Annotated in this window: 28 protein-coding genes and 3 pseudogenes; 12 read left to right on the forward strand and 19 right to left on the reverse strand. The window is 41.1% G+C overall.

What is annotated here, in order from left to right; translation table 11 throughout:
• Positions 1 to 366, forward strand: a pseudogene (locus RMZ41_RS28790) (photosystem II q(b) protein); the annotation flags it as partial.
• A gap of 211 nt (positions 367 to 577) precedes the next feature.
• Here RMZ41_RS28790 and RMZ41_RS28795 read toward each other — a convergent pair.
• From RMZ41_RS28795 to mfd, 6 genes and pseudogenes are all read right to left on the reverse strand, one after another.
• Positions 578 to 1,147 (reverse strand): hypothetical protein, encoded by a 570-nt coding sequence (locus RMZ41_RS28795; protein ID WP_322641923.1) that lies wholly within the window; start codon positions 1,145 to 1,147, stop codon positions 578 to 580.
• On the reverse strand, positions 1,147 to 2,532 hold the full coding sequence (locus RMZ41_RS28800; protein WP_322641924.1) for an AAA family ATPase: 1,386 nt from the start codon (positions 2,530 to 2,532) through the stop codon (positions 1,147 to 1,149). The genes RMZ41_RS28795 and RMZ41_RS28800 overlap by 1 nt, the downstream gene beginning before the upstream one ends.
• A 222-nt stretch (positions 2,533 to 2,754) precedes the next feature.
• A pseudogene (locus tag RMZ41_RS28805) lies at positions 2,755 to 3,075 on the reverse strand (TRCF domain-containing protein); the annotation flags it as partial.
• A gap of 11 nt (positions 3,076 to 3,086) precedes the next feature.
• Positions 3,087 to 3,425 (reverse strand): type II toxin-antitoxin system RelE/ParE family toxin, encoded by a 339-nt coding sequence (locus RMZ41_RS28810; protein WP_322641925.1) that lies wholly within the window; start codon positions 3,423 to 3,425, stop codon positions 3,087 to 3,089.
• Positions 3,409 to 3,672 (reverse strand): hypothetical protein, encoded by a 264-nt coding sequence (locus RMZ41_RS28815; RefSeq protein WP_322641926.1) that lies wholly within the window; start codon positions 3,670 to 3,672, stop codon positions 3,409 to 3,411. Before RMZ41_RS28815 ends, RMZ41_RS28810 begins: the two co-directional genes overlap by 17 nt.
• A 122-nt stretch (positions 3,673 to 3,794) precedes the next feature.
• Complete coding sequence (gene mfd, locus RMZ41_RS28820; protein ID WP_322641927.1) at positions 3,795 to 7,376, reverse strand: transcription-repair coupling factor; 3,582 nt, start codon at positions 7,374 to 7,376, stop codon at positions 3,795 to 3,797.
• A gap of 240 nt (positions 7,377 to 7,616) precedes the next feature.
• Here mfd and RMZ41_RS28825 point away from each other — a divergent pair, with 240 nt between their 5' ends.
• Positions 7,617 to 8,942: a hemolysin family protein gene (locus RMZ41_RS28825; protein WP_322641928.1), complete on the forward strand. Its 1,326-nt coding sequence runs from the start codon at positions 7,617 to 7,619 to the stop codon at positions 8,940 to 8,942.
• 106 nt (positions 8,943 to 9,048) lie between these two features.
• Here the strand turns inward: RMZ41_RS28825 and RMZ41_RS28830 are convergent, their stop codons facing one another.
• Entirely contained in the window at positions 9,049 to 10,230 is a 1,182-nt protein-coding gene (locus RMZ41_RS28830) for an aldo/keto reductase (RefSeq protein ID WP_322641929.1), read from the reverse strand.
• A gap of 305 nt (positions 10,231 to 10,535) precedes the next feature.
• The gene (locus RMZ41_RS28835; protein WP_322641930.1) at positions 10,536 to 16,481 is read right to left on the reverse strand and encodes a non-ribosomal peptide synthetase; all 5,946 of its coding nucleotides are present in this window, start codon (positions 16,479 to 16,481) and stop codon (positions 10,536 to 10,538) included.
• Between the two features lie 1,713 nt (positions 16,482 to 18,194).
• Between RMZ41_RS28835 and RMZ41_RS28840 the strand changes: the two genes are divergently transcribed.
• The 5 genes from RMZ41_RS28840 to RMZ41_RS28860 all read left to right on the forward strand — a co-directional run bounded on the left by RMZ41_RS28840 (position 18,195) and on the right by RMZ41_RS28860 (position 26,350).
• Positions 18,195 to 19,622, forward strand: a complete 1,428-nt coding sequence (locus RMZ41_RS28840; RefSeq protein WP_322641931.1) for a sugar transferase — start codon at positions 18,195 to 18,197, stop codon at positions 19,620 to 19,622.
• Positions 19,623 to 19,807: 185 nt separating this feature from the next.
• A complete protein-coding gene (locus tag RMZ41_RS28845) occupies positions 19,808 to 21,241 on the forward strand; it encodes an oligosaccharide flippase family protein (protein ID WP_322641932.1) in 1,434 nt (477 codons plus the stop codon).
• A 77-nt stretch (positions 21,242 to 21,318) separates the two neighbouring features.
• Positions 21,319 to 22,422 carry a glycosyltransferase family 4 protein gene (locus RMZ41_RS28850; protein ID WP_322641933.1) on the forward strand — a complete coding sequence of 368 codons (1,104 nt, stop codon included), beginning with the start codon at positions 21,319 to 21,321 and terminating at the stop codon, positions 22,420 to 22,422.
• Between the two features lie 8 nt (positions 22,423 to 22,430).
• Positions 22,431 to 23,675: an O-antigen ligase family protein gene (locus tag RMZ41_RS28855; RefSeq protein WP_322641934.1), complete on the forward strand. Its 1,245-nt coding sequence runs from the start codon at positions 22,431 to 22,433 to the stop codon at positions 23,673 to 23,675.
• A gap of 407 nt (positions 23,676 to 24,082) precedes the next feature.
• Positions 24,083 to 26,350, forward strand: a complete 2,268-nt coding sequence (locus tag RMZ41_RS28860) for a polysaccharide biosynthesis tyrosine autokinase (RefSeq protein WP_322641935.1) — start codon at positions 24,083 to 24,085, stop codon at positions 26,348 to 26,350.
• Positions 26,351 to 26,521: 171 nt separating this feature from the next.
• On the opposite strand, the gene RMZ41_RS28865 is transcribed toward RMZ41_RS28860, so the two are convergent.
• The 5 genes from RMZ41_RS28865 to fabI all read right to left on the reverse strand — a co-directional run bounded on the left by RMZ41_RS28865 (position 26,522) and on the right by fabI (position 33,479).
• Positions 26,522 to 27,949 (reverse strand): choice-of-anchor Q domain-containing protein, encoded by a 1,428-nt coding sequence (locus RMZ41_RS28865; RefSeq protein ID WP_322641936.1) that lies wholly within the window; start codon positions 27,947 to 27,949, stop codon positions 26,522 to 26,524.
• Between the two features lie 893 nt (positions 27,950 to 28,842).
• Positions 28,843 to 30,309: an SLBB domain-containing protein gene (locus RMZ41_RS28870; RefSeq protein WP_322641937.1), complete on the reverse strand. Its 1,467-nt coding sequence runs from the start codon at positions 30,307 to 30,309 to the stop codon at positions 28,843 to 28,845.
• 490 nt (positions 30,310 to 30,799) lie between these two features.
• A complete protein-coding gene (locus RMZ41_RS28875) occupies positions 30,800 to 31,783 on the reverse strand; it encodes an ABC transporter ATP-binding protein (RefSeq protein ID WP_322641938.1) in 984 nt (327 codons plus the stop codon).
• A 161-nt stretch (positions 31,784 to 31,944) separates the two neighbouring features.
• Positions 31,945 to 32,580 carry an imidazoleglycerol-phosphate dehydratase HisB gene (gene hisB / locus RMZ41_RS28880; protein WP_322641950.1) on the reverse strand — a complete coding sequence of 212 codons (636 nt, stop codon included), beginning with the start codon at positions 32,578 to 32,580 and terminating at the stop codon, positions 31,945 to 31,947.
• Between the two features lie 122 nt (positions 32,581 to 32,702).
• Positions 32,703 to 33,479 carry an enoyl-ACP reductase FabI gene (fabI, locus tag RMZ41_RS28885; RefSeq protein WP_174708500.1) on the reverse strand — a complete coding sequence of 259 codons (777 nt, stop codon included), beginning with the start codon at positions 33,477 to 33,479 and terminating at the stop codon, positions 32,703 to 32,705.
• A 380-nt stretch (positions 33,480 to 33,859) separates the two neighbouring features.
• Between fabI and ntcA the strand changes: the two genes are divergently transcribed.
• The 3 genes from ntcA to RMZ41_RS28900 all read left to right on the forward strand — a co-directional run bounded on the left by ntcA (position 33,860) and on the right by RMZ41_RS28900 (position 36,753).
• Positions 33,860 to 34,531, forward strand: a complete 672-nt coding sequence (gene ntcA / locus RMZ41_RS28890) for a global nitrogen regulator NtcA (RefSeq protein ID WP_008233817.1) — start codon at positions 33,860 to 33,862, stop codon at positions 34,529 to 34,531.
• A 168-nt stretch (positions 34,532 to 34,699) separates the two neighbouring features.
• A complete protein-coding gene (locus RMZ41_RS28895; RefSeq protein WP_322641939.1) occupies positions 34,700 to 36,190 on the forward strand; it encodes a DUF3084 domain-containing protein in 1,491 nt (496 codons plus the stop codon).
• A gap of 107 nt (positions 36,191 to 36,297) precedes the next feature.
• The gene (locus RMZ41_RS28900; protein WP_322641940.1) at positions 36,298 to 36,753 is read left to right on the forward strand and encodes a Holliday junction resolvase RuvX; all 456 of its coding nucleotides are present in this window, start codon (positions 36,298 to 36,300) and stop codon (positions 36,751 to 36,753) included.
• 80 nt (positions 36,754 to 36,833) lie between these two features.
• Here the strand turns inward: RMZ41_RS28900 and RMZ41_RS28905 are convergent, their stop codons facing one another.
• Positions 36,834 to 37,103: a DUF3146 family protein gene (locus tag RMZ41_RS28905; RefSeq protein WP_372726526.1), complete on the reverse strand. Its 270-nt coding sequence runs from the start codon at positions 37,101 to 37,103 to the stop codon at positions 36,834 to 36,836.
• A gap of 310 nt (positions 37,104 to 37,413) precedes the next feature.
• Complete coding sequence (locus RMZ41_RS28910) at positions 37,414 to 38,175, reverse strand: hypothetical protein (protein ID WP_322641941.1); 762 nt, start codon at positions 38,173 to 38,175, stop codon at positions 37,414 to 37,416.
• A gap of 161 nt (positions 38,176 to 38,336) precedes the next feature.
• Here RMZ41_RS28910 and RMZ41_RS28915 point away from each other — a divergent pair, with 161 nt between their 5' ends.
• Both RMZ41_RS28915 and RMZ41_RS28920 read left to right on the forward strand, forming a co-directional pair.
• On the forward strand, positions 38,337 to 39,203 hold the full coding sequence (locus RMZ41_RS28915; RefSeq protein WP_322641942.1) for an aldo/keto reductase: 867 nt from the start codon (positions 38,337 to 38,339) through the stop codon (positions 39,201 to 39,203).
• 103 nt (positions 39,204 to 39,306) lie between these two features.
• Positions 39,307 to 39,846 carry a GNAT family N-acetyltransferase gene (locus RMZ41_RS28920; protein ID WP_322641943.1) on the forward strand — a complete coding sequence of 180 codons (540 nt, stop codon included), beginning with the start codon at positions 39,307 to 39,309 and terminating at the stop codon, positions 39,844 to 39,846.
• Positions 39,847 to 39,955: 109 nt separating this feature from the next.
• Here RMZ41_RS28920 and RMZ41_RS28925 read toward each other — a convergent pair.
• The 4 genes and pseudogenes from RMZ41_RS28925 to RMZ41_RS28940 form a co-directional block, all read right to left on the reverse strand.
• Positions 39,956 to 40,374, reverse strand: a pseudogene (locus RMZ41_RS28925) (plasmid pRiA4b ORF-3 family protein).
• A 64-nt stretch (positions 40,375 to 40,438) separates the two neighbouring features.
• Positions 40,439 to 40,573: a hypothetical protein gene (locus RMZ41_RS28930; protein ID WP_322641944.1), complete on the reverse strand. Its 135-nt coding sequence runs from the start codon at positions 40,571 to 40,573 to the stop codon at positions 40,439 to 40,441.
• A gap of 3 nt (positions 40,574 to 40,576) precedes the next feature.
• Positions 40,577 to 44,503: a cadherin-like domain-containing protein gene (locus tag RMZ41_RS28935; protein ID WP_322734346.1), complete on the reverse strand. Its 3,927-nt coding sequence runs from the start codon at positions 44,501 to 44,503 to the stop codon at positions 40,577 to 40,579.
• A 724-nt stretch (positions 44,504 to 45,227) separates the two neighbouring features.
• On the reverse strand, positions 45,228 to 45,926 hold the full coding sequence (locus RMZ41_RS28940) for a Crp/Fnr family transcriptional regulator (protein WP_322644021.1): 699 nt from the start codon (positions 45,924 to 45,926) through the stop codon (positions 45,228 to 45,230).
• Between the last annotated feature and the right edge of the window lie 147 nt (positions 45,927 to 46,073).

Genomic DNA, 46,073 nt, shown 5'->3' on the forward strand with positions numbered 1-46,073 from the left:
GGTCAAGAAGAAGAAACCTACAACATCGTTGCAGCCCACGGTTACTTCGGTCGTTTAATCTTCCAATACGCTTCCTTCAACAACAGCCGTTCACTGCACTTCTTCTTAGCAGCTTGGCCTGTCGTCGGTATCTGGTTCACCGCTTTGGGTATCAGCACGATGGCGTTCAACTTGAACGGTTTCAACTTCAACCAATCAATCATTGACTCTCAAGGTCGCGTTATTAGCACCTGGGCTGATGTAATCAACCGCGCTAACTTGGGTATGGAAGTAATGCACGAGCGTAACGCTCACAACTTCCCCCTAGACTTAGCTGCTGGTGAAGTTACTCCTGTAGCAATGACTGCTCCTGCTATCAACGGTTAATTCTGAAGATTTAGCTAAATAAGAAACGCCTTCCAGAAATGGGGGGCGTTTTTTTTGCTAGGTGAATTAGTTTTTTTCTAGTTTAGTTTATAGCCATCACTTGGAGTGAGAGCAAAACGCGATCGCACTGCCGAAAACCAAGCGATTTGTCGGATCGAGGATAGTCTGGGGCAAGTTGGGAAATTTTTACATAGTGACATTATTTTCTCCCTCAGATCAAATGATTGAATTGAAGATAATGTGGAGAACTGATTTTTAGCATCCGCTCTGGACTGTCATGAGCATCAGTTATTTTCTCCCGTGTTGGTTTCTTATGAATGTTTATATTTCTGATGGTGACAAAGCGATAGATATAAGTGTTAAGGAAATTCTTTTGTCCCCAAAACTCTTTACCAATTTTTTCGCAATAGGCGACAAAACACTGAGTGCCCTTAAGTTGCTGAATGATTTCCCGTTCTGTGCTTGTGCTAGCCTTTGCTTTCATCTCAATGCAGAGGATGACCTTTTTCTTGCCAGTATCAGCAACAATGACAAAATCCGCACGTTTGCATTCACCACGGTTTCCTTTAAAAACTGTATCTGGTGACTTAAATTTATCTGCATTGATGATGATGACCTCATCATCATCGGGCATCCCATAAATAGTTACATCGTAATTGGCAGGTGGAGGTTCTCTGAGTATGACCTTATTTTTGCCGTAACCATCATCTTGCAATGAAACTATAGCGGTTTTCTTGATCATCTCTTTGAGAATAGCAATATCAGTTAATCCATCAGACATTACTCCTCACTCCAGACGATCGCTTCCTGAATCCGGTTCATCGTTTCGATGGTTGTATCAAAGCTGCGGGCTTCAATACCCAGTTCTGGGCTGATGTTGGCTAGTGTCAGGGTCTGGCATTTAGTTTTTTTTGTTTCGCCGTCTAGTATTATTGATACTTTTTCTGCGATATAGACTTTGATTTTTTCAGAAGAGATCAGTTCCTCTTGTCGATAACCTTCTACTTGGGCAATTCGCTTCAGATGGGGTTTATCGTGGTTGAGCATGATCAGCGTATTCAGTTCTTTGATAATGTAATCACTTTGGGTGGTGATGAAAACCTTAATACCAAGGTTCACCAGTTGGGCGAAAAGCCGTGCGATGCGGCGCTGGTTTTCAGGGTGTAGGTTCATCTCAGGTTCATCCACCATCAGTAAATCACCAACCTGGGCTTTGTGTCTCAGGTAAAAGCCAATATTTAGTAGAGAACGCACGGCGCTAGAACTTTCATCCATAGAAAGCTTGATCCGTTTACTATGCGGCTCATAATAAAGTTGATCATTACGGGTGACTGTGTATTTACCACCAATGATGTCGGCGAAATCAGCCAACACATCGGGATGGTTCTCAGCAATGAAACTGCTTTCTGGGAAAATTGTCTCCAGTTCCCCCATAAAATCTACATTTTTTTCTACTGGGAGTGCATAAGCCTGGTATACGTTAGATAAAAGCTCTCTTGGATTGATGTTTTTATCAGCCTGAGCCATTTCTTTGAGCAAGCGATTGCGGGCGAAATTCAACTCTTTGCGAAAAATGGCAGCACCAGTTCGTTCTGCACTAGCGATGAAAGGGTTAGGAAGAAACTGCTCAAAAATGATATCTTTTAGTGCGTCCGCAATGGTGCGCTTAAGGCTGTCGTTGGGGATTTTTACCTTCTTTTTCTCAACAAGCAGAGTTACAACTAATTCTGTGCTTTTTTCACTTTTGGTAATAGAGAAAAGTGATGCCTCGCCGGAGGTAATTTCCCGAGTAAAATCAAAAGCTAAACTAATATTTTGGATATCCAGACTTACCTGAAAGTCTGTTGTTTTAAATCGTTCTGCCCGTGCTGCAAAAATCTTCGGTAATTCCTGAGTATAGGCTTGACAACCTTTAGTAACAATCTGCTCAGACTGTTTAATATATTCTTGTATATCAAGACGAATTGTGCCGTCTGCAAGGAGCTGCTTGATCTTATTGGCGTTGATTTGGATCGTAAACATTCGTCGCCAAGTAGACAAAAAGCCAAACAACGCATAAGTAGCGTAGGTCTTGCCCGTATTATTGTAGCCACAAATGATTGTCAGGTCGCCAAGTGTGAATTCGGCTTGCTTTAAAGCACCAAGATTTTTGACTTTAATTTTCATTGCCGTATTCCTTTAGGGATCATTCCTTAGCATCACTCTCCAACCATACTTTCGCCTAAAACTAGCAGCAACTTGGGCGAGCGCACTCAGAAAATACCTTTCTAAATACGGCATAGTCAAGAAGTGACCGCTATTTGAGCGATCGCATCTTAGCATTAACCTTTAAATCATATCCCCACTGGGATTTAGAGGTCTAACTATTTATTCAGACGGAAACACCGCTCAAACAATAGCCACCTCTGGAATCGCACCTTGCATTCTCCCAAAAGCATCAATCAAATTCTGTAATTATTGATCTGCTTTGAAAACTCCTAACCCGCGCACCGTCACTTTACCAGGAGAATACACAAAGCGCGTCTTGAGATTGTCTGGTAAATTCGCTGCTAATAAATTCCAAGCAGGTTCTTCCATTGGCGTTTCTAAAACGACGTGCTGCTTTTGTTCTGGTTTAATCCGGCTAAATCCGAGTTTTTTCGCTAGCTGTTTGAGTTCCATGACTCGCAAAAGTTGATTTGCAGAGACTGGTAAAGTACCATAGCGATCGCCTTGAAATCCTAAACTTCACCTTCTAACTCTTCTAGGTCATCTACTGTCAGTGGTGCTTGGCCACTGTGGCGCACATACAACACATTAACTGTAGTACCACGAATCGTAAAAAGTACTCGGTATATATTTTTGGCTTTCCCATAAAGGAGTTGACGTACTTCTTCTGGAAAAATTTCATGTTCGACTGCTAAAGCACAACGTTGGGGCTTCTCTTGTAGGGTAGCAATAGTATTCATCAATCCTCGAAACCAACGATCGGCAAATTCAGGATTCCGCTCTCGATACCAGCGATAAGCTTGTTCAATCTGAGTTTCTGCGATTGGGGTAATTTCAACCTGAAATGCCATACTTTTGCTGCATTTCTTGGACGAAATCCCCAATGGGGCGAGTTTTACCAGCGTTGAGTTCCTCGAAACCTTGTCCAATACCAGCAATTGTTTCCAGCTGATCAATCAGTTGACGTAATTTGGTAGGGTCGATTTTGCCAGGATCTAGAAAGGTGACGAGAACTTGGGAGCGTTCGCTAACATCTGGCGGTAGCTGGGTGAAGTGAATTTCTCCATCCTGATAAATGCCTTCGATAGTTTTTATCATGAGTTGAAGTTGGTTAATATTTCCTTTAATTCTACCAACTAGGCTCAAAAGGCTGGGTCTGGAATTCCAGCCTGCTCAAAATGGCATAGGTTTCCACTTAATAACTAATCTTTTTCTCCCAATTAAACACCAACTGCCTCTGGAATCGCACCTTGCATTCTCCCGAAAGCATCAATCAAATTCTGCAATTGTTGATCTGCTTTAAAAACTCCTAACCCGCGCACCGTGACTTTCCCAGGAGAATACACAAAGCGCGTCTTGAGATTGTCTGGTAAATTCGCCGCCAATAAATTCCAAGCTGGTTCCTCCATCGGCGTTTCTAAAACGACGTGCTGCTTGTTTTCTGGTTTAATCCGGCTAAATCCGAGTTTTTTCGCTAACTGTTTGAGTTCCATGACTCGCAAAAGTTGATTTGCCGACACTGGTAAAGTACCATAGCGATCGCTCCACTCGGCTGCAATCTGATTTAATTCTGATTTAGATTTAGCTGTAGCTACCGCTCGGTATGCACTCATTTTTTGATCCAAATCGGTAATATAATCTGCGGGGATAAATGCCGTGAGATTAAGATCAATCTGGGTATCCTCCACTTTCGGAATTTCTTGTCCACGGATTTCTCGAATTGCTTCTTCCAGCATTTCCATGTATAAATCGAAACCGATGGCATCCATTTGGCCGGATTGTTCTGCACCTAGCAAGTTACCCACGCCTCTAATTTCCATGTCGCGCATTGCTAGCTGATATCCAGAACCTAACTGAGTAAATTCCTGAATCGCTCGTAATCGTTGCCGTGCTGCGTCAGATAATGCCCGTTGCTTCGGATAAAATAACCAAGCATGAGCTTGGATACCTGCACGTCCTACACGACCGCGTAACTGATACAGTTGTGCCAATCCAAAGCGATGAGCATCTTCAATCAAAATCGTGTTGACTCGCGGAATATCTAAGCCAGATTCAATAATTGTCGTACAAACAAGGATGTCTGCATCGCCATTACTGAAAGTGAGCATGGTTGATTCTAACTCGCTTTCATCCATTTGACCGTGAGCGATCGCAATCCTAGCCCCTGGTAACACTTCTCGTAAATTGGCTGTTGTCTCTTCAATTCCATCTACTCGTGGAACTACATAAAAAACTTGTCCACCTCTGTCTAATTCTTGACGAATTGCACTACGGATAGTTTCGGAATTTATCGGTGACAAATGAGTTTTAATCGGTCGTCTAGTTGGCGGTGGCGTGGTAATCAAACTCATTTCCCGAATTCCTGACAAGGACATATATAAAGTCCGGGGAATGGGAGTAGCGGAGAGGGTAAGCACGTCTACTTCAGTTTTCAAGCTTTTAATTTTTTCCTTCTGGTTGACCCCAAAGCGCTGTTCTTCATCCACCACCAACAATCCTAAATCCTTGAAGGCCACACCTTTACCTAAAATTTGATGTGTACCAACTACTACATCTAATTCACCCGTTGCCAATCGCTTTTGAATATCACGGCGTTCTTCAGCCGAGCGAAAACGGTTGAGTAAGCCGACATTCACAGGATAGGGTGCAAAACGTTCTTTGAGTGTATGGTAGTGCTGCTGTGTTAAAATTGTCGTTGGCGCAAGGAGTGCCACTTGTTTACCGGCGGTGACTGCTTTAAAAACAGCACGAATCGCCACTTCCGTCTTTCCGAAACCGACATCGCCACAAACTAAGCGATCCATTGGGCGATCGCTCTCCATATCGCGTTTCACATCTTGGACAGCTTTGAGTTGATCCGTTGTGGGTTGGTAGGGGAAAGAATCTTCTAATTCTTCCTGCCAAGGCATATCACCTGGAAAGCTAAAACCTTGTTGTTTTGAGCGCGCTGCATACAGTTTCAACAAATCCACCGCTAATTTTTTGATCGCTTTGCGGACTTTATTCTTGGTATTTTCCCAAGCCTTTCCAGTCATCCTGTTGAGTTCCGGTGCTTTATCACCTCCGGCGCGGAACCGGGATAAAGCCCCTACTTGATCGGCTGCAACTCTAAGTAACCCATCAGCATACTGCACCACCAAATAATCACGGGTTTCGTTATTAATTGTCAAACTTTCCAGCTTGACAAATTTGCCAACACCATGATTTCTGTGAACTACATAATCACCTGGACGCAGTTTATTGGGATCGACTTGCTTAGAAGTAGCTTTGTGGCGCTTGCGGATATAGCCGGGAGTCGCCAAAGAATGCTGCCCAAAAAATTCCCGATCTGTAACGATTACTATTCGGTATGTCGGCAGGATAAAACCTTCTAATTCCGCAAGACCAGAATATTTTAGGGCTATGGGAGTATGGTTGATTTGTAGTTTATCTATTGCTTGGTAGTCGCGGGGATTGGGGATAAACTGAGCCGGACAATCGTGTTCTTGCAACAGCGAGACAGAACGCGAAGGTTGGGCAGAAAGCAGCCAGATAGAAAAATTGCGATCGCGTTCTTGGCGAATGGTTTCAGCTAGTTTAGCAAACTGATGTGGCGTAACTGGCAGCGATCGGCTGGCAAGGTTGATCCCACTATTTTCCTCTGAAAGTTCCGATAAATATAGTGTTTTAAACTTGGCAACATCAACCAAACACTCATCAAAAGACCGATGAATTTTCGGCAACGTTAGGGAAGTAGAGATAGATTCTTCCCCATTCCCCATTCCCAATGCCCCATGCCCCATTCTCCATTGTTCCTGGGCATTTTCTACCCAGCGATCGCTATGAGCATGGCACTGTTCTGGCTCATCAATGGCAATCAGGGTATTTTCTGATAAGTAATTTAGCAAAGATGCTGGTTGCTCGAAAGCCAACCCCAAAAAACGACGACTACCTTCCAAGAGTGATGAGTTCTCAGGACTAATTTCTGAGTTAATTTCTGACTCAGCACTCAGCACTCGGAACTCAGCACTATTCTTGAGTGCAGCCATCACGATGGGAGCAAAGCTAGTAGGGGTAAGAATTAACTGGCCAACTTTATCGAGGGCGGAACGTTGTGTTGCTGGGTCAAATTCCCGCATTTGCTCAATTTCATCGCCAAACCATTCCAGCCGGACTGGGAACTCAGATGACACTGGAAACACATCAACAATATCACCCCGTCGGCTCCATTGCCCTTCTGTTTCCACCAAAGGTACTCGTTCATATCCCAGAATAGTTATTTTTTCACTGAAAGCATTCAAGTCTAATTCCATCCCCCGCTTCAAGGTCAGACAGAATTGCCCAAAAGCCTCTGGTGGTGGTAAATGCGGTTGCAGCGCCCCCTGAGTAGCCACAATCGCCAAATTTGTCATTTGTCCTTTGTCATTTGTCCTTTGTTCTTGGTTTGTTTCTAATGAAAACTGACTAATGACTAATGACTCTTGCCTTTTGAGCAAATCCGCCAATACCTGCATTTGCCCCCAACTCATCTCAGTTTCTGGGTCAAAAGGCTCGTATGGAGAAGCCTCGGAGGTGGGGTAAAAATGTACTGTCTGCCATCCCATTGCCTCTAGTTGTGCATAAACACGTCCAGCTTCTTCTAGAGTCGCGCAAACCACAAATAAATCTTTACCCTGAGCCTGTGCCAATGCCGAAGCGACCAAACCCTTGGGCAATCGAGAAATGCCATTTAAGCGTAATTCTTGTTGTCGGTTTAGCTTAGAAATAAATTCAGTAGTCAGTGGCGATCGCACTAAGGCACGCACAATAGAAGAAAATGACATAAGTACTACTAGCGGTGGGAGTCTTTGTGAGTCAGAAAATTTTGAGGCAGTTTATGTCAACTATTTTAAAAGTGTTGACAGTCTTCTTATTCTTTGGATGGAAGAATAATCTACAGCAATTAATAAACTTAAGAGCTATAACTACTACTTTGTGTACAGTCAAAGCATTTATAGAAGCACCTTTAATACTAGATACTAGGTATTGAGCTACATTCGCTCTGATAAGCGGCAATTTTAAACATGTCCTCCATCACTTTTGAAATTTTAATCATTTTGGTGCTAATTATTGCCAACGGCGTGTTTTCTATGTCTGAGATGGCCATTGTCTCAGCCCGGAAAGTTAGGCTACAGCAACTTGCCAATCAAGGAGATGCCAAGGCAAAGGCAGCATTGAAACTAGCTGAGTCTCCAAATCATTTCCTGTCAACCGTTCAAGTGGGTATTTCCCTGATCGGTATCCTGACTGGTGCTTTTGGAGGAGCAACAATTGCCAATCGAATGGCAGTCTATGTAAAACTTGTGCCTTTTTTAGCACCTTATAGTGAACCGCTATCTTTTGGCATAGTGGTTTTGCTCATTACCTATTTGTCACTTATTGTTGGCGAATTGGTACCGAAGCGTCTGGCATTAAATAATCCAGAAAGGATTGCCTCGATTGTAGCGATTCCGATGCAAGCTTTGGCCGCGATCGCTTCTCCGGTAGTCTTTCTCTTAAGCGCTTCTACAGATTTGATCCTACGAGTGCTAGGAATTACAGCTTCTACTGAGCCGCAAGTCACCGAAGAAGAAATAAAAATCTTAATTGAGCAAGGCACTGAGGCGGGAACCTTTGAGGAAGCCGAACAGGATATGGTAGAGCGAGTTTTTCGTTTAGGCGATCGCCCCGTCAGCTACTTAATGACACCCCGCCCTGATATCGTCTGGTTAGACTTAGACGACTCTCCCGAAGAAAATCGCCAAAAAATGGTTGATAGTGCCTATTCTCGCTATCCAGTTTGTCAGTCAGGACTTGACAATGTGTTGGGTGTGATCCCTGTTACTGACTTATTAGCTAGGAGTTTCCGAGGAGAACCATTAGACTTGACAGTGGGATTGCGGCAGCCCGTATTCGTGCCAGAAAGCACCCGTGGTTTGAAAGTTTTGGAATTGTTCAAGCAAACTATCACTCACATGGCGCTAGTAGTGGATGAATACGGTGTAATTCAAGGATTAGTCACTCTCAACGACATCATGAGCGAAATTGTCGGTGATGTTCCTTCAACAGATGGACAGGATCAACCCCAAGCCGTGCAACGCGAAGATGGTTCTTGGCTTTTGGATGGGATGTTGCCTGTAGAAGAGTTTTTAGAACTTTTCGGTATGGAAGAGTGGGAATCTGAGGAACGCGGCAGTTATCAAACCTTGGGCGGTTTTGTGATCACCCATCTAGGTCGTATTCCTGCCGCAGCAGATCATTTTGAATGGCAAAGTATGCGAATTGAAGTGATGGACATGGATGGAAACCGCGTAGATAAGGTGCTAGTCGTGCCGAAGGCAACTAAATCAGCAGATAGAAAATCTGACTAGGGATCAAAGAAGACGCGATTAATCGCGTCTGTACAGGAGTTAGAAATTATTTCTCGCCCCATGCCCCATGCCCCATGCCAATTCCCAATTTCCAATTCCCAATTCATCAAGTCTTAGATAGACGCTTAACAGCCTCACCCGCCAACATCTGATGCGCTTGTTCTAGAAGTTGGGGGATTTTATCACCGTGGGGATTGTGGGCGAGACATTGCCGCAAGTTTAATTCGTCTAACCGATCGGCTTTATTACCAGGAAACCAGTGACCGCCATTACCAAGGAGGTTGTAGCGCATTTTGGCATAATCTACCATATCGTAGGCGATCGCTAAATTTCGCAACCACAAAATCACCCGAATGTTAACCTCACCAGGGGTTTTGTCAAAGGTTGGTAGATTTTTTTCCCAGGATTTTACCCAATCTTCTCCCAAAGTAGCGATCGCTTCTAACTCCAACCTGGCTAAAATTGGTGGCAAAATTTCTGATGCCCGATCTACTAACTCTAAAGTCTTCAAGTGTTCATCAAAATCTTCTGGTTTTGCTGCTCCCACACTCAGAGTATGCACCTCTTGATGACTCAAACAAAACAAATCATTAAACACCATTGGACTCAATGGGGCGCAAAGATCCACTAATTTTTGTGGAGGTTCATACAATAAACCACCTTTATTAGATGGACTAATAATAAACACCCCCATATCGTGGCGTTTAGCTGCTTCAATTGCCGCCCAATTCCATTGATTAATGTAGTACCAGTGCAGGTTCACGTAATCAAATAGATTGGTATTAATTGTCTGCACGATAATATCTGTTGAACCGTGTGTAGAAAAGCCAATAAATCTAACTTTTCCCTCAGCTTGCAACTGCTGTGCTACTTCCAAACAGCCACCAGGACGGATGCTGTAATCTAATGAATCAGTATGATTGATCCCATGTAATCCTAAAAGATCAACATAATCTAGCTGGAGATTTTTTAATGATTGTTCAAATGTTTCGCGGAATTCTTTCGCATCTGCCTTTGGGCCTATTTTAGTTTGAACAATTAACTTTTCACGAGGAAACTGCGGCAATATTCTTCCCAATTGCATTTCGGAAGTACCATAACCACGAGCAGTTTCAATATGATTTATTCCAACCTCAACTGCCCTTCTAATCGTCGCTTCTAGATTCGCCTGATTATCAGCAGGAATCTCATAATTGGGAACATCTTCCCATTTGAACTGATATCTCATGCCACCGCAAGAAAACACTGGCATCTGTAATTCTGTGCGTCCAAATCGTCTATATAGCATCAGTAAATTGTGGATTGCTTACTAACATAAAACCTAAAAATGACATTCATTCAAGCCTACAGCGTCACAATAATTACCTCTGTTCCATCTGTGACACTAGCAAGATTTATTGCATATTAAATCGGTCAAGTCTTTTGGTTATTGGACTGTGACTAATATTCCTGTTCCACAGAATAATTATCTCATCCTAGTTACCACAAGCAAGCGTTTTTCGATTATTCGCCCAATTTGTGTTTAGACCAAGAAATGCAAAAGTCACTCAGTAGTGCTGAGTTGTGTGAAGATACACCGAGGGAAAAGTGAAATTAGGATTTTGGAGGCTGTGCCTGAGTTAAGCAATTTCTTAATATTTCGGCTAACACCTGTACGTTGGGTTCCTTAAGTAGGTCAAGGTGAGATCCGGGAACGTAATGAATATCTAATCCTTCAGTCACTAGGTTGCCCCAGCCGAATTGAGGATCGTATCGTGTGCCTATAGCTTCATCTCGATTAGCATCTTCTGTTCGTAAGAGGATAGCTCGACCAAGGTAAGGTGAAAATATATATTCACTGACGGCTTGAGTATTAGCATTTATAATTTTTAAATGCTTGTCAGTTTCAACCAAAGGAAGCACATCTTCCAAATAACCTCTATATTTATTTTGAAAATTCTCCTTACGCCAATGGCTCCATTTCAAAACCTTTTGCCAAAGGTAGCTAGGCCCTTGCTGAACTAGATTTTTGAAATGTAAAAAAAGTCGTTTGAGAAATGGCATTCGCCAACTATAACCTGGACGACAACTATCAAGCATAACTAGAATACCAACTTGTTCGCCTTTCTCTTGGAGTTGCCGAGCCATCTCGAAAGCAACTACACCACCAAAAGAATAACCTCCCAAAAAATAAGGGCCATCGGGCTGAAGGGTTTGGATTTCTTGAAGATAGTAAGTTGCCATATCTTCAACCCGTGTATGGAAAGGGTGTTTTTCATCTAGCCCTCGTGGTTGTAGTCCGTAGAATGGTTGCTCTGAACCTAGATGCAGAGCCAATTCACGGAAACATAAGACTTCTCCACCCAGTCCATGAATACAGAAAAAAGGTGGCTTGGAACCGTTGGGTTGAATTTCAACCAAGGATGACCAGCTAAATTTTAATTGGTCTAAAGTATTTCCTAAAGACAATTTGTTTGCTAAATCTTCTTGGCAGATTATTTTGGCTAGAGCCTCTACAGTTCCTGATTGGAAAAGAATCGCAAGAGGCAGATTTTTACTAAATGTCTTCTCGATTTGCCAAAACAGTTTTACTGCTAAGATGGAGTGTCCTCCTAGCTCGAAGAAGTTATCCCTGACACCAATGGGCTGGACACCTAAAATTTGTTCCCAAATCTGTGTTAACTGGCGTTCCACTTCATTGCGGGGAGCAACAAAGGTGGCTTCCGGCTCTTGCCTCGATGAGTCTGGCGCTGGTAGGGCACGACGGTCTACCTTGCCGTTGGGGGTTAAGGGCATGTTGTCCAGCAAAACAAAAGCCGAAGGTAACATGTACTGGGGCAATTTTGTCGAGAGGAAGCGCCGGATATCACTAATCGCAGTTGATGAGTCCTGGTTCGGGATAATGTAAGCCACTAAACGTTGATCCCCAGGGACATCTTCACGGGCAATGACTACAGTTTGGAGTATATTTGGGTGTTGGGCTAACACCGTTTCAATTTCCCCTGGCTCTATGCGTATGCCACGGATCTTAACTTGATGATCTCGGCGACCGAGAATTTCTAGAGAGCCATCTGGACGATAGCATCCGCGATCGCCTGTATAATAAAGCCAATCCTGTGGCTCGTTCCGAAAAGGGTTCTTAACAAACCGAGAACGGTTTTCTTGCTCGGCATTGATGTAGCCCAAACTGCGGAATGGTGTTCGGATCACGATCTCACCCGGTTCACCAATACCACACGGTTGCTGATTTTGTGTAAAAATTAGTGCTTGGGTTTGAGGCAGCGGCAACCCTACTGGCTGTACCCCTGGTGTACACTCAACAGGTACTCGGTAATAACACTTTGCCAAAGTTGTCTCTGTCGGCCCATAGAGATTAACAATTTCACCTGATTCTGGAAAAGCATCTCGCCACCGAAGTACAAGTGTTTCTTTGAGAGGTTCTCCAGCTAAGAACAACCAGCGTAAGTTACGTAAAGATACTCCTGACGGCACATTCGCTAACCATAATTGCGCCAGCGAAGGAACTGTGTGGAGTACAGAAATTTGCTCATTTTCTAAGTAACAGAGAATTCTAGTCGGGTCTAGGTTATCCCCTTCTTCTGGTAAACATAGAGTTGCACCACTAGTCAAAGGTAAGAAAATATCTCTGAGGACGACATCAAAGGAAAGACCAGTTAATTGGGCAACGCGGTCTTGCTGATTAATTTCAAAGGTCTGCCGCTGCCAGTTAAGAAAATGCGCCAGTCCTTTATGACACCCTAATACCCCTTTAGGTACACCAGTAGTACCAGAAGTAAAGAAAATATAAGCTGCATCGTCAGCAGCAATTTCAGGCAGTTTTACTGTTTCAATGCTTTTTTTGAGTGAATTTTTCGCTTCTCCTGTGTCTGGGTTTACACAGATAATAGTTAAAGACTCCCATATCTTTTCGTCTTCTGGGCGCTGACCATCAATATATAGTATGTATTTAGCTTTAGCTTCCTGTAGCATGAGCCTCTGGCGTTGGCTGGGAAGTTGGGGATCGAGGGTGAGTAGCACACCGCCACTCAAAAGTACGCCAAGCATACTGGCAATCAGCCCAAAGCTTCGTGTCCCAAACACGGCTACAACATCTCCCCGCTCAACTCCGTAAGACAACATAACCCGTGCTAAGGTTTGAGCTATTTTGTCTAATTCCCCATAGTTCCAATTCCGAAATCCTTGACGGAGTGATAAATGTTCTGGGGTGCGATTTACCCAAGAGGTAAACATTGTTGTTGCCAATTCATACTTTGGTTCTGGCAAAATTGCCCTTGGCTCTGGCAGCAAAGGTTGGGCTTCTGGTGTGACAAGCGAATATAGACTAATTTGCCTCTGTGGAGCCGCAACAATTTGATTCAGTAAGTGATGGAATTGATGAAGCATTTCCATCATCCGCTCTGAAGTAAACAGATCGGTGTTATAGACTAAATCAAGTTTGATTCCTTGGTTTTGTTCTGTAACGTACAGAGTTAAGTCGAACTTGGAAGCTGTTTCTAGCATCGAGACTGGTTCGATAGTCACTCCAGGTAGTTCCAATTGGATGTCCCTTAAGTTGAGCATATTAAACCACACTTGAAACAGTGGGTTGCGACTGGTATCTCGCTCTGGTTGCAGTTCTTCTACCAGTTTCTCGAAGGGCATATCTTGATGGGCATAAGCATTTAATGCCATCTGGCGAATTCGATTTAGCAGTGAACGAAAACTAGGGTTGCCAGCAAAATCAGCCCGTAAAACAACGGTGTTAATAAAAAATCCGATTAACCCTTCAATCTCAGAACGGTTACGGCCGGCAATGGGAGAACCGATGAGAATATTTTCTTGCCCAGTGTAACGGTGCAATATTGTCCCAAAGGCCGCCAGTAATGTCATAAATAGAGTCACACCCTCCTGATGCGAGAGTTCTGTAAGTGATGCACTCAACGTTTGAGGTAGCATCAGAGACTGGGTTGCTCCTTGGTAAGTTTGCACTGGTGGCCGTGGTCGGTCAGTAGGCAATTCCAGTACAGTATTAGCACCTGCTAACTGAGTTTTCCAATAGTTAGTTTGGCTGGAAAGTACCTCACCTGATAACCATTGGTGCTGCCACACAGCAAAATCCGCATACTGAATGGGTAATTTTGCCAAGGGTGAAGGCTCACTGCTCAAAAAGGCTTCATAAAGCGCTATTAACTGCTGCCAGAGAATACCGATTGACCACCCATCTGAGGCGATGTGGTGCATCATTAACAAGAGTATATGCTCCTGTTCGTCTACCTGGAGCAAAGTCGCTCGCAGCATTAAGTCAGATTTTAAGTTGAAGGGGCGTTGCACCTCTTGATTTAGGAGAAATTCTACTTGCTTTTCTGTTACCTTAATAATTTTGATTTCCACTGCCCGAGGCGTGCCGATTATTTGTACGGGGCTACCATCAGGTGATGTAATAAAGTTGGTTCGCAGAGCCTCGTGATGGACTACGATCGCATCTAGTGATTGTTGTAATACACCCACATTTAATTTGCCCGTTAGACGCTGTGCATTGGAAACGATATATGCTGGGCTGTTGGGTTCCAACTGTTCCAAAAACCATACTCGCTGCTGGGCAAAGGATAAAGGGGCTGATTCCCGGTTGGCTAATTGGGGAATAGTCTGATTTTGGGGATCGTTTTCTTGAGTTTGGTTTTGAGCGAACGCTTGAGCTAAAGTAGCGATCGTTGGATTCTCAAATAATACTTGCAATGGTATTTCTATCTGAAAGGCTTGGCGAACCCGAGACATGACTTGAGTGGCCAGCAGTGAATGACCTCCCAATTCAAAAAAATTGTCGTGGATTCCTACTTGTTGCAGACGTAAAACTTTTGCCCAGATTCTAGCTAAGACTTCTTCTGTAGCGTTCTGGGGTGGAACAAAGTTAGTAGACAGCTTAATATCAGATATATCCGGTGCTGGCAAGGCACGGCGGTCTATTTTACCGTTAGGATTTAATGGTAAGGTGTCCAAAAATACAAAAAAACTAGGCACCATGTATTCAGGTAGCCGAGTTTCCAAAAAGCGGCGTAATTCAACCTGGCTAGGGGTCTGCTGTGGATTGGCAACAATATATCCAACTAGCTGCTTATCTCCAGGAACATCTTCTCTGGCTATGACCAAAGTCTGTATCAGTCCCGGATGTTGACCTAGTACGGCTTCAATTTCTCCTAATTCAATTCGAAAACCACGTATTTTTACTTGGTGGTCAATACGACCAAGAAACTCGATATTCCCATCGCTTAAGTAACGTGCCAAGTCCCCAGTTTTATAAAGACGTGCCCCAACTTCAGAGCTAAAAGGGTTGGAAATGAACTTCTCTGTGGTTAATTCAGGACGGTTAAGATAGCCTCGCGCTAGACCAATACCCCCAATATGCAGTTCACCTGATTCACCAACAGGTACAGGCTGCAAATTTTCATCAAGGATATGAATCTCTGCATTGGCAATGGGGCGACCAATGGGAGCAATAGGATAATTAGTCCCACGTTTGCAAGTCCAAAAAGTGGTATCAATGGAAGCTTCTGTTGGCCCATAGCAATTATGGAGAACATTGTCCAAATTCAGTTGAGCGAAGAAGCGTTCTATGAGTTCGCTAGGTAAAGCTTCACCACCGCAGGTAATATGTTTGAGAAATCGGCAATTCTCAATTCCCTTTTCTTCTAGTAAGACACGTAATATGGAAGGTACTAAGGCTAAGACAGTGATTTGCTGCTCAGTAATCACCTTCACAAGGTAGGCTGTGTCTTGATGTCCACCTGGGGAAGCCACGATCAATTGCCCTCCAAAGCACAATGGCCAAAATATCTGCCACACTGAGGGATCGAAGCTAAAAGAAATAGTTAGTAAAACCTTATCTGTCTGAGTTAATCTAAAGGTCGTTTGCCGCCAGGAAAGTTGGTTGCGAATACCACGGTGAGGGATCATTACACCCTTGGGCTGTCCTGTAGAACCAGATGTGTAGATTACGTAAATGAGGCGATCGTCTGTCGTTTCATTTACAGGATTTTCCTGACTATTTTGGGTGTTAGCTTGCCAGTTTGAGTCCAAACAAATTACTTGTGCTTGGTGCGGTGGTAGGTTGTTGAGTAATTTCTGTTGGGTTAACAAAACTGGTGCTTGGGTATCTTCCAATATGAAGACTAACCGTTCTGGGGGATATGCGGGATCTAAGGGCACATAAGCGCCCCCAGCTTTGAGAATACCCAGTATTCCTACGATCATCTCCAATGAACGCTCTACGCAAATACCCACAAGTACTTCAGTACCAACGCCTAAAGTACGTAGATGGTGCGCTAGTTGATTCGCTTGTTGGTTTAACTGCTGATAAGTAAGTTGTGTATCTTCAAATACAACAGCGATGGATTCGGGCGATCGCTCAACTTGCATCTCAAATATCTGATGGATGCATACATCCTGAGAATGAACTGCTTGGATGTCTTTGCATTCTTGTAGAACTTGAGTGCCAACGATCTGAGTTAAGGTATTTAACTGAGTATTTTGCTCATACCCTGAATCCTCGCTATTTATCTGCATTTGCTTATATCTCAACTCCATCCGAAAATAAAATTCTTTAAATTTCTTTATTAATCATTGTATATTTTTGTCTACTAAATTTTACGTTAAACAGCACATCAACTCCCTCAATCCCTTTAAAAGCTAGGGGCTATATAAACAAAGTCTGTTAGCCTTTAGAGATAGAGGCTGCGTGAAAGGCTTCTGCTTTGCACTACCCAGTGATAATATATACACTTTAAGAAATAATTAGTATTTCAAGTTTCCACTAATCAATTAAAACCATTTATTTTTAACACAGTAGCTAGCTAGAGCATTTTTAGACACCATCTTATTTTCACTAAAACTTTAAAACTGAAAACTAGCATTATTGCATTGTTGAGTTACACCCAGAGACAAGCATTTATTGCAGTTTTACTTTAATTGAAAAATACTTTTTAGTTTCATAATATTTAGCTTAAAGTTCGTATTGAATAAAATTTATCCTTTTTTGTTAAATTTTGCCGAATAAAAAATTATCGTTACCGAATCTTCATTATGTTTCTTCATATGTAAAAATAGTGTAAAGCCATAATTATAATTTGCTTAAGTAGTTGAGTAGCGATCGCAATCTGCATACGCTCAGAACACGTCAAAGAGAGAGTAAAGACTCATTGTTAGTGACTAGTATTCTTTACTCAGTAAGGAAACGACAATTGGGATCGGTAGAAGCCTTCGATTTTCCATTATCTATACAGTAAGCCTCATGATTTCTACATACATGAAAATTTGTCATTGGGGTAAAAGCAAGACGTAGAAAAAAGAGTGTTACACTAAGCTCAGTAAAACTATCACATCATCAGTTAGGCTTCATTTATGTCATTTTACTCGGGATAAGAAATGAGGTTAAAACCTTGCAGATTGACTTAACATCTGTGCCAAAATGTTTCAGAGGCATGATTAAAGCAACCTAAAATATTAGCAATTTAGACACAGAAAATTTTATTCACAAACATAACTCTCTCTGGTAATCAAAATGTCCACAATGCAGACATTACATGAATCACAGATATCAAACTTAAACTCTGATGATCTATTTTCATTAATCTGTGGCCAATTCTCAAGAGGTACTCATGAATATAGACGAAGTTCAACCAGCATCTCTAAATTATGTAAAGTTTTGTAACAATAAGCAAACTTTTGATGCATTTTGTTATATGTTATGAATGTAAGTTTTATTAATCAGTAATTATGCGTAAGCAAACAAAGAAATTCTAAGCACAAGTGAATTAGATAGCTAAACATGCTTAAATTCATCAAAAGTGCTATTCTAGTTGCAAAACGAAGTATAAATCTGCAATAGAACTGAAATACTACAGTTTTGATTATTACGTATATTACGCAATTAACCTAAAAATCTCAATATTTTTACCTGGACTACTTGATCATTAGCGTCAGGATTTCTATTTAAACATAAGTGAATTTACCAAAAAATCATTTTTTTGGCATCGAAAAGCAGAGTTTCCAGATTAAACTGATAATTATATCCTGTAACCAAAACTAAGTATCTGGGTAACAAACGCACTCAAGCTAAGTATCAGAAAATGTTTTTGCTCGAGAACTGAAAGTTACTTTGAAGAGAATTGTTGCTAGTGGACTCCAAAGGGTAAACTCTTTGGGATCAAAAATGTGATATTTGCCACTTGTTTTATATAAATTTCCATCAAACTTTAACTACACCAAGTGTTACCAACCATGAGTAATCAAAGCATTACAACAAATAAATTCAGTGAAGTTCCTTTGGATTTACGTGCATCTTCATTAGTCAGGGTACGTAAGGGTTCGTGGTGGTTGAGATTAACAACACTGTTTTTAGTAGATTATGCTCTTTTATCCTTAGCTTGGGTATTATCTGGGTATCAATTTACTCTGTACGTGCCAAGCAGTTACTTGCCAATTTTAATAACTATTGGAATTCAAATAGGCTCACTAGCTTTAGAAGGTATTTATCGAGAAGGTCAAAAACGCTATGACTATTTTAATATTGTCAAATCGTTGACTTTCGCTCATGGACTAATACTCCTAGTTTGTTTTTTGTATAAACCAGTCGTTGATATTACACGTCCTAAATTAATATTATTCTCTTGGTTACTAAGCGTATTCTTCATTTGCAGTGGTAGATATGCTGTAAATCTGACTCTTGAATATCTGCGTAAGCAGAAAAAAATAGTTCGTTCTTCTGTCTTCATTATTTGCGATCCTCAAGATCATGAGCAAATTGCTAGCTTTATCAAAAAGGAAAAGCACTATACGGTATCTGGAACTGCTAATGCTAGTTCATTAGACAGATATCAACGTCAAAAAACATTGAATCAACTTAATGAATTAGGAGTGACAGAGGTTTTTATCTCTTGGGATGCTCTAAAAAATAGAATGTTTTTATGCTGGTTATTTCAAGCATCTGGCATCCAAGTACATATTTTACCAATGGAATTAAAACCAATCTATAGAAATGTAGAATTTAGTAAAATAGGAGGAATGCCTTGTCTGAATTTAGATTGTCCTATAATTACAGGTAAAGATTTTTGGATAAAGCGTAGTTGTGATTTCTTTTGTGCAACTTTATTTGTAATGTTATCATTTCCTATTTATGTTGCTATAGCTATAGCTATAAAACTGGACTCTCCTGGGACAGTATTTTACAGACAAACCCGCATTGGTTTACATGGCCAACAGTTTAAAGTATGGAAATTCCGAACAATGAGGTCTGATGCAGACAAATTGCAGAAAGACCTGGAAGCTTTAAATGAAACTAAAGATGGAATTATCTTTAAAATTAAAGACGATCCTCGGATTACTAGGATAGGAAAATTTCTCCGTCGTTACAGCTTAGATGAATTACCCCAACTTTTTAACGTTATCCTTGGAGAAATGAGCATAGTAGGGCCTCGTCCATTGCCTACTAGAGATGTAGATAAGTTCTCTGAACATCATTTTATTAGGCATGAAGTTTTACCTGGTATTACAGGTCTTTGGCAAGTCTCAGGTCGCTCAAATATTTTAGATTTTGAGCAAGTGATAAATCTCGATCTTAACTACATTGAGAATTGGTCTCTTGGTTTAGACTTTGAAATTCTGCTCAAAACAGTTATGGTGGTTTTGAAAAAAGATGGTGCTTACTAATTAGCCTAAAAACTATAGTTGAAAATTAGGAATTATAGTGGTTATGTCATATATCCAAATATTGCAATTTCCACTGTAATTCTTCTTGACTTATATTTTTATACTTCAGATTAAGGAGGGATCACATAATTTCGCTTTGGTGATTATTCAAAATAAACTAATTAAACTGAATTAATAATTTAAGAATGGTCGAAAAGTATAAAATCATAAGTAACTCCCTGTCAATGATAGCTAACCGTTTAGCGCAAAGCATTACAGCTTTCGTACTAACCGCTGCTATTGCTCGTACTTTAGGAGCTGAGGCTTTAGGGCAGTATCTACTAGCGTATAGTTACTATTTCATATTTGTAGGCATTGCTTCACAAGGTTTAAAGACTTTATTCACTAGAGAACTAGCCCGTGAGCCAGAAAGAACTCCAGTTTATTTAATGAGTGGTACCTGGCTGCAATTAATATTTAGTTTCTTTAGTTATGGGGCTTTAGTGCTTGTAGTCTTTTTACTTCCTTATAGTTCCAAAACTTCTACTATTTGTTACATAATGGGCTTGACGATAATTCCCTTTGCGCTTTCCAATGTCACGGAATCAATTTTTCAAGCTCAGGAAAAGATGCATTTGATTGCGATCGCTACAATCCCAGTGTATATCCTACGCATAATAGTCATGATCTGGGCGATGCAACTGAAATACGGAATTGAATATTTAGGGGTGATTTTATGTTTTTCAGAAACACTAATTCTGGTAATTGAATGGATTTTGATAGCGCGTTTAGTCAAAATCCAATGGGAAATTGATGGGAATTTTGTATTTCATACAATTAAAAGTGCGCGCACATTTTTTGCTATTGAAGCAATAGCTGTAGTTAATAGTAGAATTCAAATTTTGATTCTTTCCTTATTAGGAAATGAGTTTTTAGTAGGTCTATTTGGTGGAATAGCACAATTGCTACAACCATTTTTGATTATTGCTAATAGTATAACTTTAGCAATTTTTCCTCGCCTTTCAAAGGCGGTAACTCAAGGACGCGAGCAGCAGAAGCAGATTACTGAGGGTATGATTGAAGTCTTACTAATGATGGGATTACCATTATTTATTGGCTTGTTATTTTTTGGTAAAGATTTACTAATTTTTGTTTATGATGCTAGTTTTTCTCAGGCAAATTTAGCCCTTAGCTTAAGTGCTGCGTCTTTAGTGGTATTGCCATTTATACGTCCATTATCTTATCTACTTGTAGCCAATGGTTTTGAGATAGTCAACCTGAGAGAAGTGGTAATAACCACTACATTAGGAAGCTTAATTGGTATAGTATTAGTTTCAGAATACAAGTTAATGGGTGCAGCTTTAATGGCATTATTAATGACTATTATTGGTTGTAGCCAGTATGTTTACTTCAGCTATTTTCACCTATTTTCATTAAATTTATGGCGAATTATGCGCCGACCCTTAATCATAAGTTTTTTAATGCTAACTATATTTATAGTGTTGCAAAAAATTAGATTAAACTTTATGTTCACTCTACTTATTGCAAGTACTGCCTATTGTTTATTTGCGGTTTATTTAGGTATTCGTGCTTTTGGTGGGTTTCGTTTTTTGTGGATGAAATTTTTAAAAGAGTCGTAGTTATTTAGTTTTAAATTACACCTTTAATTGATGTAACTTAGTGAAAAAATGATTTACTTAAAAATCTAGTTTTAATTATGATTAAAGTTGCTTTATTACATTTTTGCTTTGAAGATTACACCATAGAATTAGCAAACAGTCTAGTTAAGTATGTTGATTTAACGTTAATTCATCCTGAAAAAGTATCAAATGTCTGTAGCAAGGTTCTTGATTCTAGTATCCGTGTCATTAAGTTTAAAAAACCACGGATTCGTGACCCACGCAACCTACTGTCTATGAGCAGGATGATGCGTATTATTAAAGACATACAGCCAGATATTTTGCATGTGCAAGAAACTAACGATCCCTGGTACGATTGGACTTTGTTACTCAACAAGATGCCACCCTTGGTGACAACTATCCACGATATATTTCCTCATCCAGGAGATAACTCTAATGTATTTGGTTCTGAATATACCAAACGCATTAGCTTCTACCGTTCCCAACAACTGATTGTTCATACTCATCAATTAAAAAAAATTTTGATTGAGCAATTTCGTATACCTCAAGAGCGAGTCAATGTTTTACCTCATGGGGAACTTGGTAGTTTATATCAGCGTCGTGTTAGTCAAAGTATTAAAGATCGGGAACCATATACCTTGCTATTTTTTGGACGCATATTTCCTTATAAAGGATTGAAATATTTGCTTGAGGCTATGCCCTTAATTGCTGAATGTATACCCGAAGTCAAGCTGATTATCGCGGGAAAAGGAGAAAACATAAAGCACTATTTCCCTAATGGTTATGATGAAAAACACTATGAGATAATTAATGATTTTATTCCCATTGAAGAAGTATGTAATCTATTTCAACGTAGTATAATAACAGTTCTGCCATACATCGAAGCCTCTCAAAGTGGTGTGGCAGCCTTATCTTATGGAATGGGGACGCTAGTTGTAGCTTCTGATGTCGGGGGATTGAGTGAGATAGTTCAGCATAAAAAAGATGGGTTATTAGTTCCACCCTGTAATGCTCGCTCCCTCGCTGATGCCATAATTTCTGTATTAAGCGATCGCCAATTGCAACAACAAATGCAAACTGCGGCACTTGCCCGTTGTCATCAAGATTTAAATTGGTCAAATATTGCCGCTCAAACAGCCCAAATTTATCAAAGAGAAATAGATATGCAAAATAAAAATTAAGTTAATTTATGAGAAAATTATTAATTTTTGCTGAAGAAGCATTTACAGTTATAGCCTTGCTAATGTATTCAGGGGGAGTCTTTGTACTACTTTTGTCAGGAGGAGCAGGGCAAGATGAGTTGGTAGAATACGATGCCTCCTTGATTCGGATTCTTTTCTTCTTCTTCTACGCTGTTACCTTTTTGTTACTAATTTTACGTTGGAAGAAGACTCTTCATTTCCTCGTCTCTAATAAAAATATTTTACTTTATTCTTTAATAATATTGGCAGTTTTTTCTATTACTTGGTCTTTTGAACCATCAACAACATTTAAAAATAGTTTTACCCTCTTTAACTCCTGTTTATTTGGTGTTTATTTTGCTTCACGATATTGTTTGAAACAACAACTACATTTACTTGCTTGGACTTTTGGAATTATTGTAATATTGAGTTTTATTTTCGCTATAGCATTGCCTAAGTATGGTATACAAGACGACCTTGGTAGCCCCAAGTGGCGTGGAGTATTCGTACACAAAAACGGACTGGGATCTAGAATGGTAACTAGTAGTATAATATTTTTTATACTTGGTTATCAAACTAAAAGACGTAGTTGGATTTTTTGGGTTGGATTTAGCTTATCAGTATTACTTTTACTACTTGCTGTTTCTGCCTCATCTCTAGTTAACCTACTAATTATAATATTTGCATTTTTTATTTTTCAAATTTGGCGTTGGTCATACAAAGTCATGATACCAACTCTAATATTAATGGCAATTATCAGCCAAATTTTATATTTTTGGTTTTCGAATGATGCCGATCTCCTGTTTGCCTCGCTTGGTAAAGATTCCACACTGACTGGTCGAACAGATCTATGGCCATTAGTAATCGATATGATTTCGAAGCAGCCTTGGCTTGGTTATGGCTATGGTGGATTCTGGCAAGGATGGGATGGTGAATCTGCCTACATTTGGCGTATAGTTGGATGGAAACCCAACCACCCCCATAACGGCTATCTTGCTCTTTGTCTTGATTTAGGGCTTTTAGGGTTAGGGTTGTTCTTTTTAGGGTTTTGTCGCAGTTATATGCAAGGATTGGCTTGGGTACGTAGTAGTAAAACAGCATTTGATGTTTGGCCGCTTTTACACATGACATATATAGCCTTAGCTAGCCTTACTGAATCTGCTTTGCTTGAATCTAATAGTTTGAATTGGATGCTCTACGTAACAGCATGTTTATCAGTAGGAACGACACATCAAATAAGAAGAAAATTATGAAAAATAGAATGTACCAAAATTTAAAAACATTGTTCTTCTGATCGGTATTTAAAGCACTACTTAACCCTATTTCAGAACTTTCGGGGAAATCGATGAATTATCAAAGATACAGCCAAAGAAGATTAAATATACCCTCACATTTTCACAAAAAAGAGCTAATTGAAGTAAAAATCATCATGACCTGATATTGCATGTACTTTTAATAATGCTCCTCAAGGCTTATAAATATTGAATCTTAACTTATCGAAACCAAAGCCATTGAATGATTTCAGTCTAAAATCCTGAAATAGTCCATGTTATATGTCATATTGTAAAATAGTATTATTAGTTAATAGTTGTGCTTTATTGCTACTCTGAAGTAGATAAATATTCAGTTTCTCGCTTAAAACCTGTACTTTTGAAGATTTATGTCAGAAAGAACTATGGAATCTAGAGAATCTATTGATTTAGACCTTAATCGTTACTTTTTGATCTTGAAACGATGGTGGCTACCTGCTTTCAGCATCTTTGTGGTTACAGTTATGCTGAGTGCTATATCTACAAAATTTATCAAGCCATCCTATGAAGCAGAAGGAAAGCTGTTATTCCGAGTTCCCTCTTTTAAAGTAGCAGGAACTAGTATTTCGCCTAGTTTCTCTGAAGGAGGGGATTCAGGAGACTTGAAACCCTTGGTAGCAACTCAAAATCCTATAAGCACTCAGATGGAAGTTATTACTTCCCCTGCTTTATTGCAGCGGACAATAGACAAACTAAAACTAAAAGATAAGGAAGGTAAACCTCTGGAAGTACAAGCACTACAAAAATCCCTTAACTTAAAAATTATTGGTGGGACAGATGTATTGCGAATTACCTATACTAGCCCCGATCCTGAAGAAGCAGCGGCAGTGATCAATACAATGATGGCTTTTTATTTAGAAAACGATATTCTGTCAAATCGCTCTGAAGCAGGAGCAACCCGTCAATTTATGGCCAAGCAGCTTCCGAAAACTCAAGCTGCTGTTAACAATGCAGAAGTAGCATTACGTATATTTAAACAAAAGCATCAGATTGCAGATTTATCAGAGGAAACAAAGTCAGCCGTTGCAACTATCGGAAATTTAGACAATGAGATGAATAATGTTAAGGCTCAGTTGGATGAGGTAAACGCCCAAACCAATGAACTGCGCCAAAGAGTAGAGCTAAATTCTCAGCAAGCGATCGCTGTGAGTGCCCTAAGTCAGTCGCCTGCTGTACAGGGAGTTCTTACACAACTTCAAGAAACCGATCGGCAATTAGCGATTGAGCGTAGTCGTTTTTTAGATGACAACCCTATAATAATCAACCTAGAAGCGAAAAAAGCTAGTTTAAAATCTCTCCTGCAACAACAAATTGGTCAGACCATTGGCAATCGAACACAAGCTATTGGTAATCAAACACAAGTTCCCCAGAACCTATTGCAGATTGGAGAACTTAGACAAGGCTTGATACAAAATTTTTTGCAGTCAGAAATACAGCGTTTTGGATTAACACAAAAACTCTCATCTCTATATAATTCTCGTGCTAGCTACGAACAGCGAGTGAAACTCATACCCCAGTTGGCACAAAATCAGCGCGAGTTAGAACGAAAAGTTGAAGTTGCAGAATCAACTTATCAAACTCTATTAAAAAAAGTTCAAGAATTACAATTAGTCGAGAATACCAATACAGCCAGTTCCCGAATTATTGCTCAGGCTTTAGTGCCCAAAAAGCCGATAGCAGGCAAAAAAATAATTGTTTTAGTGCTAGGAGTGATGTTTGGTTTATTTTTTGCGACCACAACTGTACTTATATTAGGTATGAGAGATAGATCTCTAAAAACGCTTAAAGAAGTTAGAGATGTATTTGGATATACTTTGCTGGGAATTATTCCTTCGTCTGTTAAAAAGATTCGCTCCCGTTACTCAAATTCCGAAGCAACAACTCAAACAATTGCTGTCAGAGATACTCCCCACTCTTTAACGAGCGAAATGTACCGGATGATTCAAGCCAATCTGAAATTCTTGAGTTCAGATAAAGTGCTTAAAACTATCGTGGTAACTAGTGCAGTTCCTAAAGAAGGCAAGTCTACAGTTTCAGCTAATTTAGCTGCTGCGATCGCTCAACTAGGACGTCAAGTTTTACTAATTGATGCAGATATGCGAGTTCCTTCTCAGCATTATCTCTGGCAACTAAGCAATTCAGTTGGTTTGAGCGAGGTTCTCATAGATCAGGTTGAATTTGATATTGCTGTATCTAAGGTAATGGATAACCTTGATGTTTTGACTGCTGGAGTTAGACCTCCGAACCCACTTGCTTTACTTGATTCAAAACGGATGGCATCACTAATTGAAAATTTCTCATCTCAACATAACTATGATTTTGTAATTATTGATGCTCCCCCCCTCCTTTTAGCAGCCGATGCTTTGACTTTAAGTCAAATGACTGATGGAATTTTGTTAGTAGCTCGACCCGGAGTGATTGATTCTAACAGTGCTGCTGCTGCTCAGGAAATGCTACATAGATCGAGTCACAATGTCTTAGGTTTAGTTGTGAATGGTGTCATTGATAAAAATGAGTCTAGTAGTTATTTCAGCTATGCTAAAGAATACTTTACTCATCAAGACTTGCCAAAAAAGGTAAAGCCACAAAAACGTATTCCAGACAAAAGCTCTGTGTAAAATGAGCTTTTGTATCATCAGTGTAAGAAAACACCTGAACTGCCATATCATGGGTGTTTAATTAGCTAAAAAATAATAAGCCTGCCTTAGCAGGCTTATTATTTTTTGTAATGCTAGGTAGCTTCAATCTGACGCAACTACGATCGGGTAACAATACATGATTTGGACTTACTAGTATTGGTATTCGTATGCTCCAATATCATATACACTAGCAATAGGGCGAGGCTTACCTGCATAATCAGTTTTCAAATCTCCCCAATAATAACCTCGGTTTGTGGCCAGACTCGTTGACTTGATTCTAAAGTCAGCATTTGAGGGATCGACAAACTGTGGATCTGCAATAAAATCGTGAGGCCCCATTACCGCGGTCAGTGTACCTTTAGCATAAAGATTGTAGTCATAGGTAACGTTGACATTTTGGTAGTTGTTGTTCGCTTTTTGACCAGCGTAACCATGAATAATGTTATTGTAAATCTTGACATCATTTGAAAAACCGGCATACAATTGCCCTTTATTAAGCTCTGGACTTTGCCCGTTCGCATATACCGTGTTGTTGACAATATCGATATGCTCGCTAGCATGGGCATTAATACCTGAACCACCATTTAGGTAGGAAATATTGTTTGCAATAAAAGTCCTTCCTTTATATGCACCATTGGGACCATTTTTCGAACTATCGACAATAATGCCATTCCCGTCTGTAATCTTGCCGGCTTCAATCCAGGGAATATACTGGCGATTGTTGTAAACCTTGTTATTGGTTACATACATTTTGTATCCTTGGTTGTTGTCAGTATTCCGATTGTTCAAGAACGCAATACCACTGCCACCATGGACACCATACCAGGCATTATTAAACACAGTGTTATTAGACACTTTTATATAATCAGCTGCCATAACTGCGATACCTCCTCCTCCACAGTTATACACTCTGTTGTTCTCAATATTTATGTGATGAACAGAACTATTACGTCCATCAATGGTTATGCAGCCTCCATTTGTACGCGGATTTGATGTGTTATACCTCTGACTATAAGCATAAGAATAACTTATGTTGTCAATATCCCCTTTGACCTCTATACCGCTAATATTGATATATGCGACTCCTGACAACCCAATGCCCTGCCATGTATTGTGCTGAATTTTTGGAGTATGTCCAGGATATGCTTTATAAGTAATCCAGGCATTTGGATTTCCAGAACGTCTAATACTTACGACACTCCCGCCTTGCGGTAAGTTTGTGTACAACCCGTTCATAATTAATACTGTATCGCCAGGGTTAGTCAGGTCTGCTGCCCTTTGAATCGTCTTAAACGGATTGCCTTCATTGAGTCCACTATTTTTGTCATCTCCGTAGTTACCACTAACATAGTATTTTGTTGGAGCAGCCTGGCTGATTAACTTGCGGCTGGGTAGTGTTTTTTCCTGGACAGGTGATAACTGACGAATATCTCTAACTAAAGACTCTGTTATTCTCTGCCCTTGAACCAGACCTGTCAACGCCCAGGGAAGTACAAGAGACGCACTCAAACTGAGAAAACCGAAACCATGAATCATCATAGGGAAAAATAGGGTATGTTGCAAAAACTGAATCGTCAACGGTCAGTAACTCTAGCCTTAGAAAGTAACTCAGTATTGGATACAGTCGTATAACTGCCATTTGTAAGTTTATACATGGTTTCTCAGACTTACACCTGAGAATTTCCACGTAAATATAGCGGAAATGCTTTTTTAACTGGTGTTCCACAAAATAGCAGATATCTGGTAAAAGTACTGAAGGAAAATTGTCAGTATCCAGAAGTACTCCATGAATGAACACTAAGCAACCGTACAAATGACATCATTTCCAATTCGACATCATTCTACTGTGTATACGCGGTATCTGTAGTTAAGATAGTATATCTGTCATCAATAAGTTAATTTACTTAAATAATTCTTATGATAATAAGAATCCTTAAATTCCTATAAATAAGGTATAGAGATAATTTCTCGCTTCTATCTTTTAAAATATTCTCATTCTCATAAGATGAGAGTAACTAAAACAAAGCTTGAAAAAGCCTACCAGTGGCAAATTAGAAGTTTCAGTTACAGCTTTAGGTATATATGATTTATCAAGAGTAATTTTACTGACATTTTTATTAAGATAGTATGAAATAAAGCCAAAGCTTAATGATAGCCAGAATTAAGCCAGTTCTGTACCCTAGTATTGGCTTATCTTGTTGTCGAGATATGCCTATCTCGCTTATCTTTAGGAGTATGAAATGAGCCATTCTAGGCTACAACTTTTTTATGAGAAGAGATTGCTTCGTGTAGCTTACTTCTTTGCAAGAATACAGATGGTCACGTTTATAAACGCATCATTCATCTATCTCTAATAAATGGTTTAGCACAGCTATATTCACTCTTGACTATTAAGCTTTGACTCATAGATAGTGTAATTTGGGGACGGAGGAAGATTGCTCAACGCCCCCAATTTACATCTATATCTAAAACTAAAGTCCGAACAAGTTTAGAAGATTAAGGATAATCCCTAGAGGCCCAGTTATAGTATTGACGGTATCGCCAGTCTTAGCTGCACCAGATCGGTTGACTACCACGACATCATTATTGCGGAGTATGGGATTAGTTTGCTCATTAATGCCAGCAGAAAAATCCACTTTTACTATCCGTTTCGTGACAGAACCATTAGGGTTGAGGCGGATTAAATCGACAGCTTTACTACTAGCTCTGGCATCATTAAATCCGCCGGCTGCCAGTATAGCTTGATTTAAAGAGCTATTCGGCTGAACGTCTGTTAACCCTGGTTTTTTAACTTCGCCTACTACACCAACTTGAATGCGTGTAGGAGACAAAGTAGTGGTAGCTAATTGAGTAGCTTCTGCGGGGTTGATTTCAGTTGCCGTCGGAATAACAATTGTATCTCCATCTTGCACGATGATATCTTGATTAGAGTCACCACTCTGCAATAGTTGCCAAAGGTTTATATCTATAGTTTGTTCTGAGCCAGTTCTTGTAGGTCTGCGTAGCTTGAGACTACGTACATCAGCCTGTGATGTAATTCCCCCAGCTAGTTGAATTACCCGCGTCACATTTGGTAGTCCAGTGGGAGTAGCAGAGCCACTATTAGCGGTTGCGCCCCCCTGGGTATCTGTGCTACCGGGAGTGACAAGATAGGAACCGGGACGGTTAACTTCACCAATAATTGTTACTGTGCGGGGTGTGGTTTGGCTGGCGGCAAAGTTAGCTGCAAATATATTGCGGGATTCTGCCACGTTGAAGTTAGTTGCAGTTGGCACAACTATGGTGTCTCCATCGCGCAAGGTAATATCCTGGGTTAACCTGCCTGTCTGGATAAGTTCTTTCAAATTGATGGTAACGGCTTGCTCTGAAGAACGTCCTATTTTACGCCGTAATTGAACTTGAGTCACATCGGCAGCTAGGGTTACTCCCTGCGCTGTTGTCAATGCAGCTAATACAGTGGGGTATTGTACACCTGGATTGTTTCCTGCGCCTCCACTCAGGTTCAGAGTGTAAGCTCCTGGACGTGTCACCTCTCCAGCAACGAAAATATTGATGGGACGAGGTGATAATAGATTGACTGAGATTAGGGGACGTTTGAGGAAGCGAGCATATCTTCTGGCAATTTCGTCGGCAGCTTGTTCAGTTGTTAACCCTAGAACTGATACACTGCCAATTAAAGGTAAGTTTATTGCTCCACCTGGGGGTATTTGATACTCACCTGTATATTCAGGTACTTCAAATACATTTACCCTGATGAGATCACCGCCTCCTAATGAATAATTAGTATCTAATTGTGTTTGTGTAGTTGATGGTGTAGTTGATGGTAATGGTTGTCCCTGAGCTAGACTTGCAAATGGCGCAGCGACATTGACAGCACTTAACAAAGCTGCACCCACAACTGGCTGAGTTAAAAATTTAAACAAACTTGTGTTAAGCATATTTACCTGAGATTCTGAAACTACGATCAATAAAGTACTGTCTAAACATTTTTATTTTGACTATACCTAAGTATTCAAGTTCCCCGACACTCTTATTTTCCTCGAAAAGTGTAATTTTCCGGAGGAAATTTGTTTATTAAATTTGAATTTTTAGTGAAGTTAATTTAAAGTTAAGCAAACTTGAATAGATGAATTATCACCAAACATTACTAATTACGCAAGTAATGGTAAATTTCTACAAAAAATTATCTGTAAACCAATAAAGAACTTACGAATAATATTTCCTTGTGAAAGTCAATTTGATTACATTTGAACATATAGTTTCAAACAAAATTATGAACAAGTTCATTAAATAAAGACAAATAACCTTAAAAAGAGATCGTAATCTGGTTTTTTGTGGGTTTACTTGAGAAAGTAAATTCAAAAATGAGAAATAAAGTTTGAGTTTTGTTGCTTAAACAAGGATATAATTTCCCATTAAGTAATGAAATTAATTTCCTGAGTTATTTTTTCTTTGGATTTGTTGAATAAAAAACTCTTCTAGGGAGTAACGGGCCAAGTTCATGGCAATAATCTTACCTTCCATCAGACGAACACTAGCGAGAAAATCATAGTAATCGTCCTGTAGTGTACCTTGCCAAGAACCATCAGGTTCAAATTTGAGAGTGGGTATCCATTTTTTGAGAATTTCCCAGTCACCACCTTGACCTTTTACGTAATATGTGTCTTGTACACCTAAAAGTTCATTAAGAGAACCAGAGCAAATTAATTCACCTTGAGCGAGGATCGCAATGCGATCGCAAATCTGTTCTACTTCACTAAGAACATGGCTGTTGAAAAAAATCGTCTTTCCAGCAGCTTTTAGCGACAGGATAATTTCCCGCATTTGGTAACGTCCTATAGGATCGAGACCAGACATCGGTTCATCAAGAAAAACCAAATCTGGCTCGTTAATTAGCGCCTGTGCCATGCCAACACGCTGTAGCATTCCTTTTGAGTAGCGGCGTAAAAGCTTTTTGCGGGCATCGGCTTGGGATAAACCTACTAATTCCAGCAGTTGGGGAATGCGTTGGCGTTGGACATTTTGGGGAATTTGAAATAGTCCAGCAGCTAGCTGCAAAAATTCCCAGCCAGTGAGATAGTCATATAAATAGGGATTTTCTGGCAGATAGCCGATATGCTGCTTAACACTGCGATCGCCTATAGGCTTATCCAATAATAATCCCCTGCCAGACGTGGGATGAATAATTCCCAGCAACAATTTTAAAAGGGTGGTTTTCCCAGCACCATTTGGCCCCAGCAATCCAAAGGTTTCACCTTTGTAAACTGTTAAAGAACAGTTTTTCAGAGATACGACTTTTTGATTTAACCAAAAACCAGTACGATAGACTTTTCGCAACTCAGAAGTTAGGACTACTGGCGGAGTGTCTCTCGTATTAAGTTGAGAATCAGGGTCATCTGCAACAGACTTCATCTCGGTTCAACCACTAATTACTAGCTTGGTATTAATTACAAGTTACCTAGTAGGCTGATAATAACCATCACCGAGCGGTGTGTCAATTATTGGGGTTTGGGGACTGGGGACTGGGGATTGGGTAAATAACAAATGCCCTATGCTAAATACCCCAAATGGTTTTATAGAACTCCTTTAGAACTGGGAATTAAACCAGCACGACGAGGATCAATTTCCACTGCTAACCGTGTTGCCCTTGCAAAGGCTTTAAATGTCGCCTCTATAATGTGATGGGAATTAATGCCATCCAGTTGCCGAATGTGCAGTGTCATTTGGCTATGGTTCACGATCGCCACAAAGAATTCGCGCACGAGTTGGGTATCATAAGTTCCTACACGCTGGGTAGGAATTTGCAAGCCGTAGCTGAGGTGAGGCCGTCCAGAAAAGTCTAGCACTACCTGAACTAAGGCTTCATCCAGTGGTGCAAGAAAATTACCAAAGCGGACAATACCTTTTCTGTCACCTAATGCTTGGTTGAAAGCTTGACCCAAGGTAATCCCTACATCTTCGTTGGTGTGATGGTCATCAATTTCTAAGTCTCCCTTGGCTTGAACATCTATATCAATCAGCCCGTGGGAGGCAATTTGATGCAACATGTGATCCAAAAACGGAATGCCTGTTGCTGCTGTGCAAGTTCCTCTACCATCCAGGTTGATGGTAACTTCCACATCAGTTTCACCAGTGGTACGGCGAACAGTGGCAATCCGAGGGGTTTTTGTTAACTGGTCGTAATTTGAATTAAGTTTGCTAATTTGCATTGGGAATTGGGAATGGGGAATGGGGAATTGGGCATGGGGCATGGGGCATTGGGCATGGGCAAGAATTTTACTAATACTCAATACCCAATGCCCAATTCTCGATACCCCATGCCCAAATTATCTTACATTCCCATAATTTCATATCCTGCATCTACATATAGAACTTGTCCGGTAATACCACTGGACAAATCACTACACAAGAAAGCGGCAGCGTTGCCTACTTCTAGCTGAGTGACGGTGCGGCGTAGGGGAGCTACTTCTTCTACATGATGAATCATATCCAAAATGCCACCCACTGCTGAAGATGCTAAGGTGCGGATGGGGCCTGCGGAGATGGCATTGACGCGGATATTTTGCGGCCCTAGTTCGGCAGCTAGGTAACGCACACTCATTTCTAGTCCCGCCTTGGCAACTCCCATAACGTTGTAGTTAGGGATTGCTCTAACACCGCCTAAATATGTCAAGGTGACGATACTTCCTCCCTCTGTCATCAAAGGTTTAGCTGCACCACTTAACTGCACCAGCGAGTAGGTACTGATTTCTAAGGCAGTGTTGAAGCCAGAACGAGAGGTTTGGCTAAAATCTCCACTCAAATCGTCTTTGCTGGCAAAAGCCAAACAATGGATGAGGATGTCTAACTTCCCCCATTGCTCGCGGATTGTCTCAAAGGTAGATTGAATCTGTTCCTCATCTTGGACATTACAGGGAAGAAATAAGCTTGGGTTGAGGGGTTCTACCAACTCCGCGACTTTTTTCTCCATCTTGCCGCGTTCATCTGGCAGATAGGTAATACCCAGGTTTGCTCCGGCTTTATGCAGCTGTTGGGCGATGCCCCAGGCGATCGAGCGGTTATTGGCAATACCTGTAACAAGAGCATTTTTTCCAGTCAGATTCAGCATAGAAATTGTTAATGCGATCGATCATTAGGAGCATACTAGAATCTGAGGCACGTTTTGTCTTTGTTTTATACAGGATTTGCAAAAATGAATATTGAGAAGGGTGTTTGCTGTGACAAAATTCTTGATTTTTCCTAAAGATTTTCTCAAGATATCTTTATTTGTTCTTTAAAAAACCCTTTTTAATACAGCTATTGGAACTACTTATCAACAAGTAGTAGCTGAAAGGATCAACAATTATGTATCATTATAAACAAACAGTTATGAAGTGATTTGTTTGAGTATAGGAAAGTACAGAAAGGTTGACGGTGCTTTATTCATTTTTCGGGTGTATTCTTAGGTAATTAGTTTTTGTTTTTCCGGCATTGGGTAGGGGAAGGGAGATGATCGTGACACAAGATAAAGCCCTAGCAAATGTATTTCGTCAGATGGCGACCGGGGCGTTTCCGCCAGTTGTGGAAACGTTTGAACGCAATAAAACGATCTTTTTTCCTGGCGATCCTGCCGAACGAGTTTATTTTCTTTTGAAAGGTGCTGTTAAACTTTCTAGGGTGTACGAGGCAGGAGAGGAAATAACAGTAGCATTGCTTCGGGAAAATAGTGTTTTTGGTGTTTTGTCATTGCTGACAGGAAATAAGTCGGATAGGTTTTACCATTCGGTTGCATTTACGCCTGTGGAATTACTGTCAGCCCCAATTGAACAAGTGGAGCAAGCACTCAAGGAAAATCCAGAATTATCAATGTTAATGCTGCGGGGTCTGTCTTCGCGCATTTTACAAACAGAGATGATGATTGAAACTCTCGCTCACCGAGATATGGGTTCCAGGTTGGTGAGTTTTTTGTTAATTCTTTGTCGGGATTTTGGCGTTCCTTGTGCTGATGGGATCACTATCGATCTGAAGTTATCTCATCAGGCGATCGCAGAAGCAATTGGTTCAACCCGTGTTACCGTTACTAGGCTACTAGGGGATTTGCGTGAGAAAAAGATGATTTCTATCCACAAAAAGAAGATTACTGTGCATAAACCTGTTACCTTAAGTAGGCAATTCACATAAAATCAATGGAAGAAAGGGGAATCGGCGCGTGTTTTATTTTGAAAGATGACACTAATAGCTAGAGGTAAATCTAAAATTGAGTAATTTCAGCTATTGCCAATTTCCATTTCTTTCCAGACAATGCTTAAAAGTAGTAGGCTGTATCTGGAAGGATTTCGGTAGCTAAAGATGACCACCGGATACATCCTCATCGCAGCAATTTTAATTCTGGGAGGCGTAATTGCCACCGTGGGCGATCGCATCGGCACACGAGTTGGCAAAGCTCGCCTCTCACTTTTTAACCTTCGTCCGAAAAATACTGCTGTCGTGGTAACTATTTTTACGGGCGGTTTGATTTCAGCATCAACATTAGGAATTTTATTCGCTGCCGACGAAGGCTTGCGAAAGGGAGTTTTTGAATTAGAAGATATTCAAACAGACCTCAGACAGAAGCGGGAACAGTTAAAGACCGCAGAAACTCAGAAAAGCCAGGTAGAAGGCGAGCTAAATCAAGCCAGAATTGCCCAAGCAAAAGCACAACAAGACTTGCAGGCAATTAATCAATCTTTGCAAGCGGCGAATACCAAACAACTCCAAACACAAGCTCAGTTGAACCGCACCATTAGTCAACAAGCCCAAACTCAAACTCAACTGCAACGCACTCAAGGCCAGCTAGGACAAGTTGTAACTCAGTACCAAAAGGCTATAAATGAGTTGCAAAGCGTTTCCACTCAGAGAAAAGAGCTACAGGCGGCAGTTGAACTATTGAAGACAGAACGACAACGACTCTACGCTGAAGCGAAAAAAGCCATTGACGAAGCCAAAACAGCGATTGAAAAACGCGATCGCGAACTCGCTAACCGTCAAGAAGCCATAGAAGTGCGCGATCGCAAAATTGGCCAACTCGATCAATTGATTCAAAAGCGGAATGTAGAAGTTGCAGCACGAGAGCAAGTGATTGCCAAACGGGAATCGCGCCTCAAAGAATTAGAAGCGCAACAAGAGCAACTAGAACTCGAAGTTGCAAGGCTAGAAAAATATTATCAGTCCTACCGCGATCTACGTCTAGGTAAACTGGCCTTAATTCGCGGTCAAGTTCTGTCTGCTGCTGTAATTCGTGTTAACCAACCGGCTGCTGCTCGTCAGGCAGTGGTACAACTTTTACAAGAGGCCAACCGCAACGCCAACCTCGGATTAAGTGAGCCTGGGGCGAATCCTGCCAATGTAGAGCTACTGCGTGTGACTGAAGATAGGATTGACCAATTGAGCAAGCAGATTAGCGATGGTCAAGAATACGTGGTAAGAATTTTCTCAGCTGGTAATTACGTCAGGGGAGAGAAGCAGATAGAGTTTTTTGCTGATACAGCCCGAAATCAATTGGTTTTTTCGGGAGGTGCAGTGCTAGCTACAACTAGTGCTGATTCCAAAACCATGACATCCTATCAGTTACAGCAACGGCTAGAAATACTAATTTCTGCTTCCCAATTTCGGGCCCGTAACGCCGGAATTGTCGAAGATGTCCAAGTAGAGGGAACTTTTCTGCGCTTTGTCGCCCAATTAAGACAGTACAATCAACCCTTAGAGATTAAAGCGATCGCAGCAGAAGACACTTACACAGCCGGGCCATTGAGAGTAAAATTAGTGGCAATAGTCAACGGACAAATTATTTTTAGTACTTAAAAAGTATTTGCACACTGTTGTTAGTAAGATTTAAACATATTCATCAGCAGTCAAAATAGTTGCTGCGATCGCATTTTTAATTCTTAATTTTTAATTTTTAATTGATTATGGCTTCCCGGGAATTTTCACCAACGCAACCAGTCATATTGGGGTTTGATCCAGGTCGGGATAAATGTGGTTTAGCGGTGATGGGACTGGATCGGCAATTGTACGATCATCAGATTGCGTTAGCAAAAGAGGCGATCGCTACAATTGAAACACTGCGTCAAAGGTTTCCCATTTCCTTGATGGTGATGGGCGACCAAACTACAGCCCAGCAGTGGAGACAGAAATTATATCAAGAATTGACAGAACCTCTGAGTATTATTTTAGTTGATGAGCGTTACACAACCTTAGAAGCCCGCGATCGCTATTGGCAAATGTTCCCACCCAAAGGGTTAACAAAGCTATTGCCACAAGGTCTGCGACAGCCTCCAAGACCGATAGATGACATTGTTGCCATCCTCTTAATCGAAAGATACTTAAATCGTCTCACTGAATCAACAGTGAGGAGTTATGAGTGAGGAGTTAAGAATTAATATCTTCACAACTCCTAACTCATAACTTTTAATTACGAACTACGAATTACGAATTACGAATTATTTTAAAGTTCCGCCCGAATAGTAAAAGCATAATCTCCTCCAGGCTCTAGCTGATAATCTTGTTGCTCCAAAAATCGACCAAGGGGTTCTTTGATTAAGGCGCGGCCTTGGGAAGGCTTGACGGCAAGTTCTCCCCGGCGAAAATGCCACTGAAAATGCCACTCAAACTCACCTGCACTTACTTCACCTTCAAGGAAGCCGTGTTGCCAAGATTGGCGGGTGATTCTGACATGGGCAATGGTTTCTGGCAGTCGTCTCTTAGCACTCACAATGCTTTATGTCAAGTGTAGAATAACAGCCGCTTATATTAGGCTGGCTTTTTATTTTATTTACCAAACATAGCTTAAATAGACAAACTGACAAAGTGAGTATTTTTAGTTGAGCAAGAATGATACTAATGGAGAATGTTGGAAAATTCTTTCAGTTAAAAGTGACTCAAATTTCCTTAATTTCGGCTTTTCGTGTCTGTATAGCAATCTTAAATCATTCGTGAGAAACAAAATCCCCGATCGCATCGACTCAAGTCAGGGATCTGTGACTTCAGGTTATAAAAGTAGTGGTACGTAGTATAAGTAATTTTTGTTAATACTTTAAAAAAGAGTGTATCCTAGAAACTGCATATCTAACGCTTCTTTCATCAGTGTATTGGGGATTAATTGGGATTTCCTGAAATAATTTCAGCACAATTACAGCCCGATAAAGCTTGGAGTATTTAAATTGCTTTTCTTGGATATCAAAACGCAGAATATTTTCTAGTGGATATTCGATCACTTCGTTGACACGAAAACTTTTGCGTTCGATAAATACCTTGTCGATGCTCTTATAGAAGGTGCAGGTAGTTACAGGTGATGTGGCAAAATAAGCTGCGATCGCCATCATAATGAATATAAATAAAATTAAGAAAAGCAGATAATTTCGCTGATTTTGCCGCACTAACAGGGAAGTTTGCCCAGAGTTGATAAAATCGTTAATTTTAAAGGTAACTTCCTGATTATCTTGATAGCTAGCATTGGATAAAAGAGCAAAGTCTCCAAAAGCAGTTAAAATCAGAACTTGATAGGTTTTCCCCCCTTTGCTACCAGTCTTTGTAAGAATGTATGCTTCCTGGGGATCAAAGATTTTGAGTTTTTCCATACTTCCCAACAAAGTGAACCGCTTCAATTCACAATTAATTTGGTTTGATGGGAGGCGATCGCAAGTTATTTGAACTGAAGCAGACTCAAAAAATAAGCAGTAAAACAAAAAGCCTAAACAGACGGTAAAAAGACACCAGCCACTAAACCAATAACCGAGTGGTCGATGCTTTAGCTGCAATCGTGTACGAGTTTCCTCTACAATTTTCATCAGTGCTTGTGTATATAATACTTAACCTCTAAGTAGAGTATTCCCTTGGAAATCCATTCAGCGATCGCCAAGTCTAAGTACTAGGGAGGATTTATGAGAAATCGCTAAACAAGCTTTGGCTAGCTGGTAGATAATTGGGGCAGAAAGCTATAGCTAGAAGCATGGAAACCAAACAGCTAGGAAAAACTGGTGTCTTTGTGAGTGCGATCGGTTTGGGTGGTATGCCTATGTCAATCTCTAATCGTCCTCCTGAATCTGAATCAATCGAAGTTATTCATCATGCTTTGGATTTGGGTATTACATTTATTGACACTGCCGATTCTTACTGCAAAGATGAGTCTGATAAACACCACAACGAGCGACTAATTCATAAGGCGCTTAGTAGTTACAAAGGCGATGTTAGCCAAGTAATTGTCGCAACTAAGGGCGGTTTGATGCGCCCCAATGGAAACTGGACAAGCAATGGCAACCCAGAACATTTACGCGAAACAATTCGAGTTAGCTTTGAGGCGTTGGGTGGTGCTAAACCTATTGATGTTTGGCAATACCATTCTCCCGATCCTAATTACACTATTGAAGAATCTCTTGCGCCAGTGAAAGAAGCTGTAGAGGCAGGTTTAATTAGGTTTGTAGGAGTTTCTAACTTTTCCGTTGAACAAATTAAGCGGGCGCGGGATGTAGTAGATATTGTCTCAGTGCAGAATCAATACAGCCCTTGGCAACGACAGCCAGAAAATGATGGTGTGTTGAAGTATTGCGAACAAGAAGAATTGACATTTTTGCCTTGGAGTCCCTTTGGCGGTAGACGTCGCCATCAGGATTTGCAAGATATTCCGGCGATCGCTAATTTAGCTAAAGAAAAAGGCGTGTCAGTATATAATATCGTTCTAGCGTGGTTGCGTTCAAAGTCGCCCGCTATTTTGCCAATTCCTGGTGCTAGCAAGGTTTCCAGCATTGAAGACTCAACACAATCCATCAACTTGAAACTATCTGACGAAGAAGTGCAAAAAATTGATCGGGCAACTTAATTATTCCACTAGCTAATGTAGATTTAGTGAACGTTGTAAAAGATTTACGCATTAAATCCCCTAAATTTATTTATGGGGATTCCTTCTGTTGGCTTAAGAAATTATGTTATTAGAAACACGCCGTTTGCTAATACGTGACTTTGTAGAGTCAGATTGGGAGGCGGTTTTAGCTTATCAATCCGATCCTTTATATTTACGTTACAACAATTGGACGTATCGTACAGAGAACGATGTTTGTGAGTTTGTTCAAATGTTTATTGATGAGCAAAAAGAGCAACCAAGGACAAAGTTTCAATTAGCTATTGTCCTTAAAGAAGAAAATAGGCTCATTGGCAATTGTGGTATTCGTGTAAATGACCCGGAAATGCGGGAAGCAAACATTGGCTATGAACTGAACACCCAATATTGGAGACAAGGTTATGCGACAGAAGCAGCACAAGCCATTTTAAAGTTCGGTTTTGAAGAACTACGAATGCATCGGATCTGGTCTTGGTGTGTTGCGGATAATCTTGCTTCTGTAAAGGTATTAGAAAAAATTGGTATGCGTCGTGAAGGTCATCTTCTGGAAAAAGAGTTAATTAAAGATAGATGGCACGACAATTTTATTTACGCTATCCTTGAGCGCGAGTGGAAAGCGAAATAATACTGCTTCTATATGGGGTAAAAGTAGCGAAGCTGTCACCAGCCACCATGTAATGCTTGAAAAGCTTGTATAGAGAGCATTTCAGAAAAAAATGAGGATATTTGGTAACTCATTGAAATTCTCGTAACCTTTGATTAACTTCATTGAGGTCGAAGGTATCTGGATTAAAGCTTTCACCTACCCACTCCATCCTCTCTTCATATTCTGGGTGTGACGGGTCACTAATAATTTCCAGTAACTCTGCATAGCCCCAAGAACCACCACAATCTTCAGGAGGACAAGCACGCTTCCCAGTGATGCATACAGGATAATTTGTATCAGGAGTTGATGGCAGTTCTTTTTCTACCAAAATTTCGTGTTCCCAGCTATCCCAAAATCGTAAGTGTAGAAGAATTTAGACTTTTCGCCCTTAACCACCTGACTTAGCTTTACAGTCTTTTCCGAACGCACATTAAAGTCTGGTTGAGGTTGACCGTAATCAATACCAGTAATGGAAAAGGAATGCATATGATAGTTATCCCAGCCCATTACCTCTTGCACAATCAGATGTAGCTGTTGAAGTGGCGTAAAAAGTCAAAAAATTCTGATGTAATCAAGTCTGGGCAAAGGTTTCAGCCGTCGCGTGGCGGCTGGTGACAGCTTCGCTACTTTTACCCCTATTTGTCAAAATGAGCCAAAACAAGAGCGATCGCACCTGGAGTTTCCCAAAATGCGATCGCTCCAGCAAATACTATACAGGACTAGTCGTTGAACCCGTATAGGCAACAAAGTCAGTCGCCAGCAGGCTAGCAGTATTAAAACCGGTTAGGGTCGCTAGAACTTCTGAACCATATTTAATTTGATTGCCGGAGAACGTTAGATTACTAAAGGTCAGCCCCCCTGCGAGGCCAATCTTATCCATGTTTCCGAGTAACTTGCTGAACTCTTGGATGGTATCGCTGCCTTCACCTGCTTTGAGGACGAAAATATCATCTCCATAACCCCCATTCAAAATGTCATTGCCAACACCTCCAACCACAGTGTCATTACCATCTCCAGCGATGAGGCGGTCATTGCCATTCATTCCCAGGAGTAGGTCATTACCATCGCCACCAAAGAGTTCGTCGTCGCCATTGCCACCATAGAGTTTGTCATTACCAGCAGCGCCTAAGAGCTTATCGTCACCATCGGCAGTAGAGGTTGTCCAACCTTGACCAGCACGCGGATCGTAGCCGTAGAGGATGTCATTGCCTTCGGCACCACCAATTTGGTCGGCAGCGTTGTTTCGTCCATAAACAAGATCGTTACCCCCTTTGGCATTGAAGTTTCCTCCGCCATTCAGGGCTGTGGAAGCGAGAATAACTACATCATCCCCATTACCACCACTATTATTGGCTACGATCAGCGAAAATGTACTGCTGGCAGTGGCATTAGAAGGGTCTGTGGCAGTTAAAGTTGCTGTGTAGGTACCTGATGCAGTTGTGGGTACTGTGCCGCCTATCACCCCTGCTGATGTTACCGTCAACCAGTTCGGGGCACTCGTGAAGGAGTATCTTAGGGTGTCGCTGGTGTCGGGATCTTTGAAGTTGGCATCTGAACCACTATTGGAGAAACTGAATATACCATTGGACAGCACTTGCCCTATGTCCACTACAGCGCTGTCTATTGGTGTTTGGAGTTTGGGTGCATTATTAACAGGAGTGACATTAAAGCTACGAGTTTGACCGGGCAAAGTGACTGTCCCATCACTGACACCGTAGGTTAAGGTGACATTACCGTTAAAGTTAACAGTGGGAGTGAAGGTATAAGTACCATTATTGTTGTTGGCTAATGCACCGTTAGTAGCAGTTAAGTTGACTACAGATAAGGTATCACCATCCACATCACTGAAACCTGCTAATAAAGACGAAGCAGTAATATTAATAGCGGTATCTTCCTGCGTACTGTTTAGGGTGACAGTGGGTGAACCTGTAGGTGCATCATTAACAGGAGTAACATTAAAGCTACGAGTTTGACCTGCTAAGGTTGCTGTCCCATCACTGACACCGTAGGTTAAGGTGACATTACCGTTAAAGTTAGCAGTGGGAGTGAAGGTGTAAGTGCCATTGTTGTTGACTAATGCACCGTTAGTAGCAGTTAAGTTGACTACAGACAAGGTATCACCATCTACATCACCGAAACCTGCTAATAAATCAGCCGCAGTAATATTAATAGCGGTATCTTCCTGCGTACTGTTTAAGGTGACAGTGGGCGAACCTGTAGGTGCATCATTAACAGGAGTGACAGTGAAACTACGAGTTTGACCTGCTAAGGTTGCTTTGCTATCACTAACACCGTAGGTTAGATTAACGACACCATTAAAGTTAGCTGTTGGGGTGAAGGTATAAGTCCCATTATTGTTATTAACTAAACTACCGTTAGTAGCAGTCAAGTTAACTACAGACAAGGTATCACCATCTACATCACTGAAACCTGCCAATAAATCAGCAGTATTAATGGTGATGGCGTTATCTTCCGCAGTGTTGGGTAAGGTGACAGTGGGTGAACCCGTTGGAGGACGATTCGGCGCGGAGGCTCCGGTTAGGGTGAGCGTCAGGGTGCTGTCGCTGGATGTGCCAAACTCGTCAGTCACGCGATAGTTGGCGACCACAGGTAGAGTTTGACCTAAAGGTAGGCTACTGTAAGCGGGGTGAGTGGTGTCAAGGCTGTAACTGCCGTCGGCGTTGAGGGTTAAACCATCCACAGAAGCGCTTAGGCTGTAGGTCAGGATTGCGCCATCATCCACATCGCTATCGTTCGTGGCGACCGAACCTTCGATAATGGTGTTGGTTAAACCACTGGCAGTATCAGCTACAGCGACGGGCGCATCATTCACCCCAGTGAAGGTAACAGTGAGGGGTGCAGTAGCCGTTTTGTAAAAGTCATCTTGAACGGTAAAAGACCCAACGATGGTCTGAGTTGCCCCCTGAGCCAGATGTTGGTAAGCCGCATTACCAGTATCAGCAACTACAATATCTGAGGGATCTCCATCGTAATAAAGATTGGTTTGGGCTAAAGCCTGTACCCCCGGAATTCCATCGATTCTGACAAGACCATAGTAGAATAACCAGTTGGGGTCGGTGCTTTCATCCTGAACCCCATCTAAAAGCCCCGTACCTCCCTGAATCGTAGATTGAAGCTCCGGAGAGAAGTCGCCCGCGTCTTCCTGGAAGGACAATGATTTAGGCGTAGCTACGGGAGGCGCGTTTCGCTCTAGGCTCAAAGTCACGTAGTTATAGTAGAAAGATATGTATGGTACAGATCCCCCATCTATAGGTATACGAGGCAAGCCTGGTATGCTTGCTGGAGTAATGACCCCGTAAGCATAGGATTCGGTTATGGGTTTACCTTGCTTCAATGCGAATTTGAGTTCTGGATTGCTGAGATTGATGAGACCTACAGCAGGACCATCCATGTCCATGTACAGACGAGTAAATATATTTGTAGCGGTATCCGTACCACCTGTATTGGATGTCTGACCGAAGAAGTAAGACGCTGCGTACAGATTACCAAGACCATCTTGGGTATAGTCACCGGATGGTGGATTATTGCTTGCCTGGAACACGCGTATAGCCATCAAGGAACGACTTGGCTCAAACGCGTTAAAGATCTCCGGCGCGCTCCTCACATCGTTAATTAATATGTTCGGATTCTGGCTTGCAAGACGCGAAAGATCTTTGGCTGAGGCGATCACATTTCCGTTGGCATCGTAATCCCAATAGACCTTGATTAGATCGCTGACTCCGAATAGCTGATTAAACTCAGGAGCGTTATCGTAAACGGCGATGAAACTTGTCTCTACTACTTGTACTGTGCGAGTTTGCTGGCTAGGAGGATTTTGCCCATCACTGACATCGTAGGTAAAGGTGATCTCTCCCAAAAAGTCAACGGGGGGAATATAACTGTAATTGCCGTCAATTCGATTAAGTATAGTGCCAGCACTCGCCGTCAGGTTGGAGATGGTTAAAGAGTCATTGTCGGGATCGGTAATCCCGGCTAACAAATCACTGATAGTCAGAATCCTCCACTGATTTCTATTGAAATCGAAGGGGAAAGACTCGGTTGAACTGGAAGGAGTTGTATTCAGGACTCCAGCGTAGGCAGCCATTGCTTCAGTGCGAAAGGCTAAGGGCAGTTCAGTCTTGACCTCGCTGGCAGCCCGCTCTAGCCTGACATCGAGTTCCCAGTTGCCGCCGTCTGCGGCGTTGCCGATGGCGGTGGTGGAAGCGGCGATCTTTACTCCCGTCAGTTGGTGCAGTTTTTGCACAAATTCAGCCCCCATCTCCCCTGCGGCTAAATGACAGCCGTAGAGGAGCATTTGCCCCTGCTGGCTCATCGCCTCGCGCCAAGTTCTCAACTCAGGGGCGTAACTCTCTAAAGTCTTTAAACTCAGTTGCGCGTTACCCAAACACAGACAACCAGGGGAACCATGAGCGACAAGGTGAATTGTGCCAATCTGAGGTTGGTTTTGCAGGGTTTGGGTGATTTGCATGACACCATCAACTTCTGGATGCAGCACCACGACTTGGGCATCAGCCACTACTCCCTCGATCAAGTTCTGGATATCTTGGATAGCAGAGTCAATGAAGACCAGATGAATGGGGTTTGGAATAGAGAAAAACTTATTTGGGTAGGACATAAAAAACTCCTAAAGTTGGCTTACTGGTTTTATGCGGCGGAAATCAGGTACTATGGTTTGCAATATTTAGTTAGTTTAGAGATATTAATTAATAATTAAAGATATTAATTAATCACTATAAGTGCAGCAAATATCATGCTTGATTAATCCTTTTCAGATTGCCAAGCAAATACTCTATAAGGCTGACTTCAGGTAGACTTATCCCAGATATTTATTTACGTGTAAATGCTGCTTTTATCGGCAGTACCTTCGCTAAAATAAGATAGTAAAAAATTTCGGCAAAAATAGCAAGATAACCGATAAATCAGCATCTATTCAGGTTATTTAGAAGCTCAAACCCTTGACAAAATAATATTAGGACTAAATAAACACTCAAAATTACTGTTACGAGAATTTCAATGAGTTACCAAATATCCTCATTTTTTCTGAAATGCTCTCTATACAAGCTTTTCAAGCATTACATGGCGGCTGGTGACAGCTTCGCTACTTTTACCCCTATATATAGGAATCCAGTTTGATTGCTGAAAATATACGTAGGATGTGAGCGCGGAGAGTACGGCATCAAACCCTTGATAATAGTGCATTACGAACTCAGTTCTAACACACTCTACAATACTTAATTTCGTTCAAAAATCAAATAGTAATCCTATATGAGCTACCTCAAAGACAATATTGTAAATACCGGTTTTATCTGTATTACCGTGAATTGTATTCGTCAGACGATCTAATCTATATCTCCAGAAGCGATCGCAGCTAATTTATCAGCATCAAGGATGATAATCGTCCCACCCCGACGATAGGCAATTACTGACTTGAGACTTTTAATTAACCGCACACATTCTTCGTAAGTAATGCCGCTACTCCGAGCCATACGATAATAAGATAATTTGACCTTTAAACACTTGCCTTGTAAAGTAGATTCAGTTCCAGATTCGGCAGCAAAATATTGAATTAATCTGGCAAGGCGAACAATAGCTCTTTCAGAAACTAATCCGTGGACTGTTTCATGTAATTGCTGAATTCGACTGTTAAAAACCATCAACATTCGTAATGCAATTTCAGGATTTTGCCCAATAGCTTTTAATAAAGCATCTCGCTCTACAGTGAGAATTTCACAATCAGATTCAGCAGTTACAGTTGCCGGGGAAATTCCATTTCCTAATAAAGCAGGAGCCGCAAAAATTTCCCCAGCAGCTAAGGCGCGGAGAATCGTTTCTTTCCCCGTCATTGCTGTTTTGGTAACTTGAATTGCTCCACTGGCAACAGCATAGAGTTTTGCTGGTAAGATATCACCTTCATGGAGAATAATCTCTCCTGTACGATGGTTTTGCACCTGAGTGTAAGGTTGCAAATTTACTTTATCTGCTGTTTCTAAACCTGCAAACACAATAATTTGTGAGAGTTGTTCCAGGGATGCCTGCATGATTAAGTAGGTAGGCGTAATTAAATATAAGATCAAACCTCACCCTCAATCCCTCTCCAAATTATCCTATAGTGTACACACAAGTCTTTTAAAGTTGCTGCGTAACGTAGGGTGGATTAATTTGTGTAGGTCAATGCAACAAAGATG

Source organism: Nostoc sp. DedVER02, assembly GCF_034530675.2.
In the GTDB taxonomy this organism is placed as follows: domain Bacteria; phylum Cyanobacteriota; class Cyanobacteriia; order Cyanobacteriales; family Nostocaceae; genus Nostoc.

Coding starts and splice junctions, on each gene's coding strand:
- RMZ41_RS28910 (WP_322641941.1), bottom strand. CDS start 38,175: ATGAAAATTGTAGAGGAAACTCGTACACGATTGCAGCTAAAGCATCGA.
- mfd (WP_322641927.1), bottom strand. CDS start 7,376: ATGTCATTTTCTTCTATTGTGCGTGCCTTAGTGCGATCGCCACTGACT.
- RMZ41_RS28840 (WP_322641931.1), top strand. CDS start 18,195: ATGAGTAATCAAAGCATTACAACAAATAAATTCAGTGAAGTTCCTTTG.
- RMZ41_RS28815 (WP_322641926.1), bottom strand. CDS start 3,672: ATGATAAAAACTATCGAAGGCATTTATCAGGATGGAGAAATTCACTTC.
- RMZ41_RS28825 (WP_322641928.1), top strand. CDS start 7,617: ATGTCCTCCATCACTTTTGAAATTTTAATCATTTTGGTGCTAATTATT.
- RMZ41_RS28850 (WP_322641933.1), top strand. CDS start 21,319: ATGATTAAAGTTGCTTTATTACATTTTTGCTTTGAAGATTACACCATA.
- RMZ41_RS28940 (WP_322644021.1), bottom strand. CDS start 45,926: ATGCAGGCATCCCTGGAACAACTCTCACAAATTATTGTGTTTGCAGGT.
- RMZ41_RS28895 (WP_322641939.1), top strand. CDS start 34,700: ATGACCACCGGATACATCCTCATCGCAGCAATTTTAATTCTGGGAGGC.
- RMZ41_RS28870 (WP_322641937.1), bottom strand. CDS start 30,309: ATGCTTAACACAAGTTTGTTTAAATTTTTAACTCAGCCAGTTGTGGGT.
- RMZ41_RS28795 (WP_322641923.1), bottom strand. CDS start 1,147: ATGTCTGATGGATTAACTGATATTGCTATTCTCAAAGAGATGATCAAG.
- RMZ41_RS28920 (WP_322641943.1), top strand. CDS start 39,307: ATGTTATTAGAAACACGCCGTTTGCTAATACGTGACTTTGTAGAGTCA.
- ntcA (WP_008233817.1), top strand. CDS start 33,860: ATGATCGTGACACAAGATAAAGCCCTAGCAAATGTATTTCGTCAGATG.
- RMZ41_RS28860 (WP_322641935.1), top strand. CDS start 24,083: ATGTCAGAAAGAACTATGGAATCTAGAGAATCTATTGATTTAGACCTT.
- fabI (WP_174708500.1), bottom strand. CDS start 33,479: ATGCTGAATCTGACTGGAAAAAATGCTCTTGTTACAGGTATTGCCAAT.
- RMZ41_RS28830 (WP_322641929.1), bottom strand. CDS start 10,230: ATGCTATATAGACGATTTGGACGCACAGAATTACAGATGCCAGTGTTT.
- RMZ41_RS28915 (WP_322641942.1), top strand. CDS start 38,337: ATGGAAACCAAACAGCTAGGAAAAACTGGTGTCTTTGTGAGTGCGATC.
- RMZ41_RS28810 (WP_322641925.1), bottom strand. CDS start 3,425: ATGGCATTTCAGGTTGAAATTACCCCAATCGCAGAAACTCAGATTGAA.
- RMZ41_RS28800 (WP_322641924.1), bottom strand. CDS start 2,532: ATGAAAATTAAAGTCAAAAATCTTGGTGCTTTAAAGCAAGCCGAATTC.
- RMZ41_RS28875 (WP_322641938.1), bottom strand. CDS start 31,783: ATGAAGTCTGTTGCAGATGACCCTGATTCTCAACTTAATACGAGAGAC.
- RMZ41_RS28900 (WP_322641940.1), top strand. CDS start 36,298: ATGGCTTCCCGGGAATTTTCACCAACGCAACCAGTCATATTGGGGTTT.
- RMZ41_RS28835 (WP_322641930.1), bottom strand. CDS start 16,481: ATGCAGATAAATAGCGAGGATTCAGGGTATGAGCAAAATACTCAGTTA.
- hisB (WP_322641950.1), bottom strand. CDS start 32,580: ATGCAAATTAGCAAACTTAATTCAAATTACGACCAGTTAACAAAAACC.
- RMZ41_RS28935 (WP_322734346.1), bottom strand. CDS start 44,503: ATGTCCTACCCAAATAAGTTTTTCTCTATTCCAAACCCCATTCATCTG.
- RMZ41_RS28855 (WP_322641934.1), top strand. CDS start 22,431: ATGAGAAAATTATTAATTTTTGCTGAAGAAGCATTTACAGTTATAGCC.
- RMZ41_RS28845 (WP_322641932.1), top strand. CDS start 19,808: ATGGTCGAAAAGTATAAAATCATAAGTAACTCCCTGTCAATGATAGCT.